Source organism: Algorimicrobium algoritergicola, from assembly GCF_008086165.1.
Taxonomy (GTDB): domain Bacteria; phylum Bacteroidota; class Bacteroidia; order Flavobacteriales; family Flavobacteriaceae; genus Algorimicrobium; species Algorimicrobium algoritergicola.
Genome location: NZ_VSKL01000004.1, coordinates 230,686 through 288,356 on the forward strand (window position 1 = coordinate 230,686; position 57,671 = coordinate 288,356).

The 57,671-nt window shown below is 33.2% G+C and carries 59 protein-coding genes (2 of these 59 only partly in view); 27 read left to right on the forward strand and 32 right to left on the reverse strand.

What is annotated here, in order from left to right; all coding sequences use genetic code 11:
- From ES675_RS11640 to ytxJ, 3 genes are all read right to left on the reverse strand, one after another.
- Positions 1-889, reverse strand: partial view of a hypothetical protein gene (locus ES675_RS11640; RefSeq protein WP_148367463.1) — the 5' portion only. Its footprint begins 305 nt before the window's first position; 889 of the gene's 1,194 nt are visible here — the first part of the coding sequence; it begins with the start codon at positions 887-889; its stop codon lies beyond the left edge, outside the window.
- Between the two features lie 194 nt (positions 890-1,083).
- Positions 1,084-2,802, reverse strand: coding sequence for an amidohydrolase (locus tag ES675_RS11645; RefSeq protein ID WP_197503484.1), 1,719 nt, complete (start codon positions 2,800-2,802; stop codon positions 1,084-1,086).
- Between the two features lie 85 nt (positions 2,803-2,887).
- The gene (gene ytxJ, locus ES675_RS11650) at positions 2,888-3,274 is read right to left on the reverse strand and encodes a bacillithiol system redox-active protein YtxJ (protein ID WP_066251510.1); all 387 of its coding nucleotides are present in this window, start codon (positions 3,272-3,274) and stop codon (positions 2,888-2,890) included.
- Positions 3,275-3,485: 211 nt separating this feature from the next.
- Here ytxJ and clpB point away from each other — a divergent pair, with 211 nt between their 5' ends.
- Complete coding sequence (gene clpB / locus ES675_RS11655; protein WP_066251508.1) at positions 3,486-6,095, forward strand: ATP-dependent chaperone ClpB; 2,610 nt, start codon at positions 3,486-3,488, stop codon at positions 6,093-6,095.
- Between the two features lie 246 nt (positions 6,096-6,341).
- Positions 6,342-6,728, forward strand: coding sequence for a hypothetical protein (locus ES675_RS11660; protein WP_066251501.1), 387 nt, complete (start codon positions 6,342-6,344; stop codon positions 6,726-6,728).
- Positions 6,729-6,783: 55 nt separating this feature from the next.
- On the opposite strand, the gene ES675_RS11665 is transcribed toward ES675_RS11660, so the two are convergent.
- The gene (locus ES675_RS11665; RefSeq protein WP_082985906.1) at positions 6,784-7,413 is read right to left on the reverse strand and encodes an OmpW/AlkL family protein; all 630 of its coding nucleotides are present in this window, start codon (positions 7,411-7,413) and stop codon (positions 6,784-6,786) included.
- Between the two features lie 244 nt (positions 7,414-7,657).
- Between ES675_RS11665 and deoC the strand changes: the two genes are divergently transcribed.
- From deoC to ES675_RS11680, 3 genes are read left to right on the forward strand one after another with little or no spacing between them, the layout of a single operon-like run.
- Positions 7,658-8,311, forward strand: a complete 654-nt coding sequence (deoC, locus tag ES675_RS11670) for a deoxyribose-phosphate aldolase (RefSeq protein ID WP_066251495.1) — start codon at positions 7,658-7,660, stop codon at positions 8,309-8,311.
- 18 nt (positions 8,312-8,329) lie between these two features.
- Complete coding sequence (gene deoD / locus ES675_RS11675) at positions 8,330-9,028, forward strand: purine-nucleoside phosphorylase (protein ID WP_066251493.1); 699 nt, start codon at positions 8,330-8,332, stop codon at positions 9,026-9,028.
- Positions 9,029-9,045: 17 nt separating this feature from the next.
- Positions 9,046-9,561 carry a phosphoglycerate mutase family protein gene (locus ES675_RS11680; protein WP_066251620.1) on the forward strand — a complete coding sequence of 172 codons (516 nt, stop codon included), beginning with the start codon at positions 9,046-9,048 and terminating at the stop codon, positions 9,559-9,561.
- Here the strand turns inward: ES675_RS11680 and ES675_RS11685 are convergent.
- On the reverse strand, positions 9,527-10,288 hold the full coding sequence (locus ES675_RS11685) for a DUF6503 family protein (protein WP_066251490.1): 762 nt from the start codon (positions 10,286-10,288) through the stop codon (positions 9,527-9,529). The two genes, ES675_RS11680 and ES675_RS11685, sit on opposite strands and share 35 nt — an antisense overlap.
- Positions 10,289-10,380: 92 nt before the next feature.
- On the opposite strand from ES675_RS11685, the gene smpB reads away from it, so the two are divergent.
- From smpB to ES675_RS11700, 3 genes are all read left to right on the forward strand, one after another.
- Positions 10,381-10,836 carry an SsrA-binding protein SmpB gene (gene smpB / locus ES675_RS11690; protein WP_066251485.1) on the forward strand — a complete coding sequence of 152 codons (456 nt, stop codon included), beginning with the start codon at positions 10,381-10,383 and terminating at the stop codon, positions 10,834-10,836.
- A 9-nt stretch (positions 10,837-10,845) separates the two neighbouring features.
- Positions 10,846-11,370: a hypothetical protein gene (locus ES675_RS11695; RefSeq protein ID WP_066251478.1), complete on the forward strand. Its 525-nt coding sequence runs from the start codon at positions 10,846-10,848 to the stop codon at positions 11,368-11,370.
- 120 nt (positions 11,371-11,490) lie between these two features.
- On the forward strand, positions 11,491-11,913 hold the full coding sequence (locus tag ES675_RS11700) for a DUF1648 domain-containing protein (protein WP_410491973.1): 423 nt from the start codon (positions 11,491-11,493) through the stop codon (positions 11,911-11,913).
- Here the strand turns inward: ES675_RS11700 and ES675_RS11705 are convergent.
- Positions 11,910-12,551: a protein-L-isoaspartate(D-aspartate) O-methyltransferase gene (locus ES675_RS11705; protein ID WP_066251472.1), complete on the reverse strand. Its 642-nt coding sequence runs from the start codon at positions 12,549-12,551 to the stop codon at positions 11,910-11,912. The two genes, ES675_RS11700 and ES675_RS11705, sit on opposite strands and share 4 nt — an antisense overlap.
- 154 nt (positions 12,552-12,705) lie before the next feature.
- On the opposite strand from ES675_RS11705, the gene ES675_RS11710 reads away from it, so the two are divergent.
- From ES675_RS11710 to miaA, 8 genes are all read left to right on the forward strand, one after another.
- Positions 12,706-13,665, forward strand: coding sequence for a Gfo/Idh/MocA family protein (locus ES675_RS11710; protein WP_066251469.1), 960 nt, complete (start codon positions 12,706-12,708; stop codon positions 13,663-13,665).
- A gap of 154 nt (positions 13,666-13,819) precedes the next feature.
- Positions 13,820-14,710 (forward strand): 3-hydroxyacyl-CoA dehydrogenase family protein, encoded by an 891-nt coding sequence (locus ES675_RS11715; RefSeq protein WP_148367465.1) that lies wholly within the window; start codon positions 13,820-13,822, stop codon positions 14,708-14,710.
- Positions 14,711-14,791: 81 nt separating this feature from the next.
- Positions 14,792-16,030, forward strand: a complete 1,239-nt coding sequence (locus tag ES675_RS11720; RefSeq protein WP_066251466.1) for a DUF1015 domain-containing protein — start codon at positions 14,792-14,794, stop codon at positions 16,028-16,030.
- Entirely contained in the window at positions 16,030-16,929 is a 900-nt protein-coding gene (locus ES675_RS11725; RefSeq protein ID WP_066251464.1) for a hypothetical protein, read from the forward strand. The genes ES675_RS11720 and ES675_RS11725 overlap by 1 nt, the downstream gene beginning before the upstream one ends.
- 8 nt (positions 16,930-16,937) lie before the next feature.
- Positions 16,938-17,594, forward strand: a complete 657-nt coding sequence (locus tag ES675_RS11730; protein ID WP_066251617.1) for a YggS family pyridoxal phosphate-dependent enzyme — start codon at positions 16,938-16,940, stop codon at positions 17,592-17,594.
- A gap of 50 nt (positions 17,595-17,644) precedes the next feature.
- Positions 17,645-19,012 carry an exonuclease domain-containing protein gene (locus ES675_RS11735; protein ID WP_066251460.1) on the forward strand — a complete coding sequence of 456 codons (1,368 nt, stop codon included), beginning with the start codon at positions 17,645-17,647 and terminating at the stop codon, positions 19,010-19,012.
- A gap of 34 nt (positions 19,013-19,046) precedes the next feature.
- Positions 19,047-19,937 (forward strand): ion transporter, encoded by an 891-nt coding sequence (locus tag ES675_RS11740; RefSeq protein ID WP_066251455.1) that lies wholly within the window; start codon positions 19,047-19,049, stop codon positions 19,935-19,937.
- Positions 19,938-19,953: 16 nt separating this feature from the next.
- A complete protein-coding gene (miaA, locus tag ES675_RS11745) occupies positions 19,954-20,865 on the forward strand; it encodes a tRNA (adenosine(37)-N6)-dimethylallyltransferase MiaA (protein ID WP_066251450.1) in 912 nt (303 codons plus the stop codon).
- Positions 20,866-20,910: 45 nt separating this feature from the next.
- Here miaA and ES675_RS11750 read toward each other — a convergent pair whose 3' ends face one another.
- From ES675_RS11750 to ES675_RS11820, 15 genes are all read right to left on the reverse strand, one after another.
- A complete protein-coding gene (locus ES675_RS11750; protein WP_066251445.1) occupies positions 20,911-21,627 on the reverse strand; it encodes a response regulator transcription factor in 717 nt (238 codons plus the stop codon).
- 5 nt (positions 21,628-21,632) lie between these two features.
- Complete coding sequence (locus ES675_RS11755; protein ID WP_066251440.1) at positions 21,633-23,204, reverse strand: sensor histidine kinase; 1,572 nt, start codon at positions 23,202-23,204, stop codon at positions 21,633-21,635.
- Positions 23,205-23,274: 70 nt separating this feature from the next.
- Entirely contained in the window at positions 23,275-23,868 is a 594-nt protein-coding gene (coaE, locus tag ES675_RS11760) for a dephospho-CoA kinase (RefSeq protein WP_066251438.1), read from the reverse strand.
- Positions 23,865-24,830, reverse strand: coding sequence for a CdaR family protein (locus ES675_RS11765; RefSeq protein ID WP_066251435.1), 966 nt, complete (start codon positions 24,828-24,830; stop codon positions 23,865-23,867). Before ES675_RS11765 ends, coaE begins: the two co-directional genes overlap by 4 nt.
- Positions 24,827-25,834, reverse strand: a complete 1,008-nt coding sequence (locus tag ES675_RS11770) for a glycosyltransferase (RefSeq protein ID WP_066251431.1) — start codon at positions 25,832-25,834, stop codon at positions 24,827-24,829. Before ES675_RS11770 ends, ES675_RS11765 begins: the two co-directional genes overlap by 4 nt.
- A 75-nt stretch (positions 25,835-25,909) precedes the next feature.
- The gene (locus tag ES675_RS11775; protein ID WP_066251428.1) at positions 25,910-28,402 is read right to left on the reverse strand and encodes a T9SS type A sorting domain-containing protein; all 2,493 of its coding nucleotides are present in this window, start codon (positions 28,400-28,402) and stop codon (positions 25,910-25,912) included.
- Positions 28,403-28,541: 139 nt separating this feature from the next.
- Positions 28,542-30,263, reverse strand: coding sequence for an FG-GAP-like repeat-containing protein (locus ES675_RS11780; protein ID WP_066251422.1), 1,722 nt, complete (start codon positions 30,261-30,263; stop codon positions 28,542-28,544).
- Between the two features lie 132 nt (positions 30,264-30,395).
- Complete coding sequence (locus ES675_RS11785; protein WP_066251417.1) at positions 30,396-31,211, reverse strand: enoyl-ACP reductase FabI; 816 nt, start codon at positions 31,209-31,211, stop codon at positions 30,396-30,398.
- Between the two features lie 44 nt (positions 31,212-31,255).
- Positions 31,256-32,908, reverse strand: coding sequence for a DNA repair protein RecN (recN, locus tag ES675_RS11790; protein WP_148367467.1), 1,653 nt, complete (start codon positions 32,906-32,908; stop codon positions 31,256-31,258).
- Between the two features lie 59 nt (positions 32,909-32,967).
- Positions 32,968-33,855, reverse strand: coding sequence for a type IX secretion system protein PorD (gene porD, locus ES675_RS11795; protein ID WP_066251414.1), 888 nt, complete (start codon positions 33,853-33,855; stop codon positions 32,968-32,970).
- A complete protein-coding gene (gene coaBC, locus ES675_RS11800; RefSeq protein ID WP_066251408.1) occupies positions 33,848-35,059 on the reverse strand; it encodes a bifunctional phosphopantothenoylcysteine decarboxylase/phosphopantothenate--cysteine ligase CoaBC in 1,212 nt (403 codons plus the stop codon). Before coaBC ends, porD begins: the two co-directional genes overlap by 8 nt.
- Positions 35,060-35,066: 7 nt before the next feature.
- Positions 35,067-35,396, reverse strand: a complete 330-nt coding sequence (locus tag ES675_RS11805; protein WP_066251404.1) for a DNA-directed RNA polymerase subunit omega — start codon at positions 35,394-35,396, stop codon at positions 35,067-35,069.
- Positions 35,397-35,407: 11 nt separating this feature from the next.
- Entirely contained in the window at positions 35,408-36,220 is an 813-nt protein-coding gene (locus tag ES675_RS11810; RefSeq protein WP_066251400.1) for an outer membrane protein assembly factor BamD, read from the reverse strand.
- A gap of 113 nt (positions 36,221-36,333) precedes the next feature.
- Positions 36,334-37,215 carry a 4-hydroxy-tetrahydrodipicolinate synthase gene (gene dapA, locus ES675_RS11815; RefSeq protein ID WP_066251395.1) on the reverse strand — a complete coding sequence of 294 codons (882 nt, stop codon included), beginning with the start codon at positions 37,213-37,215 and terminating at the stop codon, positions 36,334-36,336.
- Complete coding sequence (locus ES675_RS11820) at positions 37,205-37,735, reverse strand: DUF6913 domain-containing protein (RefSeq protein ID WP_066251393.1); 531 nt, start codon at positions 37,733-37,735, stop codon at positions 37,205-37,207. Before ES675_RS11820 ends, dapA begins: the two co-directional genes overlap by 11 nt.
- A gap of 71 nt (positions 37,736-37,806) precedes the next feature.
- Here ES675_RS11820 and ES675_RS11825 point away from each other — a divergent pair, with 71 nt between their 5' ends.
- The gene (locus ES675_RS11825) at positions 37,807-38,568 is read left to right on the forward strand and encodes a 5'-nucleotidase C-terminal domain-containing protein (RefSeq protein ID WP_066251390.1); all 762 of its coding nucleotides are present in this window, start codon (positions 37,807-37,809) and stop codon (positions 38,566-38,568) included.
- A 4-nt stretch (positions 38,569-38,572) separates the two neighbouring features.
- Positions 38,573-39,490 carry a bifunctional metallophosphatase/5'-nucleotidase gene (locus ES675_RS11830; protein WP_066251386.1) on the forward strand — a complete coding sequence of 306 codons (918 nt, stop codon included), beginning with the start codon at positions 38,573-38,575 and terminating at the stop codon, positions 39,488-39,490.
- Here the strand turns inward: ES675_RS11830 and ES675_RS11835 are convergent.
- From ES675_RS11835 to ES675_RS11855, 5 genes are all read right to left on the reverse strand, one after another.
- On the reverse strand, positions 39,487-40,056 hold the full coding sequence (locus ES675_RS11835; RefSeq protein ID WP_148367469.1) for a hypothetical protein: 570 nt from the start codon (positions 40,054-40,056) through the stop codon (positions 39,487-39,489). The two genes, ES675_RS11830 and ES675_RS11835, sit on opposite strands and share 4 nt — an antisense overlap.
- A gap of 354 nt (positions 40,057-40,410) precedes the next feature.
- Positions 40,411-41,139, reverse strand: coding sequence for a hypothetical protein (locus tag ES675_RS11840; RefSeq protein ID WP_148367471.1), 729 nt, complete (start codon positions 41,137-41,139; stop codon positions 40,411-40,413).
- A gap of 100 nt (positions 41,140-41,239) precedes the next feature.
- Positions 41,240-43,234 (reverse strand): NAD-dependent DNA ligase LigA, encoded by a 1,995-nt coding sequence (gene ligA, locus ES675_RS11845; RefSeq protein WP_066251380.1) that lies wholly within the window; start codon positions 43,232-43,234, stop codon positions 41,240-41,242.
- Positions 43,235-43,238: 4 nt separating this feature from the next.
- Complete coding sequence (prmC, locus tag ES675_RS11850) at positions 43,239-44,105, reverse strand: peptide chain release factor N(5)-glutamine methyltransferase (protein WP_066251379.1); 867 nt, start codon at positions 44,103-44,105, stop codon at positions 43,239-43,241.
- A 19-nt stretch (positions 44,106-44,124) separates the two neighbouring features.
- Positions 44,125-44,616 carry a GNAT family N-acetyltransferase gene (locus ES675_RS11855; RefSeq protein ID WP_066251376.1) on the reverse strand — a complete coding sequence of 164 codons (492 nt, stop codon included), beginning with the start codon at positions 44,614-44,616 and terminating at the stop codon, positions 44,125-44,127.
- Positions 44,617-44,651: 35 nt separating this feature from the next.
- Here ES675_RS11855 and ribD point away from each other — a divergent pair, with 35 nt between their 5' ends.
- Genes ribD through ES675_RS11875 form a run of 4 tightly spaced genes read left to right on the forward strand, consistent with a single transcriptional unit; the run spans position 44,652 to position 47,745 of the window.
- Entirely contained in the window at positions 44,652-45,659 is a 1,008-nt protein-coding gene (gene ribD, locus ES675_RS11860) for a bifunctional diaminohydroxyphosphoribosylaminopyrimidine deaminase/5-amino-6-(5-phosphoribosylamino)uracil reductase RibD (protein WP_066251371.1), read from the forward strand.
- Positions 45,656-46,267, forward strand: coding sequence for an HAD family hydrolase (locus tag ES675_RS11865; RefSeq protein ID WP_066251368.1), 612 nt, complete (start codon positions 45,656-45,658; stop codon positions 46,265-46,267). Before ribD ends, ES675_RS11865 begins: the two co-directional genes overlap by 4 nt.
- Positions 46,264-47,127 carry an EamA family transporter gene (locus ES675_RS11870; RefSeq protein WP_066251365.1) on the forward strand — a complete coding sequence of 288 codons (864 nt, stop codon included), beginning with the start codon at positions 46,264-46,266 and terminating at the stop codon, positions 47,125-47,127. The genes ES675_RS11865 and ES675_RS11870 overlap by 4 nt, the downstream gene beginning before the upstream one ends.
- On the forward strand, positions 47,128-47,745 hold the full coding sequence (locus ES675_RS11875; RefSeq protein ID WP_066251362.1) for an IMPACT family protein: 618 nt from the start codon (positions 47,128-47,130) through the stop codon (positions 47,743-47,745).
- Here ES675_RS11875 and ES675_RS11880 read toward each other — a convergent pair.
- A complete protein-coding gene (locus ES675_RS11880; RefSeq protein WP_066251359.1) occupies positions 47,742-48,146 on the reverse strand; it encodes an acyl-CoA thioesterase in 405 nt (134 codons plus the stop codon). The genes ES675_RS11875 and ES675_RS11880 overlap by 4 nt on opposite strands.
- A 181-nt stretch (positions 48,147-48,327) precedes the next feature.
- Between ES675_RS11880 and dnaA the strand changes: the two genes are divergently transcribed.
- The 4 genes from dnaA to ES675_RS11900 all read left to right on the forward strand — a co-directional run bounded on the left by dnaA (position 48,328) and on the right by ES675_RS11900 (position 52,456).
- Complete coding sequence (dnaA, locus tag ES675_RS11885) at positions 48,328-49,755, forward strand: chromosomal replication initiator protein DnaA (protein ID WP_066251354.1); 1,428 nt, start codon at positions 48,328-48,330, stop codon at positions 49,753-49,755.
- A 53-nt stretch (positions 49,756-49,808) separates the two neighbouring features.
- Positions 49,809-50,249, forward strand: a complete 441-nt coding sequence (locus ES675_RS11890; RefSeq protein WP_082985910.1) for a low molecular weight protein-tyrosine-phosphatase — start codon at positions 49,809-49,811, stop codon at positions 50,247-50,249.
- Positions 50,250-50,333: 84 nt separating this feature from the next.
- Entirely contained in the window at positions 50,334-51,740 is a 1,407-nt protein-coding gene (locus ES675_RS11895; protein ID WP_066251347.1) for a PQQ-dependent sugar dehydrogenase, read from the forward strand.
- Positions 51,740-52,456 carry an SAM-dependent methyltransferase gene (locus ES675_RS11900; protein WP_066251344.1) on the forward strand — a complete coding sequence of 239 codons (717 nt, stop codon included), beginning with the start codon at positions 51,740-51,742 and terminating at the stop codon, positions 52,454-52,456. Before ES675_RS11895 ends, ES675_RS11900 begins: the two co-directional genes overlap by 1 nt.
- A 6-nt stretch (positions 52,457-52,462) precedes the next feature.
- Here the strand turns inward: ES675_RS11900 and ES675_RS11905 are convergent, their stop codons facing one another.
- The 5 genes from ES675_RS11905 to dapF form a co-directional block, all read right to left on the reverse strand.
- A complete protein-coding gene (locus ES675_RS11905; RefSeq protein ID WP_066251341.1) occupies positions 52,463-53,128 on the reverse strand; it encodes a peptidoglycan-binding protein LysM in 666 nt (221 codons plus the stop codon).
- A gap of 109 nt (positions 53,129-53,237) precedes the next feature.
- A complete protein-coding gene (locus ES675_RS11910) occupies positions 53,238-54,146 on the reverse strand; it encodes a DUF2279 domain-containing protein (protein WP_394349085.1) in 909 nt (302 codons plus the stop codon).
- A gap of 3 nt (positions 54,147-54,149) precedes the next feature.
- Positions 54,150-55,193, reverse strand: a complete 1,044-nt coding sequence (gene mltG, locus ES675_RS11915; protein WP_066251331.1) for an endolytic transglycosylase MltG — start codon at positions 55,191-55,193, stop codon at positions 54,150-54,152.
- The gene (locus ES675_RS11920; RefSeq protein WP_066251328.1) at positions 55,194-55,718 is read right to left on the reverse strand and encodes a GNAT family N-acetyltransferase; all 525 of its coding nucleotides are present in this window, start codon (positions 55,716-55,718) and stop codon (positions 55,194-55,196) included.
- Complete coding sequence (gene dapF, locus ES675_RS11925) at positions 55,712-56,491, reverse strand: diaminopimelate epimerase (protein ID WP_066251325.1); 780 nt, start codon at positions 56,489-56,491, stop codon at positions 55,712-55,714. The genes ES675_RS11920 and dapF overlap by 7 nt, the downstream gene beginning before the upstream one ends.
- Before the next feature lie 148 nt (positions 56,492-56,639).
- On the opposite strand from dapF, the gene ES675_RS11930 reads away from it, so the two are divergent.
- On the forward strand, positions 56,640-57,671 hold the 5' portion of the coding sequence (locus ES675_RS11930; RefSeq protein WP_066251322.1) for a trypsin-like peptidase domain-containing protein. Its footprint extends 384 nt past the window's final position; the window shows 1,032 of its 1,416 coding nt (coding positions 1-1,032); its start codon is at positions 56,640-56,642; its stop codon lies off the right edge, out of view.

Here is a 57,671-nt window from a genome sequence, read left to right on the forward strand (position 1 = left end):
TCAAATTCGTTAAAACATAAATATGTGCTTTCTCTAACTCGTCATAGGTGTTTTTACGATTTTTAACCACTTCCAAATACATCGATTTTCTTTGATTGATATAACCATAACGCTCATTCAAAAGTTGGTTGATTTTTCGCATAACCTTTTCCAAATATTTCTTCTCTTCCCTATTCTTATTAATATTATTTGTTGGGTAATTAGAAATCATTTCGAATTCCGTAAATAAATCCGTTTTGAAATTTTCCTCACCATTTAACGTCACCACAATTTTTGTAGGTTGATTAGCAAAAGATTGTCCAGCATTATCTTGAAAATTCACTTTATCAATTTCTACTTGAACATTTAGAATATTCTGACCACGTTCCAAACCATTAATTACAATTTTACTAGCCAAAATGATGTTATCAACAATGACGTAATCATTTAAATCTGGATCTCTATAAATCGGTTCTGCTGGCTTATAATAGGTTGGTCTATTAGGTAAAACTAATGTCGGTTTTTTTCCTTGATCTGTTAAAGCTAATCGTTCTAATAGTGTTAACTCGCTAAATTCTTTCGATTCTAATTCGAATTTTTCCTTCGCCAGCGTAATATCCGTTTCGTGCTGTTCTAATTTTGTTTTGTATTCTGCTTCACTATCAATTACTTTTTGATCGTAAGCTTCTAATTCATTTTGAAAATCAGTTTTAGATTGCGCAATAACATCTTCAGTTGTAACATTGTATGGTGAATTAACGGTTACAGCATAAAATTGCTGATCGGCTGGAATGGAAACTTCTGGCAATTGCGACACATTAAACTCCACTTTTTCACCTGTAATTCCCTGAGCCAAAATCATTTGAATACTCACAAAAAATAGGCATACTATTAAATAATACTTTTTCATTCTTTTTCTTTTTAAATAGTGTGCAAAAATACGAGTTTTTTAGTGATATAAATGGAATGATGTGGACTATTCAAAATTAGTGTAACAACCAAGATGAAAACGCCTTGTAAATCTGTCTCTAACTAAAGTTCAAAAAAAAACTCTCAATATTTAAATTGAGAGTTTCTTCATAATAATTTACTCAAGACAAAAATCTATTCTTTTTTGTAAATAGTAGTCCCTTCTTTAATAGTTTCCATAACAGAAATATCTTTGATTTCCATTGGCGATACTTTAAGTGGATTTTTATCTAGAATTACTAAATCGGCTAACAAACCTGTTTTGAGCATACCTTTTCTATCTTCCTCAAAATACTGGTAAGCTGCATTACTTGTTATGGCTTGTAAAGCATGAAATGGTGAAATACGTTCATCAGCTCCAATGACTTCGCCTTTTCTGGACAGACGATTTACCGCAGACCAAACAACAAACAACTGATCAATTGGCACTACATTAAAATCTGTATGATTTGTTGGTTTCAACCCTTTAGAAATAGCTGTTTTCATAGGACTAATAAAGGAAGTTTGTTCCAAACCGCGATTTTCAATATGTGCATCAGCAAAAAAGAAGGTATGTTCTGTATATAATGAAGGTATCATTTTATATTCAACATATTTATCAAGTTGATCTGCTCTTACAAATTGTGAATGAACAATAGTTGTTCGTCTTTCTTTTGCTGGGTTTCCGTTACTTGCAAATTCGTGTGCTTTTATACACATATCAATGGCTCCATCTCCATTTGCATGAAAAGTAGATTGCAAGTTATTATCATATACTTTTTTCAACATAGCATTCACCTCATCTTGCGAAAAAGTAGACTCACCTAACCAATCCGTCTCGCCACTTGGTCCACCTGTTAAATACGGTGTTGTAAATAAAGCTGTACGTCCTTGGGGTGATCCATCAATGGTGATTTTAATTCCTCCTAATTTAAATTTATTGTCATAATTTCCAAAAGCATCTACGCCATATGTACTTAAAACACTATCTAATTCTGTAATAAACGGATATGAAACAACATCAATAAACAAGGCGTTATCATCAGCTGCTTTTTTCAGAATAATCACATCAGACAAGTGAGACAATCCCTCTTGAGCGGTTGTAATTCCTGCTTCGGCATAAATCATTTGCCCATCCTTTATTTGTTGCACCAATTCGGCTTCAGATGGTTTTGGTAAATCTTCAAAAATAGGAAGAAATGCCGTTTCCATAATTAATCCGTAAGGTTCATTTGTTCCTGGCTTTCTAACAATGATTCCACCTGGAGGCGTTTCCGTTTTATCCGAAATGTTGAATTTTTCCATGGCTTTAGAGTTAATTACTGCGCCATGTAATGATACGTGCATAACCAAAACTGGATTATTTGGAAAAGCCGCATCCAAATCATCTCTGTTTAGGAGCTTTCCATCTGGCATAATTGTATCATCATAGCCATATCCAATAATTAGTTCGCCTTCAGGAATACTTTTTTCTGTTTGAATATTTTTTAAAGCCTCTACAATACCAGCAACATCATTGGCATTACCAACAGGAGATGGTGAGCAATTAGCTTGGTTACTCATAGATAAGGCATTAATAAAATGACTGTGTGGATCTATAAATCCTGGCAATAAGGTTTTACCTTCAAGATCTATTACTTTATATGAACCAGTAGTTTTCAGCGCTTCGTCAAAACTTCCAGCGAAACTAATTTTTCCGTCCGTTACAACTAGAGATTCAACATACTCAGCAGTTTCGCCAGACATGGTAATAATATCACCATTGTAATAAACGGTTGAAATAGATTTATTTTCGGTGACATTCTTTGAAGTTTCTGAATCTTTGCAGGCAAAAACTAGAAAAGTTATAAAAATGAGAGTAAGTAGTTTTTTCATTGAAATTTGGGTTAATGTTAGTTATAATTCTCTAACAAACATAATTAAAATCAACGTGAATCCTCCATAAAACTAGTTGATTATACTAAAGATATCTATTTAGCTCTAATGCATTAATTCCACCATGACTGGCATGGGCAACGGCTGTGCCATTTCTAATAATTAATAATTGTGGCGACTCATGAAGCACTTGAAACTTATAACCTGTTTCATGACTAACATCACGATAATTCAATAAATCTAAATAATATAAATCCGCATTTAAATCTACATCAAATGCATCAACAAACTGATTCATCACCATTTTACTAATACCACAGCGTGTAGAATGTTTAAATATCATTTGCGTTTTGGTGTTAGATTTTTTAGCAATTTCATCTAATTGTCCAACCGTGGTTAAAGCTTTCCAAGGCAATAACTTTTCCTCTTTAGGCTCACTGGAACCGCCAAATAACTTATTTATAAAACCCATTTTTCTAATTCTAAAATTTGTATCTTAAAGGTAAGTCGAAACAAGTTTACAAATCTTACAAACTGACTAAACGTCACGCTACAACTAGCTTTACGCGACATTTTGTCGCTAAACATGAAGTGGTAAGATTATTGACTTATAGCTATCAAACACAACAACTAGTAATAACAAAACATATAAACACATCCCTTAAAACGGATTATATACTATTATGAATTTAAATAATTATACCATAAAATCACAAGAAGCCATTCAGCAAGCCCAACAGCTTGCCCAAGGGTTTGGACATCAACAAATAGAAAATGAACATATTTTTAAAGCGCTTTTTAATATTGATGAAAACGTTTTACCGTTTCTATTAAAAAAGTTGAATGTAAACATTCCAATTTTAGAACAGGCTCTAGATAAGCAACTAGAAAGCTTTGCTAAAGTATCTGGTGGCGAAATTATGCTTTCACGAGAAGCAGGAAAAACCTTAAATGAAGCAGCAATAGTGGCAAAAAAAATGACCGATGAATATGTTTCAATCGAACATTTAATATTGGCTATTTTTAAATCGACCAGTAAAATTGCCCAAATGCTAAAAGATCAAGGTGTTTCTGAAAAGCACTTAAAAGCTGCTATTGAAGAATTACGTCAAGGTGATCGTGTAACATCTCAAAGTCAAGAAGAAACGTATAATTCATTGAATAAATACGCCAAAAACCTGAACCAGTTAGCCAAAGAAGGTAAATTAGATCCAGTTATTGGTCGTGATGAAGAAATACGACGCATACTTCAAATTTTATCTCGAAGAACCAAAAACAACCCCATTTTAGTAGGTGAACCAGGAACTGGTAAAACCGCTATTGCGGAAGGTTTAGCACATAGAATTGTAGATGGTGATATTCCTGAAAATTTAATCGACAAACAAATTTTCGCTTTAGATATGGGAGCTCTTATTGCAGGCGCCAAATATAAAGGTGAATTTGAAGAACGTTTAAAAGCTGTTATCAAAGAAGTAACAACTAGCGAAGGCGACATTGTTCTTTTTATTGATGAGATCCATACCCTTGTAGGTGCAGGTGGTGGTCAAGGCGCTATGGATGCTGCCAATATTTTAAAGCCAGCATTAGCGCGTGGTGAACTACGTGCTATTGGAGCTACAACTTTGGACGAGTATCAAAAATACTTTGAAAAAGATAAAGCATTGGAACGTCGTTTTCAGAAAGTAATGGTGGATGAGCCAGATACGGAAAGCGCCATTTCTATCCTTCGTGGAATTAAAGAGAAGTATGAAACACACCATAAAGTTCGTATAAAAGATGAAGCTATCATTGGTGCTGTGGAATTATCAGAACGATACATTACCAACCGTTTTTTACCAGATAAAGCTATTGACTTAATGGACGAAGCAGCTGCTAAATTACGAATGGAAATCAATTCCAAACCAGAAGAATTAGATGTGCTGGATAGAAAAGTGATGCAGTTGGAAATTGAAATTGAAGCCATTAAGCGTGAAAAAGATGAAACGAAATTAAAAACGTTACGTGCTGATTTAGCAAACTTAAAAGAAGAACGCAACGAGCTGAATGCCAAATGGAAAAGCGAAAAAGAAGTCGTAGATAATATCCAAACGGCAAAATCCGATATTGAAGAATTTAAACTAGAAGCCGAACGCGCTGAACGAGATGGTGACTATGGCAAAGTAGCTGAAATTCGCTATGGAAAAATAAAAGAAGCACAAGAACGTTTGGAAACCCTTCAAAAGGAATTGCAAGCCAATCAAAGTGAAAGTTCCTTAATAAAAGAAGAAGTCACTTATGATGATATTGCCGAAGTGGTAGCTAAATGGACGGGTATTCCAGTAACTAAAATGTTACAGAGTGAACGTGAAAAGCTTTTAAAATTAGAAGACGAACTTCACAAACGTGTTGTTGGTCAAGAAGAAGCTATTGTTGCGGTTAGTGATGCCGTAAGACGCTCTAGAGCTGGTTTACAAAATCCACAAAAACCGATTGGTACCTTCCTGTTTTTAGGAACAACAGGTGTGGGTAAAACGGAATTAGCAAAAGCATTGGCTGAATATTTATTCGATGATGAAGCGGCTATGACCAGAATTGACATGAGTGAATACCAAGAGCGTCATGCGGTGAGCAGATTGGTTGGTGCACCTCCAGGATACGTTGGTTATGATGAAGGTGGTCAGTTAACAGAGGCTGTAAGACGTAAGCCATATTCAGTTGTTTTATTAGATGAAATTGAAAAGGCGCACCCGGATACTTTCAATATTTTATTGCAAGTATTGGACGAAGGTCATTTAACGGATAATAAAGGGCGACTTGCAGATTTTAAAAACACGATTATCATTATGACCTCCAATATGGGAAGTCAGATAATTCAAGAGAAATTTGAAGCGACAAAAGATGTTGATGCCGCTATGGAACTAGCAAAAATAGAAGTGCTTGGTTTGCTAAAACAAAGCGTGAGACCTGAATTTTTAAACCGTATTGATGATACCATTATGTTTACACCTTTAACCCAGGAAAACATAACAGAAATTGTAGGACTACAATTAAAAGGCATTACCAAAATGATAGGAAAACAAGGCATCACGTTTGATGCAACACCAGAAGCCATTGCCTATTTAGCTAAAAAAGGCTACAATCCAGAATATGGTGCGCGACCGGTTAAACGTGTGATTCAGAAAGAAGTTTTAAATGAATTAAGTAAAGAAATTTTATCTGGAACTGTTTCAACAGACAGTATTATTCTACTAGATGCTTTTGATGATAAATTAGTTTTTAGAAATCAAGGTGATTTAGTAAACGAAGACTATTAAAGTTTCCTTAAAACGAAAATAAATAATCCGAAAGAACGTTTTCATTAATAAGTTGGTTAGTTAGTTTGAAAAAGCAATGTAAATCCCTAAAGGGATGCACGTTGCTTTTTTTTATATGAGTTTTTGAGATTTTGCATTTCAAAAATTTTTGCTTATTTTCTTAGTATATACAGTTATAACATTAAAATCAACATTTAAGAATAAAATAGCGTAAGTTTATTTTAGCTTAAAATTAAAACAAAAGATATGGGCATGTTTCATTATTACGATTTACCAGGTGCTGAAATTTTTGTTTTTGACGATTTTCTTATTTGCCAAATAGGTGAAGGCATGGAAATCCATCCAGAACATAATACAAACTTAAAAGAAGTGATTGAAAAGCATTTTTTAGGTAAACATATTGGCTATATATCCAATCGCGTAAACTCCTATTCAGTAGACCCGCTGACTTATGTTGAAACGGAAAAAATCCCCAATTTATTAGCTATGGCTATAATTCCTGAAACCGAAATTATGCGAAAGAATGCCGAATATGAACGTAATTTTTATGATAAACCTTATGAAATATTCGATTGTTTAGGTGATGCTATTAATTGGATTCATTGTCTTATTAGAGAAAAAACAAATTCATAAATAGAAAAAGCCGCATACAAGCGGCTTTTTCTATTTTGATAATTTAGCAAGTCAATTAGAATTTTCTACCAATACCCAAACCAACTACTAATGGGTTAATATCTACCTCTACTGGTAAAATACCTGCTCCAGTATTTACTTCAACATCTGTTGAAATTAATAATTGTTTCACATCTAGGTTTAAAAACCACTTGTCATTTAGATTGTAATCAACTCCTACTTGAAATGAAAATCCAACCGTGTTCTCATAGTCCATATCAACAACATCACCTTCATCTATACCGTAAAAAATGGTGTAATTAATACCAGCACCTAAATAAGGTTTAAAATCACCAAAATAAAAGTGGTATTGTAAATTTAATGTTGGAGGCAATAACCACGCATGACCTAAATCGGTTGTTCCTAAATTGTTACCAACTTCCACATCGTGTTTAGTAGTTGCTAAAATTAATTCAGCAGCTATGTTTTTAGTAAAGAAGTATGTAAAATCTAATTCTGGAACAAAAGTCGTGGAAATATCCACATCCGCACCTGGTAAATTATCTCCTGGTTGAGGGATAACAGCAATCACTCTAAAACGTGCTTGCCACTTACTGTAATCATCATTGGAAGATTGAACCTCTTGAGCCTGCGCATTAAACACAAATGCAAACACTAATAATGCACTAAAAATTATTTTTTTCATGATATAAAGTTTAAAATTATACCTCAAAAGTAATTTCAATAAAACCTTTAAATACTGACAAAAATCATAGATGAAAATTCCACCCACTAATATGCTATGAGTCAATGAACTAAATTTGCTAAATAAATTAAACATTCTAAACCCGTATAAAATTTGCTAAATTTTTAATAAAGTTTATCGATTAAGTTAAAAAGATAAGCAGTTAATCGTATTTTTACAGCACCTTAACCTAATTATCTCAATCATGAACATTAATAATTATATTGATCACACACTCCTTAAACCTACTGCTACACAAAAAGAAATAAAAACCCTTTGTGACGAAGCCAAAGAACATCGTTTCTTTAGTGTTTGTGTTAATGGTTTTTATGTACCTTTAGCTAAAGAACTTTTAACAAAATCCAATGTTAAAGTATGTGCTGTTGTTGGCTTTCCATTAGGAGCCATGACAACCGAAACAAAAGTTTTTGAAGCAAAGAAAGCTATTGAAGATGGTGCTGATGAAATTGATATGGTTATTAATATTGGTATGCTTAAAAGCAAAAGTTACGTTAATGTTTATACAGATATTCGCGATGTAAAAGTGGCTATTGGCGCTAAAACGTTAAAAGTAATATTAGAAATTAGTGAATTATCAAAAAACGAAATCATTAAAGCTTGTCAGATTTGTCTGGATGCTAAAGCCGATTTTATAAAAACATCAACTGGATTTTCAAAAGGTGGTGCTACATTAACGGCTGTTAAAATGATTCGTAAAACGATAAAAGATGGTGCAAAAATAAAAGCATCAGGCGGTATTCGTAATCTAGGAACTGCTAAAAAATATATTGAAGCTGGTGTAGACAGAATAGGTGCATCATCAGGTGTTTCTATAATGGAGGAATTAGCCAAGCAATAACAAAAAATCAATCAGATTATGAGTGTACATATTGAAGCCAAAAAAGGAGAAATTGCTGAAACCATTCTTTTACCTGGCGATCCACTTCGTGCAAAATGGATAGCCGAAACGTTTTTAGACAACCCAAAATGTTTCAATAAAGTCCGCAATATGTTTGGTTATACAGGAACTTTTAATGGGAAACCAATATCTGTTATGGGTACCGGAATGGGGGTTCCAAGCATTTCTATTTATGCACATGAACTTATTAATGAATTTGGTGTAAAAAACTTAATTCGTGTTGGTAGCGCTGGTTCATACCAAGAACATGTAAAAGTTAGAGATATTGTTTTAGCCATGGCTGCATCATCAAATTCTGGTGTTAATGAATTACGTTTTGGTGGTGCCGATTACGCACCAACCGCCGATTATAATTTATTCCAAAAGGCAGTTGATATAGCCAAAACCAAAAACATTCCTATTAAAGCAGGAAACGTTTTTACTTCGGATGAGTTTTATGCCGACAATTTTGAGTCTTATAAAAAGTGGTCTAAATTTGGTGTCCTTTGTGTAGAAATGGAAACCGCTGGATTATACACCATTGCTGCCAAACACAATGTTAATGCATTGACTATTTTAACCATTTCAGATTCTTTAGTAACTGGTGAACGTACCACAAGTCAAGAACGCGAAACCACATTTAAAGACATGATTTCTATTGCTTTAGATTTAGCTTAATCATAAATATGATGCATATGAAATTTTTAATACCTCTTATTCTTATTGGTTTCTTTACTGTATCAAGTTGTGCAATAAAATCGGATGATACCACATTAACAACTCTCTACTTTATACGTCACGCAGAAAAAGACCGAAGCAATCTAGAAAACAAAAACCCACATTTAACAGCTAAAGGAAACGAGAGAGCCAAATACTGGGCGGAAGTTCTTAAAAATGTGAAATTTGATGCTATTTATTCAACTGATTATACACGAACTATTGAAACAGCTTCACCAACGGCCAAAAACAATAATCTAAAAATTCAGATTTACGATGCTAACACATTAAATGCTGATAAATTGTTAAGAGAAAATAGAGGTAACAACGTGCTTATTGTTGGCCATAGTGATACGACACCCAAATTTGTAAATAAATTTTTAGGAACTGAAAGTTATCAAGATATTGATGATAGTAACAATGGAAATTTGTACATCCTAACGATTACAAATACCATGATCACGGATTTACTTCTGAATGTGGACCCTCAATGATATTCTCCAATTTTATTTTAGAGAGCAATTTTAATTGTTGTTTTTCAAACAAATCATCCAAATCTTCTACTGAAACACCTTCGGCTTCTGATTTATAATTATTGTAATCCACAAAGCGCAAACCTGCTACATAGCGTTCGTTAAAGGCTTCACGGAAACGAAATCCAACGCCATCTTCTTCTTGATACGAATAGGCTAAATAATCTACTTTAAAGGTTTTGGTTTGAATCCAATATATAAATTCGTCTTCAAAATCTTCTCCGCCACCCTCTTCATTAAAAGTGACTTTAATTTTGTAGTATGGCACGTCTTTTATTGTAACCTTCCCTATTAATTGCTTATTTACAGCAGCATCATTTAAACCATGAGGTAGTATGGCGAAATAATGAACTGAATTCACAGACGCACTTAATTTTGCTGCAGTAGTATCAGCTAACATAACCTGTTTTTCGTCAATATATCGTTCAAATCCATTATTATCAATATAGTCTTGAACAAACCCAACAGAATCTTTATGAAACTCCCTAATCAAAGAATAATAACCATTATAACGAGCGGCATGATATTGTATATCTCTAAATTGAAAGGAATAAGACGACCTGTCCAACTTATTACCACCAGCAACTTTTATGGCTTTTTTTACAATTTCGTTAGCTGTCAGTTCTTTTTTAGAAGACTCACAACTAGCCATAAATAAAACGATTAATATAAGGGCTATATGTTTCATGTTTAATATATTTCTAATTTCTGTCGTAAATCTAATGAATACTTACAGCATAAATTCGAAAAGCAATCATAATTTATTTACCTTTGAATTCTATGCAGAATACCATAAACATAAAGAATAAAAAGGCTAAATTTCAATATGAAATTTTAGATAAATACACTGCTGGTATAGTATTGACTGGTACTGAAATAAAATCTATTAGAGATAGTAAAGCGTCCATAGCAGAAAGTTTTTGCGAGTTTAATGAACAAGGCGAATTATTCGTTATCAATATGACGGTTGAAGAATATATGTATGGCACATATTATAACCACAGACCAAAAGCAGAACGTAAATTATTACTGAACAAACGTGAACTTAAAAAATTGGAAAAAGAGGTTAGAAATACGGGTTTAACCATTATTCCATTACGTTTATTCATTAATGATAAGGGCTACGCAAAACTCGTTATTGCTTTGGCTAGAGGTAAAAAATTATTCGACAAACGTGAAACCATTAAAGATCGGGATAATAAAGTCCGTTTAGATCGTATTAAGAAAAGCTTTTAAAGTATACTCATGAAGAAAACCCTCGTAATTATGGTCTTTTTAATGACTGTTTCGCAAATTCATGCTCAAATTCTATTAGATCCAAATTCTCGAAAAGTTGGTAGTGTTGATGCTATTATTAATGAACTTTACAACGTTAATTCTGGTAAAAAAGGATACGACCGTAATTGGTCCGATTTTAAATATTTATTTTATCCAGGCGCAAAAATTATCCCTACAGGCACCAGTTTAGACGGGAATCATTTAGCAAAATTCATGACACCTGATGAGTATAAAAAAAACTCTGAAGAATGGTTAAAAGAAAATGGGTATTATGAGAAAGAAATAAATCGAAAAATGGAAGTTTTCGGTAATATTGCTCATGTTTTCAGCACGTTTGAAGCCTACCATAGCCCTACAGATCCTTATCCTGCACTTCGCGGCATTAAAAGTATTCAGCTATTGAATGATGGTTTACGTTGGTGGATTGTTAACGTTTATTGGATGCAGGAAACCCGTACTAAACCAATTCCACGCGATTATTTACCAGATTAATTATCTCACATTATTTATCAGGATATGTTTTATGAGAATAGGCCGAAAATTACTTTAGAGAAATCGACATTAGATATTTTTCTCGATGTTTTTTCGTTTGGAATTCTTCTTCTAGCCCTATTGTATACCATTTTAAATTATAGCCAATTACCAGAACAAGTTCCGATGCATTTTAACCATTCTGGGAAAATAACCCGTTATGGCGATAAAAGTAGTATTTGGTTTCTTAATTTAATAGGTTTTGCAACCGTTTATGGACTTTTTTATTTGAATAAATTTCCGCATATTTTTAATTATGCACAGAAAATTACCACCGAAAATGCCAAGAAATTATATGTAGAAGCTACGCGATTAATACGTTTTTTAAACGTCAGTATTGCTTTATTATTTGCAATCATTTCTTTTGAAATCGTTCAAGTCAGCTTAGATAAAACCGAATCTATAAGTCGTTTTTCCAATTACCTATTAATGGGAATTGTTATCTTAATGACCATAGGTCCATTAAGATATGTCGTATTGAGTTTAATAAAGAAAAAGATCTAGTTTTTATCTTCTAATAGAGGTACAAATCTAAATTCGCCGTACTCATGTTTTTCGAATTCTTTGATACCTTTTCTAATAAATAAGGTCATGGTTTGAACATCATCTCCAACAGGAATAACCAATCGTCCACCAATTGCCAATTGACTCAATAACGGATTAGGAACAAACGGCGCGCCAGCCGTAACAATAATTCCTTTAAATGGTGCTTCTTCTTTTAGGCCAATGTAGCCATCACCAAAAATTAATTTTTTAGCACGATATCCTAATTTCGGTAAAAATTTACTTGTTTTTTTAAACAGTTCATGCTGCCTTTCAATGCTGTAAACTTGTGCACCAAGCTCACATAAAACAGCTGTCTGATAGCCACTTCCGGTACCAATTTCTAAAATTTTATCACCTTTTTCTATTTGTAGTAATTCCGATTGAAATGCCACTGTGTACGGTTGCGAAATAGTTTGGTCTGCAGCAATAGGGAACGCTTTATCTTGATAGGCATGATCTAAAAAACCAGAATCCATAAACAAATGACGCGGAATTTTACCAATAGCATTTAGTACTTCAGTATTTGTAATTCCTTTATCTTTAACAACCTGAACTAGCTGTTGGCGCATGCCTTTATGCTTAAATGTATCCTTCAAAATATCTTTTTTTTAAAGTCTAAAATTACACAAACATTTCATGGGTTAAAATTAAAATCAGTCTAAATTATCCACATTTTAGAATCTTATATTTTATGTCAATTTTCACAGAAATAAATAGCGAAAACCTTATTTTTGTTCAAAACGATAAAAAATGATAAAAGCTGGTGTTTTAGGCGCAGGCCATTTGGGTAAAATTCATTTACGATTATTAAACCAATCTGATAAATACGAATTAGTTGGTTTTTACGATGCCGATGAAGAAAATGCAAAGAAAGTAGAAGCTGAATTTGGATATAAATACTTCAACTCTATTGAAGCGCTTATTGCAGCTGTTGATATGGTAGATATTGTAACTCCTACCCTTTCGCATTACGATTGTGCCAAAAAAGCGATTGCACAAGGCAAGCATATTTTTATTGAAAAACCCATTACTAATACGGTTGAAGAAGCAGAAGAAATTCGCGAACTTCTTGCCCAACACAATATTCGTGGGCAAGTTGGACATGTGGAACGTTTTAATCCGGCTTTTATAGCGGTTAAAGATAAAATTGAAAACCCAATGTTTATTGAAGCGCATCGTTTGGCCGAATTTAATCCGCGTGGCACAGATGTTCCTGTCGTATTAGATTTAATGATTCATGATATTGATATTATTTTGAGTGTCGTGAAATCTAAAGTTAAAAGTGTCTCAGCTAGTGGTGTTTCGGTTATTAGTGACACACCAGATATTGCCAATGCCCGAATTGAGTTTGAAAATGGCTGCGTTGCCAATTTAACAGCAAGTCGTATTTCTTTAAAAAATATGCGTAAAACACGTTTCTTTCAACGTGATGCTTATATTTCTGTTGATTTTCTAGAAAAGAAATGTGAAGTTGTCAAAATGAAGGATGCACCAGAAATTCCTGGTGATTTTGATATGGTATTACAAAATGCTGAAGGTATCAAAAAGCAAATCTATTTTGACAATCCAGAAGTAACAAATAATAACGCCATTTTAGACGAATTGGAAACTTTTGCTGATGCTATCAACAACAACACCACACCCGTAGTTACACTTCATGATGGTACAGAAGCTTTACGTGTAGCAACAATGATAATTGACCAATTTTAATCCCATTCTTAATACTTTCCTATCGGGAAGAAGTGGAAAAAGATACATTTCTATAGGTTTAAAAAACAAACATATCAGTTCCAGATTAGTCCAGAACTAAAAAATATAACATTAACAGCATTCCTTTTTTGAAAGGAATAAAAAGATTTTTTTTATGAAAAACATTGCAGTAATAGGAGCCGGAACCATGGGAAATGGTATTGCACATACCTTTGCCCAAAGCGGTTTTAAAGTTCAATTAATTGATATTAGTGAAGCCTCATTAAAAAGAGGCATGGATACCATTTCTAAAAATTTAGATCGTATGGTTTCAAAAGAAAAAATTACAGAAGCTCAAAAGCAAGAAACGTTAAATAATATTACCACCTATACAGATGTGGCTGAAGGCGTTGAATATGCGAGTTTAGTAGTGGAAGCAGCAACAGAAAATATTGATTTGAAGCTTAAAATTTTCAAGCAACTGGATGAGGCTTGTTCAGAAGATACGATTTTGGCAACCAACACATCGTCTATTTCTATTACACAAATAGCAGCGGTTACAAACAGACCAAGTCAAGTAATTGGCATGCATTTTATGAATCCCGTTCCGATTATGAAGTTAGTTGAAATTATTCGTGGTTATAACACGAGTGATGATGTAACAAATACCATTATGGATCTATCTAGAAAATTAGGAAAAACCCCAACGGAAGTTAATGATTATCCTGGTTTTGTGGCCAACCGAATTTTAATGCCTATGCTAAATGAATCTATTGAAACGTTATACAATGGTGTTGCTGGTGTTGAAGAAATTGATACGGTTATGAAATTAGGTATGGCACACCCAATGGGTCCATTACAGTTAGCTGATTTTATTGGATTAGATATCTGTTTATCTATTCTAAATGTGATGTATGACGGCTTTAAAAACCCAAAATATGCACCTTGCCCATTGTTAGTAAATATGGTAAGAGCTGGTAAACTAGGTGTTAAATCTGGTGAAGGTTTTTATGATTATTCTGAAAGTCGTAAGGCCGAACATGTGGCGAAGCAGTTCCTAAAATAAGAGTTGAGGTTTGAGGTGACTTGACACTACGACAAATTAATAACTAGTAAAATGAGATTTCCGCTTTCGCGGAAAGTAAACATGGCTAAAATAATTCCTTTTAAAGCAGTTCGTCCAACGCGAGACAAAGTCAGTCTTGTTGCTGCGCGATCCTATCAAAGCTATACGCTAGAACAACGAGAATCTCGTTTACGCGATAATCCGTTTTCATTTTTACATATAGTAAATCCTGGCTATCGTTTTGACAAAGAAATATCTGGCATTGAGCGCTATTCGTTAGTTAAGAACAGATATTTGGAATTTAAGGAAGATTCTATTTTTGTCCAAGATGAGCAGCCTGCTTATTACGTATATAAAATTGTAGATCGGGAAAATCAGGAATTTAATGGTATTGTAGCTGCTGTGAGTGCCGTAGATTATGAAAATAATGTAATTAGAAAACACGAGGATACCATTGAAAATCGTGAAGTAATTTTTAAAGATTACCTTAAAACAGTTGGTTTTAATGCCGAACCTGTACTCCTAACCTATCCTGATAATTCCGTTATAAAAGGCATAATTTCTAAAAAACAAAAGGAACGCGCGGAATACGAATTTACAACTACCTACAGAGATACGCATTACTTATGGAAGGTTGATAAACCAGAACTACTTGATAGCATTGAAGCAGAATTTAAAAAAATGCCTCATATTTATATTGCAGATGGTCATCATAGATCATCATCGTCCTATTTGTTATATAAGGATTTGAAAGCTGCAAATCCAGACCATCAAGGCAATGAACCGTATAGTTTTTTCATGAGCTATTTGATTCCAGAATCGGATTTACGGATTCATGAATTCAACCGGTTGATTAAAGATTTGAATGGTTTATCTAAAGAAGCGTTTTTAATTGAATTAGATACCATGTATCGAATTGAAAATCGCGGTACAATTCCTTATAAACCGTCTAAAAAACATCATTTTAGCATGTATTTAGATGGTGAATTTTATTCACTTTATTTACGGAAATCGGCCTACAATACCGGAACCTCATTAGATGGTTTGGATGCTCAAATTCTTTTTAAAACCATTTTAGAGCCTATTTTAGGAATTGAAGATTTACGAAACGATAACCGCATTATGTATATAAATGGCAAAAAAGACATTGTAAACATAAAGAATAATGTGGATAGCGGCAATTTTTCTGTTGGGTTTGGTATGGTTCCTGTTACTATAGAGGAAATGAAACAAATTGCTGACGACGGTTTAAAAATGCCACCAAAATCGACATTTATTGAGCCTAAATTACGCAGTGGTGTCACCATTTACGAATTTTAATGAAATACTTTTATTTTCTCATATTTAGTATAATTACAGGCGCTGTATGTTCTCAAAATGTACGCGACACAACGATTCATGAAATCATTTATCCGTCATTATATGCTAACTATGAATTGGCTAAAAGTGAAATATTAAAGCTAGAAGAAACGTATGGTTATGAAACTAATTTAAAGTATTTTCTTTTAGACCGAAGTTTTGAAAATGGTGATATAGAATTTTTTAAAACCGAATTAACGATTCTCGTTAGAGATTATGGCTTTAATTTAGCCTACGAACCCGAAGACAAAACCTATTATGAATCTATTACAACTGGTGATTTAGCAAATTGGTTTAAACCCATGTACCTGAAAAATCATTTTATCTGGTTGGATAACAACTTTTTAAAGCAAGCCGATTTACAACAGTTAAATAGTTTAAAAGACAAAACAGGCATGTATTCCAAGGTACGTTATGCCCTGGATCAAAAAGTCACATTAGATTCTGTGCAAAAACAAGAACAGGAAAAAGTATTTGAAGATATAGCATTCGAGAATTTATCTGAGTTATATGCACTAACCAGAAAAATTGATAAATATCCAACTGGGAAAAATTTCGCATTAATTCAAAATAGTTTCGCACTATTAGAATATCAAAATTTTGGGATTGAGCGTAATTTTGAAAGAACGTGGATACTTTTTGAACCCTTTTATAAAAAGGCTTATTTAGAACACGCTATAGATTATATCATTTATAAAAATTATGATAATTATAGTTTCATTCATTATAAAAATCAGCGCTACGGTTTAATATCCATTTTTGATATTCCGGAAGACTATCAAGACGATTTGTTTTCAATTCCCATTCGCGATTTAGAATTTGCCAATAAAATAAAATCAGATTTTAATTGGAAAAAATAACATATACCATGTCCATTAAACAGAATTTACTAGATATAAAAACACAAACCCCAGAACATGTAACACTTGTGGCTGTCTCGAAAACAAAACCCAATAGTGATATTATGGAAGCCTATGATGCTGGTCAGCGTGTTTTTGGCGAAAATAAAATTCAGGAAATGGCTGATAAATTTGAAGCCTTACCGAAAGATATTTCTTGGCACATGATTGGACATGTACAGCGCAATAAAGTGAAGTATATGGCGTCATTTGTGAACTTAATTCATGGCATGGATAGTTTTAAACTCCTTAAAGAGATTAACAAACAAGCCAAAAAAGAGACACGCGTTATAGACTGCCTCTTACAGATAAAAATTGCAGAAGAAGATGCTAAATTTGGTATGGCAAAAGTAGATGCTATAAACATGTTGCAATCTGATGCCTTCAAGGAGCTTCAAAATGTTCGGATCACTGGTGTTATGGGAATGGCAACCTTTACGGATGACCAGAAACAAGTTACGGCAGAATTCAACAGACTAAAAACCATTTTTGACGAACTCAAAACCCTTCACTCTAATTTAGAAATTATTTCTATGGGCATGAGTGGTGATTATGAGTTAGCAATAAACTGCGGAAGTAATATGATTCGTGTAGGAAGTAGTATCTTTGGCGAACGAAATTATTAAAGCTTAAAAAAACAAATTACATCTAATACAAATTAAATAATAGCAAACTTATTTACGCAATTCTCGACATAGAAACCACTGGTGGAAAATACAATGAAGAAGGTATTACTGAAATAGCCATTTACAAATTTGATGGTCATAAGGTGGTGGACCAATTTATTAGTTTAGTAAACCCCGAACGTGAAATTCAGCCCTTTGTGGTTAACCTAACAGGTATTAACAGTAAAATGTTACGTACAGCTCCCAAGTTTTATGAGGTAGCTAAACGTATTGTTGAAATGACTGAAGATTGCATTATTGTTGCGCACAATTCACAATTTGATTATCGGATTTTAAAAACTGAATTCACACGATTAGGGTTTCCGTTTAAACGCAAAACGCTATGTACGGTCGAGTTATCAAAAATATTAATTCCAGGACAAGACTCTTACAGTTTAGGAAAGTTAGCACGTTCATTGGGAATTCCAGTAAGCGACAGACATCGCGCCAATGGTGATGCCATGGCAACGGTGAAATTATTTAAAATGTTGCTTTCAAGGGATTTAGAGAAGTTAATTGTAAAAGATGCTATTCAAGTTGAAGCGAAAAAAGAAATTGCTGCTAACCTAAAAAACATTATTAAAGAGCTTCCTCATATTACTGGGGTTTATTACATTTATAATGCAGATGGTACTATTATTTATATTGGAAAAAGCAATAATATTAAAAACAGAATCAGTCAGCATTTTACCAGCAGTAGTACGAAATCAAAAAAACTTCAACGGGATGCCGCTGCGGTAACATACGAACATACGGGTAGCGAATTGGTTGCATTATTAAAAGAAAGCGAGGAAATAAAACGAAATAAACCCATATTTAATAGGGCTCTACGCCGAAATATTTTTACTCATGCGCTGTATTCTTTCAAGGATGCTAATGGATATATTAATTTAATGATAGATAAGGCCGATGGTCGTAAAAAACCAATCACAACCTTTACAAATAGACAAAGTGCGAAAAGTTTCTTATTTAATGCGGTAGAAGAATTTCAATTGTGTCAGAAATTAACAGGACTCTATCCAACAAAAAATAGTTGTTTTAATTATGATATTAAACAATGTTTAGGCGCTTGCATACAAGAGGAATCTCCGGAAGATTATAATAAACGTGTTTTACAGTTAATTGCTAAAAATAGCTATAGTGATCAAAATATCGTTATTATTGATCGCGCGCGTGAGGTGGATGAACGCAGTGCTATTCTTATTGAAAATGGCCTTTTTAAAGGTGTAGGGTATTTCAATTTAAATTATCAAATAACGAATATGGATGTATTACAATCTGTAATTACACCCATGGAAAACAATCGTGACGCCCAACATATTATCAAGAGTTATATAAGGAAAAATAAAAAACTGAAAATTATAAAACTGAATAACTAAATAGTTGTTATAAACTTTTAGTATTTTTAAAATTATGGGTACAAAACCTTATAAGAGATGGCAAGGTAGACTTCATGAAATAATTTATGAGGCAGATACACCTGCTGGAAAATTATTTGATGTTGTTTTACTGATTGTAATTATTGCCAGTATCCTGTTGGTAATGCTAGAAAGTGTTAAGAGCATTGATGCGCAATACCACATGTTTTTAAATATTTCGGAGTGGATAATTACAATACTCTTTACCATTGAATATATTCTACGAATCGTTACAGTAAAAAAGCCACTAAAATATATTACTAGTTTTTATGGTATTATTGATTTATTATCAACACTTCCAAAATATTTATCACTAATTTTTGCTGGTACTCATGCTCTAGTTGCCTTACGTGCGTTACGTTTATTACGTGTGTTTAGAATTTTAAAACTAGCACGCTTTATGGGTGCTTCCAATCATTTAGCAGCTGCTATTAAATCTAGTCGTGCTAAAATATCCGTATTTCTATTTGCTGTGGTTATTGTAGCTACCATTTTTGGTACAATTATGTATCTCGTAGAAGGAGAAGCTAGTGGTTTTAATAATATCCCTAGAAGTATATATTGGAGTATTGTAACATTAACAACTGTAGGATATGGTGATATTGCACCTGTTACACCATTAGGTCAATTTATTGCCTCTTTTATTATGGTATTGGGTTATGGGATTATTGCCGTCCCAACTGGAATTGTTTCTGCAGAATACACCAGAAAAATGAATAAAGATGATGCTAAAAGTGCAACTGTTCCAAATGCCCTGCCACCTCATCCTAGTGAAGTAGATTTAAACTCATTATCTTGTTCCAACTGTTTAGCTCAAGACCACAAGGATAACGCGAAATTTTGTCATAAATGTGGGCATTCTTTAGAATTACAACCTACAAAATAGCACTGAAAAATTAAGTATGCCTGAAAAATATCTTATTGCCATTGTTGGTCCTACAGCTATCGGTAAAACGGCTTTGAGCATTAAACTTGCACAGCATTTTAACACCGAAATTATCTCGGCAGATTCCAGGCAATTTTTCAAAGAAATGCAAATTGGAACGGCTGCTCCTACCGCTTTAGAACTCCTAGCTGCCAAACATCATTTTATTCATCATAAATCCATTGAAGACGCTTATAGTGTCGGTGCTTTTGAAAAAGAAGCTATAAACACCTTATCTGATTTGTTTAAAAAACAGGAGGTTGTTATCATGGTTGGTGGATCTGGATTATATGTAGATGCCGTTATAAACGGTCTTGATGAATTTCCCAAAGTGGATAAAAATATTAGAACGGAATTAAACGCGCAATTAGAAGCCGAAGGTTTACAAGTACTACAATCTCAATTAAAAGAATTGGATGCAGACACGTATGCAAAAATAGCTTTAGATAACCCGCAACGTGTAATTCGCGCTTTAGAAATTTGCATTGGTACGGGAAAACCGTATTCGTCGTTTTTGAAAAAAGCATCAATTAAACGAAACTTTAAAACTATAACTATTGGCTTAACTGCAGAACGAGAAACGATTTACGAGCGTATTAATAAGCGTGTCGATATCATGATGCAACACGGTTTGCTTGATGAAGTAAAAAGCCTAGAAACGAAATCTCATTTAAATGCATTAAACACAGTTGGGTACAAAGAGCTTTTCAATTATTTGAATAATGAATGGACGTTCGATTTTGCTATTTCAGAAATCAAAAAAAATAGTCGCCGATTTGCAAAAAGACAACTTACATGGTTTAAACGAAATAAAGATACGCTTTGGTTTGATTACGAAACCGATATTAAAACGATTATTACCGATATAGAATCTGAAATTAACGCATAAAAAAACCAGCTGAATTAGCTGGTTTTCTTTTTATAATAAGAAATATTAATCTTCTGATTCCGTATTTATTACTAATCTAAAACCTTCACCGTGAATATTAAGTATTTCTACTTTATCATCTAGTTTTAAATACTTACGTAATTTAGCAATGTAAACATCCATACTACGTGAGGTGAAGTAATTATCATCACGCCAGATTTTTGTTAAAGCTAACTCACGTGGCATTAAATCATTTTCATGTAAAGCCAACAAGCGTAAAAGCTCATTTTCTTTAGGTGATAATTTAATTTGTTCGCCACCATTATAGGTTAAAAAACGCAGTTTCGAATTTAATTCAAATCCACCAATAGTAAATTGAAATTGCTTACTATCTGCAACCGTTTCAGTCGCTTTACGCTGCATGATTGCTTTAATCTTCATCAGCAGCACTTCACTATCAAATGGTTTATTTAAGTAATCGTCAGCACCTACTTTATACCCTTTTAAAACATCTTCTTTCATAGCTTTAGCTGTTAAGAAAACAATAGGCACTTCCGTATTTTTCTCACGAATTTCTTTTGCTAACGTAAAACCATCTTTATATGGCATCATCACGTCTAAAATACACAAATCGAAATCATCTTTTTTGAACTTTTCGAAGCCTTCCATACCGTTCTTAGCATGTGTAACGTCATAATCATTCATCATTAAATAATCCTTTAAAATGGTTCCGAAATTTGGATCATCTTCTACTAATAAGATTTTTTTGTTTTGTTCTGTCATAGCTTTTACGATATTAATGGAAGTTTTATAATAAAGGTACTTCCTTTTTCTTTTTCACTTTCTACGGAAATGTGCCCTTGGTGATCTTCAACCATACGTTTTACGTAGGCTAATCCCAGACCATGTCCTTTTACATTATGTATATTTCCTGTGTGTTCTCTATAAAATTTTTCAAACACTTGTTTTAAGGCAGCTTTACTCATTCCACTACCTTGATCTTTAATTTTTAATAAGATGTTTGTTCCTACATTTTCGGTATAAACATCAATTCTTGGTGGTTCTGGAGAATACTTAACGGCATTATCCAGAATATTTACAATTACATTTGTAAAGTGTGTTTCGTTTGCTAAAACTGACGATTTTTCTGCATTCAAATGTGTATGAATGTAGCCTTTTCTGTCTTCCACTATTAACTCAATATGCGTAATAGCATCTTCAATTAATTCGTGAAGTTCCACACGATCTTTACTAATATTTAATTCGTTTTTTTCAAGTTTAGATATTCTTAATACGTTTTCTACTTGCGCATGCATACGTTTATTCTCGTCACGTATCATTTGTAAATAACGAGCAACACGCTCTTTATCATCAATAACCTTTGGGTTTTTAATGGCATCTAAAGCAAGGTTAATTGTTGCAATAGGTGTTTTAAACTCATGTGTCATGTTATTAATAAAATCTGATTTTATTTCAGATATTTTACGTTGTCTGAATAATTGTAATAACGCACTTGAGTAGGCAATGATAATAATAGAGGTGAAAATTATGGACAATAATGTCATCCTGATTATTGACGACTGTATAAATTTATTCCGTGTTGGGAAATTAACTAACAGCTTATAATTATTGTTATTATTTTCATTTGAAAAAATAGAAACACTAAACGTTCCTGGCTGTAATTCAAAATTATCTGTTTGTATTTTTGTTGCTAAATCATTACTGTAAATAGCAAACTCATAATCCAAATCAATATTGTCTTCTTTAAGCTTTTTTGATAATAATCTTCGAATTTCATCATCGTATACACGTTTATGTATAGGTATTCTACTGCTTAAATCTTTAAAAGCTTCATCAAAACTAATCCGTTCTGCTGGCGTAATTCGTCCCGATTTCATTAAACTCAAAATAGGGTTTGCTGGCAAATCGTTATCCAGAGTTGTTTGGTTACTAAAAATTTTAGTTTCTGAAGTTCCAATAATACGCTTTATATTAAGGCTATCTAAACCGATGTCAAAGAGCGACGAAGATAATTTATGGTTTTCTTCTAAAATGCCACTTCTATAAATAAAAGTTTCATTTGTATCATTAATTTGTGAAACGATGAATAATTTTGAAATAGCAACGGTATCCGCTTGTTTCTTTTCATCAATTAGTGTTTGATACTTGTTATAGTAACTAAGCACTTCCTTTTCTTCAATTTCACGAGACGTATAACTTAATGCCTTTTTGACATTAAAATTAAACTGATCTTCCTCGTTTTTTATGGAATCATTAATATAGTAAGCTTGGACAAATATTATACCTACAAGCGATAAACTCATTAATAACAACAATATGACGAATAACTTTTTGCTCATCGTTCAAAATTAACATTTTAACATTTAGCTATCTTAGCATTTAACCTTACATTAACAAAAATGTTAAAATTCAAGATGTTTGTATAGCTTTTATAAGGTTCTGGTGCACTTTAATTACCTGGTGTTTAGTCGAATTTAAATCTGTGTTTTCAATAACAAAGGTGGCCTTTTTTATTTTCACATCTTCAGGAAGTTGATTATTTATTATAGCCTTCACTTGCGCTTCAGTTCTTTGGTCACGTTCAACAACGCGTTGTATCCTAATGTTTTCTGGAGCCGTAACTAATATGGTAAAATCACAATCTTTTTCACCACCATGTTCAAATAAAATAGCATTTTCTTTTAAAACATAATCCGTTTGTTGTTTTTCTGCCCACTTTTTAAAGTGGCTTGCTACTTTTGGGTGCACAATAGCATTCATAGCTTTTAGCAAATTTTTATCATTAAAGATGGCGTGTGCTAAAAACGGTCTGTTTAAGTTTTGATCTATATACGCTTCTTCACCAAATAATGCTATGAGTTTGCGTTTAATAACTTTTGAACGATTCATAAGTGCTTTGGCTTCGTCATCAGCAATGTAGGTTGGGACACCTAATTGCCCAAACAATTTTGCTACTGTAGTTTTACCACTACCAATTCCGCCTGTTAAACCTACTATTTTCATTCTGTAATAATATATTCTATTTGATCATGATTTATTTTTACATGCCGTAAAACCTCTGGCTGCTTTGTTAACCTCGGAATTAAAAAAGTTTGATTTTTAGACACTTCTGAAAAATCGCAAACAATTTCAAAGTCTGATGCCGTAATGGACTTGTAGTTTGACAAACTTGTATAATAAGAAACGGTTATTTTTTTCGGATAATATTTCAAATTAATATTTTCTGGTACATTTATAATTGTAACGGGTATTTTCAATTTGCCTTCCGTAAATTTTGTAACGGTTGCAACTACGTGTGTCTGTTTGCTTGAAAACTCTAATTCAGTTTGATTTTCTGGTAATTTTAATAAAACAGTGGTTATAATATTTTCTTTAACATCTTGAAGTTTTAGCGTATCTGTTTCAATAAAATCAATGGCAGAAACCAACACTTTAGGACCTATAATTTTAATGGAATCTGGACTTAATTCAAATGACTCTAAAATATCATAGCCTATGGCATAATTAATTTTAGCATTTATTTTAATCGGTACTTTTTTAATGGCATTAATATCATATTTAAAATATAATGTATCTGGATTAATATTCACAACCTCAACTGATTTATTAAACTGTGAAATCACATCTAGGAACGCGGTATTTTTATTCCAAATATAAAAGCTATCCGTTTTGGTGATATTATGACTGAAATCGATATTAATTTTGGGTTTTTTAAAATAGTACTTCAACATATTAAAACCTTGAGCTTTTAATCCCACTCGTAACGTTTTTTGATGATCATCAAAAACCACATGAGCTTCTGGTACATTCACTTTATTAATTTGAAATGTGATGGTATTAACATACGTATTTGAAAGCTTCAGTAAAATAAGGACACTAAAAGACATGAGTAAAAATAAAAAGAACACATTGATTCTTTTATTCTTGATAGCCTTTAGCAATTTAGATTTTATAGTACTAATCATTTGTTTTTAAAGAATAATTCAGGGAAAATTTCCTCTGGCTTTTTACCACTCACCTTTAATATAGTAATTGATTTTAGAAAATTATAGCCATAACCGATAAATTGTATGCACGTAGCAAATATTGCCTGTATGGCTATAACTAAACTTCGCGTGCTAATTAAAGCAATTAAAAATACGACTAAAAAATAAACACCGTAAAGTACCAAGAGTTGCATGTAATTTAAAGCTGCTAAAACTATAGCGAAAACAAAACCTAAAATAAAAATAGTAGGAAACCAATATGTGATTTTTTTTGATTCAGGATGCCATACATTTAGAATAGGACGAACTAATCCAAACTTTGAGACCTGTTTGTAAAATTTGGGCCACGAAATACGTCGTTTATGATAAACGAAAGCTTCTGGAATTAATGCTGTTTGATATCCTAATTTCCAAAGCCTTATGGATAAATCAGGATCTTCACCTGGATGAATATTTCCAAAACCATTCGTTTTAAGGAAGGCTTCTTTAGATAATCCCATATTAAAACTTCGCGGTTGAAATTTATTAATTTGTGTTTTATTCCCTCTAATTCCACCTGTTGTAATAAAAGCTGTCATAGAAAAATTAATAGCTTTCTGCACGTTGCTAAATGAACTGTGAGCTGCGTCTGGACCGCCAAAGCATTCTATATAATTATCCGTTAAAAATGACTTAACAATATTTAAGTAATTAGGAGGTAAAATACAATCAGAATCTAAAATGATAAAATAATTACCCTTGGCATGCTGCATACCATAATTTCGGGAATCACCTGGCCCTGAATTCTCTTTAACCAAATAGGTAATATGTAATTTTTCTTGAAAGTTGGCTATAACATTTTTTGATGGTATGGTAGATCCATCTTCAATAATAACTATTTCAAATTTTTCATCACCGTCTAGGTTGCTAAAGCTTTGCAATAGCTCATCAATTTCGTTAGGACGATTAAAAACAGGTATAATAAAAGAAAACGCTAATTCCATTTAACAAATGTAATTAAACAATAAAAAAAACCACCCAGTTGGGTGGTTTTTAAACATAATATTTAAAACTATTTTTTAATTTTTAATAATTCGTATTGTATCAGTTGTGTTATTAATCATAATTTTTACAAAGTATGCACCCGCTTGTAATGATGTCATATTAACATCGCTAGAAACTGTATTAGGTGCTGTGCGCAGTACTTCTTGACCTAACATATTGTAAACAACAACATCTTGAATAGTTTGTTGTGCTTTTAATGTTAAAGCGTTTGTTACTGGGTTTGGATAATATGTAAATAATTCCTGTTGTTGGAAATCTTCAACACTTAAGGTAGCACTATAAGCAGATACTTGGAAGTTAATGGTGGCATTATTACCATATTCCCAAACTCGGAAGTAAATAGTTTCACCAGCTAATGAAGGGTCTGAAACAGAAACTAAAGGATAAAACCCATCATCACTACCATCATCATTACATTCAATTAATACCAATGAACCACAAGTACCAGAATATGCTGCTCCTCCTGCATCTCCACCCCCACCAGTTGGATTAGCGTTCATTTCCAAAACAATATTACCATCTGCAGGTACTACAACAGCGTACCACATATCGCCTCCGTTATAACTCGCACAACCTGGCGCAAGTTCTCCAGAGGATGTAGTAACAAATTCATTACTACCAATTACAGGGTTATCCATAAAAACAACTCCTGGTGTTAACATTATTGCGCCACTGCAAATATCATTTACAGGAGGACAACCATTAACAACAAAATTTCCTAAATCAATATTACAAGCAGCATCTGAATGAACTAATGTCAAATCAACGGCTGTACCAAAAGGATATGGACCTACTGGTGTTATTCCTGTTCCTGTTATTGGGTACGTTGTGGTGCCATCGCTAATTTCAGTTCCATCATTAACAGCATCTATATTTACATCTACAAAATATTGGTTATTGGTACAATCAATATTTGTTGACGATCCTGCAACAGAAGCGCCCGTGCAATTTAATTGTGTAATATCTAACGTATATGGTGTTGATTGTGGTGCTGGCCATGAAGAAATTACCACATAGTATGTCGTTCCTGCCGAAAGCGTAATAGCTGGTAAACTTCTAGTCGTTCCAGACGTTGCCGTATGGTACGCAACTACAGACGCAAAAGGACAGCCTTCAAATAACCAAAAACCAATCCAATCATCTAAAGTGTCACTTAAGTCAAAGTTATAAGTTCCATCCGCGGCTGGTGTATATTCATATACCACATCGTCTCCAGTAATATAAAAAGCACTACCTGTTCCATTTGTATACTGGGCACCTGCTAAAGGTGGTACGTCCGCATTTTCATAATCGTTACCATAAGCACCCGTATCATCTGTGGTGTTATAAGGTATTGACGTAACTACAATAGCATCTTCACAAATGGCACCAACGGGAGCAGATCCTGTTGTAAAGCTCCATACTGGACAACCTGTTGCTTCTGTTGTTTCATTAACTGGTTTTATAATCCAATATAACAAAGCATCATAACCTGTTAGAACTAAAGCTGCATTTGTATCTGTATAATTTCCTATTAAACCAAAATCATCTCCTGCGGGTGTTTCTCCCGCATATAAATTGTATGAAGTTGGTGTTGGTCCTGTTGTTGGTGCTTCCCAAGAAAATGTAACATTTCCTGTAGCTACATCCACGGCACCATCAGCTGGCGTTGGATTAATGGCACAATTTGGTTCAGGAGCTAAAGTTCTAAAAGATAATACGGCAGACCAATTACTTAAGCCATTCGTATCACAATTTGCTTGCACATAAAAATCGTAATCTGTTGCTTCCGTTAATCCCGAAGCACTATCTGTTAAATCCCCTGTTGCAGTGGTACCAGATGCTATTGCAGTAGCAACGTCTGGAGCTGATCCAGAAGCCATAATAACCCATTCATAACCTAATGTAGCTTCTACAACGGTATCCCAACTAACATCTGCAGTTGTTTGCGTTGGCACTACTAAACTATTTGTGGGCGTAGGACAGGTTGGTGTTTCTTCAACTAATACATCATCTAAGTTTAAAGATGCACCATCAACACCATTATAGTTGAAAATAATTTGAACATTACTTTGCCCGACGTAAGCTGCCAAATTCAATTCAACTTCATACCATACAAAACTATCAAACACTCCAAAATCAGCTTCTTGCCATAAAACAGTTTCTGTTGTACCATCAGTTGCACTTACAATAAAGTCATAATTTTCATTTGGATCAATTGCCCAAAAGTAGCTCATGTTAAACCAAAATTTTAATCTGGGATTTACACTAGCCGATAAATCTAAAACTGGTGTGGTTAATGATTCATCTTGTGGTGTAAGAGCGGGATCATAAACAACTTGAGCAGATGCTGCACCTGAATTAGGAACTATAGCTGTAGACATAGTCCAAGTTTCATTTGCATTTACCTGTGTTAAAGTCCAACCTGCCGGAGGGACAGCCGTTTCAAAACCTTCAGTTAAATATTGACCATAGCTTACTACAGTAAATAAACTGAAAACAAAAAACATAAATGTAATTTTTTTCATGATAAATTTAGTTTTAATTAATTAGTTATTAAATTAGTAAAGAACTAACTCTTTTCCAAATAATTAAAACAGAAAGAGTTAACACGGTTCTTTTTATTTGAATTAAAAAAAACGAGCATATATAAATTATCTAAAAAAATTAATCTTTTAGTATTTGAAACGTTTCTGTTGTATCATTAAATTCTATTTCGGCAAAGTAAATTCCCGAATCAAAATTGGACATATTTATTTCCGCATGTAGATTATTAAATGCACTTCTGTAAACCACTTGACCCAGAACCGTATACAATGAAATAGATTTAATCGTTTTTTCAGCTTTTAAGATAAGCGTGTTCTGAACTGGATTAGGAAAGTATGAAAAACCGTTCTTAAACGCGCTATTTACATCCAAGCTATAACTTCCTTCTGTAATTTCTAATAATTGATTGGCATTTACATTTTCTAAATAATCAACGGTACCACTTAACCACGTTACTTTTACATAATCAATAACGCTATGTGTTCCTAAACCAAAAATTTCCGAATTTGAATTTTGAGCTAAATACCCTTCACCACATAGCGTGTAACGATATTGTTTAGTTCCATTAATTGATATTTCAATACGAGAACCTATACCGTCTCTATTACTTTGTACGCCTGTTAATTTAACTTTTAACCAGTTATTAGCATTCATCGTCCTATTTTCCCATAAATACATATTTTCATAATCAATGTTACTAACAGCAATATCTGGCAACCCGTCATTATTAAAATCGCCGACAGCATTTGAATAGCTTTTTGCAGCATCACCAATAAAACCAGAATTTAAAGAATTTTCGAACGTATTATTTCCGCGGTTTTTGTAAAAAGCAGACGACCTAAATGGCGGATTTGAACCATCATATTCGCAGCTTACATAAATATCCTCATCCATATCATTATCTGCATCCAAGAATACGGCTCCCCAAGCATAGCTATGCAATCGTGTTCCTGAAAATATAGCAAGGTCGGTAAAGGTTCCATCTCCATTATTTCTAAATAACACATTACCATCTGCTGGCGTATCTGTAATATAAATATCAAACCAACCGTCATTATTAAAATCGCCAATAGCTACTCCCATAGAATCTATGGTTATTCCCGTGTTTGATTCAGCTGTAACATCTGTAAAGGTTCCATCGCCATTGTTACGATACAATAAATTTTGATTAAATAATTTATCATTAGACATATAAATATCTTGCCAGCCATCATTATTATAATCGAAAAAAATGGCGCCGAATGTCAAATGGCTATCGGTATCAAACCCGGCTTGTATGGTAACATCTGTAAACGTATTATCGCCATTATTTTCAAAGAAAAAATTAGATTGCTCACCCATTTCCCCTCTATTACTAATAAAAACATCTAAAAAACCATCATTATTGTAATCACCCCAAAAAGCACCATAAGACTCAAAATTTTCTACAGGTAAACCTGCATCTATAGTAATATCTGTAAAATTAGAACCGCCGTCGTTTAGGTATAATTTATTACCATTATTATTAGAGGTTACATATAAATCTTTATCACCATCATTATCAATATCCACCCAAACAACTTGTTTTTGTTGACTCGTATTCATTGGAATATTTAAATTATCGGATTCAAACGAGCCATTGACATTTTTAAAAAAATGAATTTTAGAACCTTCCATTGTAGCCATTGTAATATCATCCCATCCATCATTATTGTAATCACAAAACGAAATGCCATTTCCTTGATAGGTTTGTCCAGCAGTAGCTATAATTCCTAAATTAATAGCTCGGTCTACGAAATTAACTTGTGCTTGCAAAAAGCCTGTAATAAGCAGAAAAAAATATAAAAAGTAATTGTTCTTCATAAGGTTTTAATCTAAATATTGACTTACTAATATAGCAATAATATTATACTATTCCATTTTTGTTATTTTTACAAAAAAAAAGCGCCATTCTTTATAAAAAGAATGGCGCTTTATATGATATTACTTTAAATATTATTCTCTTGTAAAGGTTTCCATAACGGCATCGCTAACGCCCATATTACTAAATCCACCATCGTGAAATAAGTTTTGAAGTGTTACTTTACGTGTTAAATCACTAAACATAGTAATAGTATAGTTAGCACAATCTAAAGCGGTTGCATTGCCTAATGGCGACATTTTTTCGGCATATGAAATAAAACCATCAAATCCTTTTACACCACTTCCAGCTGTTGTTGGTGTTGGTGATTGCGAAATGGTATTAACGCGTACTTTTTTATCGCGACCAAAGAAATAACCAAAGCTACGTGCAATACTTTCTAATAAGGCTTTATTGTCTGCCATATCATTATAATCAGGAAACACGCGTTGCGCTGCCATATATGTTAACGCAACAATACTTCCCCATTCATTCATAGCATCTTTTTGATACAATGTTTGCATAACTTTATGAAAAGAATTTGCTGAAACATCCGTTCCTTTTTGCGTCCAATCGTAATTTTGATTCGTGTAATGATTTCCTTTTCTAACGTTGATAGACATTCCAATAGAGTGTAAAACAAAATCAATTTTACCGCCTAAAATCTCCATAGATTTTTCAACTAGGTTTTCTAAATCTTCAACAGATGTAGCGTCAGCAGGAATAATTTGAGAACCTGTTTTTTCAGCCAATTGGTTTATTTGTCCCATTCGCATAGCAACTGGCGCGTTAGTTAATACAAATGTACCACCTTCTTCATGCACGCGTTCTGCTGTTTTCCAAGCTATTGAATTTTCATCTAAAGCTCCAAATATGATTCCTTTTTTTCCTTTTAATAAATTATATGACATAGTTTCTCGTGTTGATTCGTGTTAAATGATTTTCAAAGATAGTATTAATTCAACAATTGTTTAGCATGTGCCATTGCCGAAGTGGAAATTTCTATACCTCCAAGCATTTGCGCTATTTCAACAATGCGTTCATCGTGGTTTAGAAGCCTTAAATTGGTTTGGGTAACCTCACCAACATCTTCCTTATAAACTTTAAAGTGCGTATTACCTTTAGCTGCAATTTGTGGAATATGTGTAATGGTAAAAACCTGCATGCTATGGCTCATGTTTCGCATAATTTCACCCATTTTATTTGAAATTTCTCCCGATACGCCTGAATCAATTTCATCAAACATAATGGATGGTAACTGCACATAATTAGATAAAATAGACTTAATAGCTAACATAATTCGTGATAACTCACCTCCTGATGCTGCTTTTTTAAGCTCGTTAAAAGCACCGCCTTTATTGGCTGAAAACAGAAACGATAAATTATCTTTCCCATTTGATTGGTAGGTTTCCGTAGTATTCAACGTGATATTAAACTTGGCATTTGGCATTCCTAATTGCTGCAAAATAGCTTCTAGTTCTTTGGTTAAACCTGGAATGGCTGCCAAGCGTTTTTTATGAATGGTACTAGCTAACTCATCTATAGCTTTTTTGGCAATTGCAACATCGTTTTGTTTATCTGCAATGGTATCGTCTAGTTTTTCGGTAACACTTACTTTTTCTGCTAAATCATTTTTAATGATAATAAGTTCAGAAACGTCACTTACAAAATGTTTTTTAAGAAGTGTGTTCAGTAATTCTAATTTGTTGCTAACTAATAACAACTGTTCTGGATCTAAATCTAGGTTGTCTTGTAGCGTTTCTATTTCCGTGAAAATATCATTAATTTCAATGGAACTACTGTTAATTCTATTAAAAACATCTTCATATTTAGTTGAAAATTTCGAAACTTTTTGCAGACTGTTTTTTGCCGCAAGTAAAGCAGACATGACGCCTATTTGCTCTTCACTCAACAGTTGATTAACGTTTGCTAATTGCTCTTTTATATCCTCAACATTATTGAGTGTTTCATAAGCTTCTTCTAACTCTTGAAGTTCGCCTACTATTAAATTAGCCTCTACTAATTCTTTTAATAAATAGGAATTATAATCGTGTTCTTTAATAGCTTCAGCCTGAAACTTTAAAAGTTCATCATATTCTTTCTGAAGTATTTTAAACGCTTTTAAAGCGACTTTATAATCCTGTAATTCCTGATTATTTTTAGCCAAAGCATCAATAACTTGAAACTGATACGCATCATCCATTAATTGCATGGTTTCATGTTGCGAATGAATATCAATTAATTCCGCTCCTAACGTTTGCAATCCACTTAAGTTTACTGGCGAATCGTTTACAAAAGCACGCGATTTACCAGATGGCAAAATTTCCCGTCTAATGATGGTTTGTGATTCATAATCGAAATCTAATTTCTTAAATAACGCTTGAAGTTTATAATTGGAAACATCAAAAATGGCTTCAATAACACATTTTTTTTCGCTATCTTTTAATGCACTTAAATCGGCTCGTTTTCCTAAAATTAAAGATAATCCACCTAATAGAATAGATTTTCCAGCACCTGTTTCACCTGTAATGATTGTCAACCCTTGGTTGAAATTCACCTGAAGATGATCTATTAAAGCGTAATTTTTTATGGATAAAGCTGTTAGCAAAGTGTTTTAGATTAATTGGTTACTAAAATAATAACAACTACTTTTTTTAAGATGATTTCTTAAAATTTAATATTCCGCCATTTACTTGAGTACATTGGCGCTACGCGGTTTAATGTAGAAAGCAATTCCGTTATTTCAACATTTGGACCACTTGAAAATATCTGTTCGATTTCATCGCCTTTGGCATCAAAAAATGTCCGCAATAAAAAGGAATTAGGACGACGTCTGTTCATGGCTTCAAACTCCTCAATAGCACTTGCTATAATAGTTTTAGCCTTTTTCTGGTCTTCACTCATGGTATCTAATCCCAAACGATGATAGTCGTACATGACTTTTCTATATTCTTTGAATGTAGGCGATAATAAATTATCAATTAAAGCAAAACGTGTTTGTAAACCATCTTCAAGTTTCCAGCCTTTTGCATTTTCTTGCTGCGAGTAATTTACAATGGTTTGCGCCTGTTTAAGATAAGTATCTCCTCCTTCAAATTGAAACGAATCCGCATCTAATCCTAAAATCATGTGAACGTGAAACGCAATGACAGAAACAAGATTAGATTCAAACTGATTTTCGTTATAAAGTAAGTTTTCAAACTCTACATAACGAAATGTAAAGTCCTTATCATTAATATTATAAATAGGTGTTCCGTAAGAAGACCCGTAAACAGGACGTGATGATTGTACTTGAATAGTTGCTTTAAAAACATCACCAGAATATTCGGTAATATTAATAAACATACCACACTCTACGCGTTCTTGAGTACCGTATTCCTTATTAGTCCATTTCGTGTTGTTTACAAACTCTTTTAGTTGTTTTTCAAGCGTTTTAAAGACCTGTAAATTTTCATTACCTGTAAATTGGGCATTAACCACAATATTACAATTTAACTCCTGGCTATAGGCTGAAAAGGATAAAATGACTAAAAAAAATACAAAAAATCTATGCATGCAATTGGTTTATTATAGCATTTAAAATATCTACGGCTACGGCTTCTTTAGACTTTAAATCAAACGTTGTAATGGTTTCATTACGATCAATAAGTGTTACCTTATTTGTATCAGATTTAAATCCAGCACCTTTGTCCTTAAGCGAATTTAACACAATTAAATTTAAATTCTTTGCCTTTAGTTTACCTTTCGCGTTTTCAATTTCATTATTTGTTTCTAAAGCAAACCCGACTAAAAACTGTTTTTCTTTAATGTGTCCCAAAGACGCTAAAATATCTTTGGTTTTCTCTAACTCTAAAGATAACGTTTTTTCTTTCTTTTTTATTTTTTCAGTTGCTGCAATTTTTGGTTTATAATCGGCAACAGCTGCTGCAAAAACAGCAATATCAACAGTTTTAAAATAGGTATGTGCTGCGTTATACATTTCTTCCGCAGATGTAACAGGAATAATTGTTACAAAACTATGTGATAATTTTTGATGTGTTGGGCCAGAAATTAAAATAACTTCAGCTCCTAAATTAGCAGCAGCTTTAGCTATTTCGAAACCCATTTTTCCACTGGAATGATTCCCTATAAAGCGAACAGGATCTATTGCTTCATGCGTTGGGCCAGCTGTAATTAATACTTTTTTACCGTGAAGTGGCGATTTACTTAAAATATCATTTTCTATAAATGAAACAATATCTTCAGGTTCTGCCATGCGCCCTTCGCCTACTAAACCACTAGCTAATTCGCCACTGGTAGCTGGAATCATAATATTTCCAAAACTTTGCAAGGCTCTAAAAGATTCTAGTGTAGAAGGGTGTTTATACATATCCAAATCCATTGCTGGCGCAAAATAAACAGGACATTTTGCTGAAAGGTATGTTGCTAATAACAGGTTATCGCAAATGCCATGAGCCATTTTAGATAAGGTATTGGCTGTGGCTGGTGCTATAATTAGTAAATCGGCCCAAAGGCCTAATTCTACGTGATTGTTCCAGGTTTCATTATCATCATCTGGATTTGTAAATGATGAATGTACTGGATTCTTGGAGAGTGTGGATAGCGTTAAAGGTGTAATAAAGTCTTTAGAAGCAGGTGTCATAACGACTTTTACGTCTGCACCTGCTTTTATAAATGCTCTAACCAATGTCGCTGTTTTATAAGCGGCTATACCAGCACTAATGCCAAGTAATATTTTTTTACCGCTTAATAGTGACATATAGTTATTATTCCTGAGTATCGTCCTCTGTGTTTCTGTAGTAAATTTTACCATCTAACCATTCTTGAACTGCTAATGCATGTGGCTTTGGTAATTTTTCATAAAATTTAGAAACTTCAATTTGCTCTTTATTTTCAAAAATCTCTTCTAGACTATCGTTATATGTAGCAAATTCTTCTAATTTTTCAATTAGCTCTTTCTTGATTTCAGAATTTATTTGTTCTGCGCGTCTTGATATTATTGAAATTGCTTCGTAAATATTTTCTGTAGGTGCATCAACTTTATTTCTATCATAAGTTGTTGTGTTTACTGGCGCATTAATCTTCTTTAAATCCATATGTAAGTTTATTAACTTTTCGTACTGTAATTTTCTAATTCTTTTTCAATATCTTCAATCATTTTATCTGCTTTTTCTAAATATTCTGAATTAGCATATGATTTCTTGAAGTTATAATAATATAATTTGGCGTCCTCTAAACGCTTTTCTTTTTTACTATACACACTATTAATAGCTAGTTGATAAGCCGAATCAAATCTAATAAAGTAAGCTTCCTCACGATAAACAGTTCCAGGAAAATCAAAAATAAAATTATCAATAGCTTTTATTGGTGCATTAAAATCTCGCGTATAACCGGCAATAGTATTGAATTGTTTGGCTATGCTAAACGCTTTTTTCTCTAATTTAAAATCCAATTCTTTAACTAACTTATTTGCTTCAGGCATAAACTCCGATTCTGGATATAAGTTGATAAAGTTTTGAAACTTATCAATAGCTTCCTTGGTTTCGTGTTGTTCTTTAGAAAAAACAGGCGATAACATATAAGCACTTTTGGCGCTTAAAAAAGCAGCTTCTTCAACCTTCTCACTATTTGGGTAGGCATCAACAAAACGCTCAAAATGATAACTAGCTAAATACCATTCCTCTTCTGCATAATAACTTTTAGAGTTCAGGTATGATAATTTTTCAGCTTGGGGCTTCCCTCTATAAACCGGTAATATTTGCTCAAACAACTTATTTGCTTTGGCATATTTTCCGGCATTATATAGTTTTTCACCTACCGTATATTTGGTTCCCGTATCAACTGACTTTAAGGCCTTTTGATATTCGCTACAAGAACTTAAAAGTGTGCAAGTTAGAATTATGTAAAGAAATTTCTTCATAGTTTTAAAACAGTTGGCAAAATTAAGGTAATAAAATGGATTTTAAAAATATTTATTTTGCTAAAATACAAGCTAAAATAAGGTAAGCATTAGGATTAAGTATTATTTAACGCTTATGCATAGTTATTAACGAATCCTGTTATAGTTTTCTTCAGTCCATCGGTTGCTTCAACCAATGGTAATCTAACAGTTGGTTGACATAATTTCATGGCGCTTAAAACGGCTTTAATTCCTGAAGGATTGTTCTCTAAAAAAATGAAGCTCGTAATATCCATTAACTTATTATGTAACTTGAAAGCCTCCTTGTTTTTGCCTTCTAATCCTAATTGAATCATCTGTGCAAAATCTTTAGGAAACGCCTGTCCAATAACAGAAATAACACCTGAACCACCGGCAAGAGTTACTGGCAAGGCTAAATCATCATCTCCGGAAATAACCATAAAATCGGCTGGCTTATCCTTTAGTAATCGAAGGTATTGTGCCATGTTTCCAGCAGCTTCTTTTACTGCCACAATATTCGTGCAGGAGTTTGCTAACGCAATAATAGTTTGTGGAAGCAAATTAGATCCGGTTCTTCCGGGCACGTTATATAATATAATTGGTTTTGGACTCGCTTTTGAAATGGCTTCAAAATGCGCACTAATTCCTGCTTGCGTTGGCTTACTATAGTAAGGTGATACAGATAAAATAGCGTCTATATCAGAAAAATCAGTCTCTTGGATTTCAGCAATTACCGCAGCTGTGTTATTGCCTCCAATTCCAAGAACCAATGGCACACGACTATTATTAGCTGTTACTATGGTATTGATAATTGCTTGTTTTTCTGCCGACGTAATGGTGACACTCTCCCCTGTTGTACCTGCAATAACAATATAATCCATCCCGTTTTCAATATTGAAATTAACAATACGCGTCAAGGCTTCGTGATCTATAGATAAATCGGTTTTAAATGGTGTAACAATAGCTATTCCTGCTCCAGTTAATTTATGCTTCATGTTTTAGTGTCTTAAAAACTTGTAAATATTTTAGTAATTCGGTTTCAAAAGCATCAAAATCGGTTAGAGGTGTTTGAATGATTAAATCATTTAATCGTTCATCTTCCTGAAAAATGCTCGCTTTAAAATGGGCTTTAGATTTAGCTGTAAGTAATTTTAAATGCAATGTGTCCGTTGTATAAAAACTAATGAGTAAATCATATTTAGTATTTAAAAACGTTTCCAACTCGGCATTTAGTATAGCACCCTTCCACCCTATATCTTTAGGGTTACAACAGGATTCCCAAGAAAGTAATTCCGTGTTTTTAGCTTCCGTATATGCAATAATTTTTAATTTGTTTGGTAAAATATGCAAGCTTGAAGTTAAGGCATTAAACATTTCTAAATTTGCAACCTCATCGGCATTTACAATAATACCAACACTCTCAATTACTTGTGCTTTTGAAGTGCCTTCTGAATTATTCAGAATCGACTGTAAGTGTTTTTTAATAGAATTTTCTTTAAAACCCTTTAAAATCATTATATCTTTATACTTTCCACAAAGATACTAAAAGTACATACATAAGCGTATTAATTTTTTTGTTTATACATATGAAATTACAGCATTTACTCCTAACAATTATAGCTCTTACATTATTTAATTGTAAGCATGATACTTGGCAATTAAATCAGATTAAAGGGGAACAAATTACCATTACAGACTCCTTAAAGTCTGATCCTGAAATTGAGGCCTTTATTAAACCCTATCGCGAACATGTAAATAATGATTTAGATAGTGTGTTAAGTTATGCAGTTGATACATATTCCAAAAGCGATGGTGAATTCAATACGGCTATTGGAAATTTGTTTGCTGATGTTATATATGAGCAATCCAACCCTGTTTTCTTCAAAAGAACGGGTAAAAACATTGATATGGTTTTGCTAAATCATGGTGGTATTCGTGCTATAATTTCCAAAGGACCCGTTTCGGCAAGAACAGCTTTTGAAATTATGCCATTTGAAAACAGTATTGTTGTGGTAGGTATTAAAGGCAGTCAAATTAACTTAATGACAGAATACTTATCTAAAGCTAAACGTGCGCACCCAATTGCTAAACTGAATTTGATACTAGATGCAGATTACAGCATAAAAGAAGCAACTATTTCCGGCAATCCTATTGATGTAAACAAAACATATTACGTGGCAACCAACGATTACCTTTATAATGGTGGTGACCATATGACCTTTTTTAAACCTGAAGAATCCATAGAAATTTTAGATTATAAAATCAGAAATGCGTTTATAGATTACTTTAAAAAGACAGACACTATTAGCCCTGTTATTGACAATCGCTTTATTAAATTAAAAAATTGAACCTATGAAACGTCGCGCATTTATTCAACAAACTTCCGCTTCTGCAGCTTTTGTAACAGTAGGCGGTTTGGGGTTATCGTCTTTTTCAATACCTGAAACAACAACTAAAATTACTATACTTCACACAAACGATGTGCATAGTCATATTGATCCATTTGGCCCTGAAGATGGCAGAAACCCGAATAAAGGAGGAGTTGCCAGACGTGCCACATTAATTGATGCCATCCGAACCGAAAATCCAAATACGTTATTACTGGATGCAGGTGATATTTTTCAAGGCACACCCTATTTTAATTATTATGGTGGTGAATTGGAATTTAAACTCATGAGTAAGTTAAAATATGATGCTGCTACCATTGGAAACCATGATTTTGATAATGGTTTAAACGGGTTACACGCACAATTACCTCATGCAGAGTTCGACTTTCTATCTGCCAATTACGATTTTTCAAATACTATTATGGATGGGTTTGTAAAGCCTTATAAAACGTTCACTAAAAATGGCATTAAAATAGGTGTATTTGGTTTAGGGATTGAGCTTGCTGGCTTGGTAGACAAAAACATGTATAAAGAAACCAAATATTTGGATCCTGTTGAAATAAGTCAAGATATGACGCGTATTTTAAAAGAAAATGAAAAATGTGATTTAGTAATCTGCTTATCTCATATGGGCTATTACTACAAAAACAATTCCGATAAGATTAGCGATTTAAGTTTAGCGGCAAAAACAAAAGATATAGATTTAATAATTGGTGGTCATACACATACATTTTTACCAAAACCAACGATTGTTAAAAACAGTTTAGGAAAAAACATGCTTGTCAACCAAGTTGGCTGCTTCGGAATTAACCTCGGGAAAATAGAGTTTTATTTTGATAAAGATAAAAACATGACAAGCAAAGGAACCTCTATTATCGTTTAAACGGCAATCGGTTCTTCTGAAGAAGAAGCCTTACTTAATACTAAACGTTTTTTTCGTTTTCTATTATACTCAATAATATAACCGAATAAAAAGAACAGTCCCAATACGTGCAACAGTCTATCTAAAACGACAAACATGTCGTGATACACATAGTAATTACTTATATAATAAAGTACATCTGAAAAAACAAAGCAAAGCGCTGTAGTCAAAAATAGAATAGATGCTTTCGTGTCTTTATTTAAATATGTTGCAAACGCCATAAAGACTAACGCCATGAGCGCAATGCTTTTCACTGCAAATAGTGCAACTTCTGTAGTATCCGAAATTTGTATTTGTAAAACCGCAAACAGTTGATACATTAAATACGCATTAATAGAAAACACGAGCAGTAAACAAATACCCACAACCTTATCTATATTAAAAATTCGAATTCTTGAAACAGCTGCATAGCCTAAAGTAAAGTAGCTAATACAATAAAATAAGCTGGATAAGCTTACCATAAAAGGGTCTGAAAAGAATACGGATGAGAAATCTCCCAAAAAGGAAAACACGAGAAAAGTAATCATAACAGCGTTTATGTATTTATTTTTAATCAAATAATACATAAACAAAAAAGGAATAAACATTGGTTTCGTAACTTGAATCAATAAATCATTTTCACTTAAAATTGCGAAGACATTTATAAATACAAGAAAAAACAGAACGAATACAAGATTCCTATTGTAACTAATTTGTAGCCAATTTTTCACAGTAGATATTCATAAGTAGGTTGAAGCAAATATAACAAAAAAAAGTTAGTTTATCGTTTCAAACGTGCGCTTCATCGAATAATATGTTAAATTTTGACATATTCATCAATTTTCCAAACGATGTTAACACATGCAAAAGGAACTTTTTATTCAAAAAGGGAATGTTGTAAACTATGCGAAGAAATGTACTTTCTTGTTTTTTACTTTAGATTGAAAGTAAAAGAAGCAAAAAGCTAAAACAAATAATATGGTTTGGGCAATATTTAGTAAATCTTGATCTGCTATATAGAAATAGGCAATCTGGATCACTTCTGAAAAAACAATACATACAGAACCAAAAAACAAGAGCAAAGTTTTTTTGTTGTCGTTATAAAAATAACTAATTAATGAAATGGTCAATAACATGAGCATAACAATATTATATACAAACTCGACACCTATTAAGTATCCTGAAGAATCTATTTGGAATTCTGGATTAACAATAGTTATTAAAACATAAACTATGTAAATATTTAACACAAGCAGAACAACTACATGTATGAAATAGCTTTTCAATACTTTTCTTAAATTTATAGTTTTGAAAACCTCTAGAATTAAAAAGAAATAGGCCAAAATATAAATAGAATTCCCTAACAAATAATACATATCTAATCTTTCTTGACTCCAGTCAAAACTAAAATACTCAAGAATGGCTGAAAGTTCTGCAATGGAGAATAAAATAAGAAATAATGAAAAGTATTTAGACCTTTCGGGTACGTTAATGAAATACAGCACTGTAAACAATGGTACAATTAAAGACTTGCTTCCGCTTGAAAGATATTCTTGTCCACTAAATTGGAAAATAGCAAACAACACGCACAGAGCAATTATAAAAAAAATTAGAATGTTGGTATTCTTCATTAATAACTATAGGTATTATAAAAGCAAATATATATAAAATTTGCAATTAATCGTCATTTTTAGCTTTTAATCGATAAAGCAGAGTCATTCTAAATAATTATTACAAAATCATATTTAAAAAATCTTGTTCAGATATGATAGAAACAGCTAAAGAGTCCGCTTTTTCTTTTTTACTAGGTCCCATATTATCACCTGCAATGACAAAATTTGTTTTTGATGATATAGATGATGATACTTTTCCACCATTATCCTCAATAAGTTTCTTCAATTCATTTCTAGAAACTAAATGAAAAACACCAGAAACAACAAACGCTTGACCTTCTAATTTATTAGTTTGATTAGCTAATTTTTCAGCTGAAATTTCCATCTGAACGCCAAATCGGATTAACCGTTCAACAATTTCAATATTTGTTTGTGTTTGGAAAAAATCGGTCACACTTTCAGCTATTCGTACACCAATTTCATCAACAGTTACTAAATCAATAATTGTTGCATTAGCTATCGCTCCAATCGTTTTATAGTGTTTAACTAATTTTTTAGCTACAGTTTCACCAACATATCTAATGCCCAATCCAAATAAAACGCGTTCAAAGGGAACATCTTTACTGGCTTGAATACCATTTAATAAATTTTCGGCACTTTTTTGCGCCATCCGTTCTAATGGCAAAACATCTTCAAGTGTTAATTCATATAAATCCGAATAATTAGAAATCAATGCAGCATTAACGAATAAGGCAACGGTTTCTCCACCCAATCCATCAATATCCATTGCTTTTCTGCTGATAAAATGTTGGATTCTACCAATAATTTGTGGTTTACAACCATTGTAATTTGGACAATAATGCTGTGCTTCGCCTTCTTGCCTAACTAACGCCGTGTTACATTCTGGACATTGGGTTATATATTGAGTGGGCTGCGAATCTGCTGGACGCTGGCTTAAATCGACAGCAATTATTTTAGGGATAATTTCACCTCCTTTTTCAACAAAAACCATATCACCTTCACAAATATCTAATTTTTCAATTTGATCTGCGTTATGAAGAGATGCTCGTTTTACGGTTGTTCCGGCTAATTCGACAGGTTCCAAATTAGCAACAGGTGTAATAGCACCAGTTCTACCTACTTGATACGTAATTTCATTGAGTCGCGTGGAAACTTGTTCGGCTTTAAATTTATAAGCCATTGCCCAACGTGGTGCCTTGGCCGTATAGCCTAATTCCTCTTGTTGTTGTAAATCGTTCACCTTTATAACAACACCATCGGTTTCATAGGGCAAATCATGACGATGAATATCCCAATGTGCAATAAACTCTAAAACAGCATCAATGGAATTTACTTCTTTTGCTATTTCAGGAACTTTAAACCCCCAAGAACGCGCTTTTTCCAAGCTTTCAGATTGGGTTTTTATATTTAGGTTATTTCCTGTAATATTATATAATAAACATTCTAACGGTCGTTTGGCTACTTCACTACTATCTTGCAACTTCAAACTACCAGACGCTGTATTTCGTGGATTTCTATAAGGTTCCTCTCCTATTTCTATCCGCTCTTCATTCATTTTGATAAAGCCTTCAAAAGGCAAAACTATTTCGCCACGAATATCAAATTTTTCAGGATAATCACCTTTCAATTGTAAGGGAACAGATTTTATGGTTTTAATATTTGCCGTTACGTTGTCGCCTTGAAAACCGTCACCTCTAGTAACCGCTTTTAGTAATTTACCATTTTCATAAGTGAGACTGATAGATGCTCCATCATATTTTAATTCACAGGTATAGCTAATAGCACCATCCACCATTTTTTTAATCCGCGTTTCCCAATCCAGCAAATCGTCTTTAGAATACGAATTCTCTAGGGAATACATACGATGCTCATGAGCAACCGTTTCAAAATTCTTGGTTATTTCACCACCAACTCGTAAGGTAGGCGAACTAGCATCATAAAATTCTGGGTGTTTTGCTTCAAGTTCTTGAAGTTGCTTGAGTTTTACATCAAATTCGAAATCAGAAATAGTGGAATTATCTTGTACATAATAATTGTAATTATGCTGATGCAATTCGTCTCGTAATGCTTCTATTTGTTCTTGTATACTCATAAACTTATTTCATTCCTTTTAGCATGCGCTGATTTCCGAACATATCGTTTTTTAATTCAATGTCTTTATATAGTGCCGTTTTCAGTAACGTTTTCATTTCGGCGCCAAGATATTGATTTATTTCAAAAAACAGCAAACCACTCTCCTTCAATGCTGTCATAGCATAGTCGGAAATTGCTTTATAAAATTGCAATGGATTATCATCTTTTACAAACAAAGCCAAATGAGGCTCGTGCTGTAAGACATTATTTTTTATTTCTACTTTTTCAAGATCACGAACATAAGGTGGATTAGACACTATCACATCGAAAAAACCTATTGCAGATTTCAACATGTCATTTTGGATGTCTAGAATACTATCCTCAATACATGTAATAGAAACGTTATTCAATTTCGCATTTTCTCGAGTCACTTTTAACGCTTCTGGACTCACATCAACAGCAAAAACGTGTGCATTTGGTAAATGCTTTGCCAAACTAATAGCTATACAACCCGTTCCTGTGCCAATATCTAATAGTTTCAAAGGTTGATCCTTTTTACCGGAAAGCGACTTTAAAATCAAATCCACCAACTCCTCGGTTTCTGGTCTGGGAATTAAGGTATGTTTATTCACCTTAAAAGGCAATCCATAAAATTCGGTTTCACCAATAATATGCTGAATGGGTTCCTCTAATTTTAAGCGACTTAAAGCCTCAAATAGTGGTTGTTCCTCTTCTTTCGTTATCGTGTAATTTGGCTCCAGAACTAAAGCGATTCTATTTAAACCTAAATAAAAATCGATGAGAATATTAAAAAAACTGCCTACTTCATCGGTACCATATATGGAATCGAGTTCTTTATGAAATATGATTTGGATCTCTTTTAAAATCAAAATGTAATTTTTTATTGGTTTATAATTGTTTCAGCATCCAAACGTTACAGGAATAATGACCTGTACTTCCCATGGATGTCTGTAAAGGTTTGAACCCAACTTTTTTATAGAGTTTTTGTGCGCCAACCATAAATGGTAAGGTTTCCAAATAACAGGATTCAAAACCAAATTCTTGTGCTTTTTTCAGACAAATATCAATCATTTTAGAACCCAAACCCAAACCGCGTGCTTCCGGCAAGAAATACATTTTTTGCAATTCGCAAACAGTTCCAGTTTCTCCTTCTAAAGGCGCAATGCCACAACCTCCAATAATTTTTTCGCCATTTGCAACAACAAAATAGGCCATTTTAGGTTTGTTATAGGTTTCCGTCATCACATCTAATGCCACATCTTCATAAGCTGTTCCTACTTTAGGTGCATCTAACTCTTCAAAAACGGAGCGAATAACAGCTGCAATTTGCGCATTATCTGCTCGCGTAATTTCTCTAATAACAATATTATTTTGACTCACTTTAATGTCTTATTTTTACATCTTGAAATTCTGGGATGAAGATACATGAAAAATACATAAATCGCTGCATTGAAATTGCCAAAAATGGATTAGGAACCACAGCTCCAAACCCAATGGTAGGCTCGGTAATTGTATATAAAAATCAAATAATCGGCGAAGGCTATACAAGTCCATTTGGTGGTCCACATGCCGAAGTAAATGCCATTCAATCGGTTACAGACAAGACGCTTTTAAAAGAGGCCACGATCTATGTTACATTAGAACCTTGCAGTCATTTCGGGAAAACACCACCTTGTAGCGATTTAATTATAAAACATCAGATTCCAAATGTTGTTATTGGAACGACCGACACCCATAGTAAAGTTGCTGGAAATGGCATTAAAAAGTTGATAGAAGCTGGATGTCATGTTACTGTAGGAGTTTTAGAAATTGCTTGCCTAGAACATCACAAACGTTTTTTTACATTTCACAATAAGAAACGTCCTTATATTATATTAAAATGGGCTGAAACAGCTGATGGTTTTATAGCGCCAAAAACACGTAACGAACAAAAACCGGTTTGGATTACTAATGAATTTTCGCGTCAATTAGTGCATAAATGGCGAACTGAAGAACAAGCTATTTTAATAGGAACGAATACAGCTATGGCAGATAATCCAAGCTTAACAGTTAGGGATTGGACTGGAAAAAATCCTATTCGGTTTGTAATTGATAAACAGCAGAAACTTTCCAATGATTTAGCCGTTTTTAATAACGAAGCTGAAACCATTCGAATTACGGAAAGCGATATCAATTTTAATAAACCACTTGCCATTCAAATTGGTGAATTTTTACATAAAAAGAACATTCAATCCATAATTATTGAAGGTGGTGCACAAACACTTCAAACCTTTATTGATGAAAACTTATGGGATGAAGCCCGTGTATTTACGGGGAAAACGACATTTACAGAAGGCACAAAAGCGCCTAGTTTTTCTGGTGAATTACTAGAAGAAACGTCTATCCAAGATGATACGTTACGGATTTACAAAAACACGTTATGATTAAAACACTTATTTTCGACTTTGGCGATGTATTCATCAATTTAGATAAAGTTGGCGCTTTGCAAAACGCTCTAAATCTATTTCAATTAAAAGAATTTTCGCCTAAAATGATTGCTTGCAACGAAGCTTATGAACAAGGCCATATATCTTCCGAAGCATTTATAGCTTTTTACAAAAATGAGTTTCCTAATTTAAGTGAACCGGAGATTTTAGATGCATGGAATTATATTTTAAGAGATTTTCCAATCCATAGATTAGTGTTTTTAAAACAACTAGCATCCGATAAAAAATACCAACTCATTTTATTGAGCAATACGAATGCGTTTCATATTAAATGGATTCAAGAGCGCGTTCTTTTTTATGACAACTTTAAATCTCAATTTGACCAATTTTATTTATCGCATGAAATCCAATTAAGAAAACCCAATCATTCTATTTATCAATTTGTATTAAACCAGAATAATTTAAATCCTGAAACGTGTTTGTTTATTGATGATACGGAAGAAAACATACTTGCAGCCTCGGAATTGGGTATTCACACCTGGCATATTAATCCCGAAACAGATGATATTGTTAATTTATTCAACGTTAAAAAAGACCTCTTTTGATTTATTTACTTTTAAGCATATTAGCGTCCACCATTATTTTTGTGCTCTTTAAACTATTTGATAAGCACCAAGTAAATACGCTACAAGCTATTGTTTTCAATTACATTACAGCATTTTGTATTGGTATTATTGCTTATGAAGAACCTATAAACATCAAATCCATTATTTCAACAGAATGGTTTTATGGTGCCCTTATTTTAGGTTTTTTATTCATTGCCATTTTTAATGTTATGGCTATTACATCACAACGTGTCGGTTTATCGGTTGCCAGTGTCGCCACAAAAATGAGCGTGATTATTCCCGTAGTTTTTGGTATTTATGTGTATAATGAAAGTGCAGGTTTATTTAAAATTGTTGGTATTGTTGCCGCTCTGATAGCTGTATACTTATCATCTATGAAATCGGGAACGCGTATTAAAAACAAAGCCTATTATATCTATCCTATTATTATATTTTTGGGTTCAGGAATTATAGATACATCCATTAAATATATTGAAACAACCTATTTGCCAGATAATGGTATTCCTATTTTTTCGGCAACCATTTTTGGTTTTGCAGCTATAATTGGAATAAGTACGTTACTCATTAAAAAACTACAAGGTAAATTTATATTTAACCCTAAAAGTTTAATAGGCGGATTTGCTTTAGGAATAGTCAACTATGCTTCTATTTATTACATTTTAAAAGCATTGGATCATGAAACGCTAGAAAGTTCTACCATTTTCACGGTTAATAATGTAGCAATTATTTTGCTCACCTCGCTTTTAGGTTTATTCTTATTTAAAGAAAAGCTTTCTACAAAAAATTGGATAGGTATTAGTTTAGCCGTAATTTCGATTTTGTTAGTAACAGCCTTGTAAATGACACAAAAAGACACGTATAAAACCATTTCAAAACCTTCCGAAGAAGTCTTATTTAAAGATAAAAACAGCAAGTTTTTTGGTTATGCTTTTCCAATAAAACATGAAGAGGAAGTTAAAGAACATATAGAGGTTTTAAAGAAGAAACATCATACCGCTGGACATTGGTGCTATGCCTACCAAACTGGTTTGAATGAAGCCCAAATATATTTTAGAGCCAATGATGATGGCGAACCTAATAATAGTGCAGGCATGCCTATTTACGGACAAATTCAATCGTATGATGTTACTAATGTGTTGATAGTTGTTGTTCGTTATTTTGGAGGTGTAAAATTAGGTGTTGGTGGTTTAATAAATGCTTACAAAACAACGGCCCAAATGGCTTTGGAAGCATCAAAAATTGTTAAGCGAACTATAAACAAGCAATTTCTTATTCGGTTTGATTATAAAAATATGAATAAAGTGATGCGTGTTATAAAAGAGAACAATTTGAAGATTGTTGACCAAACATTAGAACTCGATTGTCAGATTATTATTTCCGTCCGCCTAAAAGACAGCGCAAAGGTTTTAGAAAAATTTGAAGCTATTTATGAAGTGTCAATTAAGGAACGTGATTAAAACGATTCAATTTTCCTCAAAATATAGTCCGGACACTTCATGGCACGTTTACTATTCATATCAATAAACGCTAAAACGGTGTTTGCTGTTGCTAAAACATCACCAGCCGCATTTGTAATTTCATAGTCAAATTCTATCTTCACAGAAGGCAGTTTATTTAGCTGTGTTTTCACTTTAATCACCTCATCATAAAGGGCTGACTTCTTATAATTTAAGCTCATAGAAATTACAGGAAGCATCACACCACTTTTTTCCATTTCATTATAAGAGAGACCCATTTTACGAAGCCATTCCGTTCGACCCATTTCCAGATATAACGCATAATTCCCATGATGAACCACGCCCATTTGGTCGGTTTCACCATATCTCACTCTTATAGGTATTTCATCGAAAAAGAACATATTGTTTAAATATTTTTTTGTAGTTTAGGCAATGCAATAAGTATGCGAAAAAATATCTTAATATTCAATAGAGATTCATTTTTTTTTTAAGATTTTTGTTCACATATTTGCCAAGCTAAAGATCAATAAGGAAATTTCATTTTCCTGATAAACTACTAACGATTAAATTTTTAATTTTATAATGAGTGTAACTGCGCAATCGGTATGGGGAAATTGTCTGGAATTTATTAAGGATAATATACAACCGCAAGCATATAAAACATGGTTTGAGCCTATAGTCGCAGTAAAATTCACTGATAACGCACTAAGTATTCAGGTGCCAAGTAAATTCTTTTACGAATGGTTGGAAGAACATTACGTTAAAATTTTAAAAGTTGCTTTAACAAAACAGCTTGGAGAAAATGCCAAATTGGTTTACATTATTAAAATGGAAAACACGTATGGTAACAAACAACCTTTTACGGAACGTATTCCAAGTTCAAATCGTTCATCTGTAAAAGCTCAAGACGTTGATATTCCTTTAAATAATAAAAATCCAGAATTGCGAAACCCTTTTATAATTCCTGGTATTAGGAATGTAAAAATTGAATCGCAATTAAACCCTAATTATAGTTTTGAAAATTTTTTAGAAGGTGATTCTAACCGATTAGCACGAAGTGCAGGTTTAGCTGTAGCGGCAAAACCAGGTGGAACATCTTTTAACCCATTATTAATTTTTGGTGGTGTTGGTTTAGGAAAAACCCATTTAGCGCATGCTATTGGTGTGGACATTAAAGATAAATATCCTGAAAAAACGGTTTTATATATTTCAGCTGAAAAATTCACGCAACAATATATAGATGCTGTTAAGAAAAATAACCGAATTGATTTTATTCACTTTTATCAAATAATTGATATTTTAATTATTGATGATGTTCAGTTTTTATCTGGTAAATCAGGAACTCAAGATGTATTTTTTCATATTTTCAATCATTTACATCAAAACGGAAAACAAGTTATTTTAACGAGTGATAAAGCACCTGTTGATATGCAGGATATTGAACAACGCTTATTGTCTCGTTTTAAATGGGGACTTTCTGCTGAATTGCAAAGTCCAGATTTTGAAACGCGTGTTTCTATTTTAAAGAACAAATTGTATCGTGATGGTGTTGAAATGCCAGAAGAAATTATTGAATACGTTGCCAAACATATTAAAACAAACATTCGTGAATTAGAAGGTGCTATTATTTCATTAATTGCACAGTCTTCTTTCAATAAAAAAGAAATTACGGCGGATTTAGCGAAACAAGTGGTTGAAAAGTTTGTAAAAAACACCAAACGCGAAGTTTCTATAGATTATATCCAGAAAATTGTATCTGATTATTTCCAGATGGATGTAGATACCTTACAGTCTAAAACTAGAAAACGCCATATTGTTCAAGCACGTCAGTTAGCAATGTTTTTTGCGAAAAAATACACCAAAGCCTCATTGGCTAGTATTGGTTCACAAATTGGAAAACGTGATCATGCTACAGTATTACACGCTTGTAAAACGGTTGACAATTTATCATCTACCGACAAGCAGTTTAAAAAATATGTAGACGATTTAACTAAAAAATTGTCTGTTTAATCCTCTAAATTATACTTCCGATGTCTCGGGATCCAAACATTACTAAAATACTCATGGTTTGTTTAGGCAATATTTGCCGGTCACCTCTTGCTGAAGGCATTTTAAAATCAAAACTTCCAGACACTGAGTTTTTAGTAGATTCTGCCGGAACAGGAAATTACCATGTTGGTGATACGCCAGATCCGCGCTCTATTAAGATAGCTGAAAAATACGGATTGGATATTACAACACAACGTGGAAGACAGTTTAGTGTTGCCGATTTTGATAACTTCGATTACATTTATGTTATGGATAGTTCCAATTTTGAAAATGTGGTTAAGCTTGCCAGAAATGCAAATGACATTGCAAAAGTTAATTACATATTAAACGAAATTTATCCAAATCAAAATCACAGCGTTCCGGACCCTTATACTGGTGGCATTCAAGGCTTTGACAACACCTTCAAAATGCTGGATGAAGCGTGTTTAAATCTTTCCCAAAAACTACTTAAATAATTGTCTGTCACTATTTAATTTTTTAAAATATTAAGTCGGTTGGTTATTTTTTGTAATTTGTACTAATACAGAAATCTAAAACAAATGAAAAAGCTCCTAAACCTAGTCGTATTTTTAATAATTACAATTACAACCTATGCACAGCAAGTAGGTATCGATTTATATGCCGCTGGATTTAACAATCCTATTGGCATAAAACACGCCAATGACGATCGCTTATTCATTGTTGAAAAAGCAGGTGTTATTAAAATTATTGACGCCCAACAAAACGTCAACGCTACACCGTTTTTAGATATTAACAGTTTAGTAAGTAATAGTGGTGGTGAAAGTGGATTATTAGGATTAGCTTTTCATCCCAATTATACAACCAACGGATATTTCTTTGTTAACTACATTAATAATTCAGGTGACACCGTTATTTCCCGATTTACCACTAGCCCTGCAAATAGTAATACTGCAGACGCTAATTCTGAATTTCCTATATTATCAATAAATCAACCTTATAGCAACCACAATGGTGGTGATTTAGCTTTTGGCGAAGATGGTTTTTTATACATAGCCTCTGGTGATGGTGGTTCTGGTGGTGATCCTGAAAATCGATCGCAAGATTTAACGACACTTTTAGGAAAACTCTTACGTATTGATGTTGATAATACAAGTAACGAATTAAATTACGCTATTCCGGCGGACAACCCCTTCATTTCTGATTCCAATGCATTAAATGAAATTTGGGCTTACGGACTACGTAACCCTTGGCGTTTTTCGTTTGATAAAACCAATAACGATTTGTGGATTGCAGATGTTGGCCAAAATGAAATTGAAGAAATTAATAAAGTAAGCACCACAGAGAGCGGTATTAATTACGGATGGCGTTGTTATGAAGGAAATGATCCATACAACACAAGTGGCTGTGCTGATGCTTCCACCATGGTTTTTCCAGTTTCGCAATACACACATTCAAACAGTGGTGAATTTAAATGCTCCATTACAGGCGGATACAGCTATCAAGGTAGCCAATTCCCAGCTTTTGTAGACACTTACTTTTTTGCTGATTATTGTAGTGATGAAATCGGTACGCTCGTATTTCAAAATAATACGTGGACCATGGCTTTTACAGAACCATTTAACAATAAAGGTTGGACAACATTTGGCGAAGATATGGCAGGCGAATTGTACATTGCCGCTACCAGCACTGGTGAAATTTTTAAAATAATAGATACCAATTTAAGTGTTGACGAAAATAATTTAAAAACCATTAAAGTTTATCCTAATCCAGCAACAGACTCTGTATCCATTGATGCTTTTTCAGCTTCTAATACCCTTTCGGAGGTTGTAATTTATGATGTACATGGCAAACGCATAAAAACCATTTCAAATATTAACAAACAACACGTTAATATCTCTGTTTCATCTATTAGTAGTGGTTTATATTTTATTGAAATAAGCGACTCCAATCAAAACATATCCACGAAAAAACTGATTATAGACTAATGACCACCAAACTCGGAAAATTATTTCTAATACCTACAACCCTTGGCGATACAAACCCATTAGATGTTTTACCAATTACCGTTAAAAACACTATTGAAGCCATTGATATTTTTATTGTTGAAAATGAAAAAACAGCGAGACGCTTTATAAAAAGTATAGCTCCAGAAAAAAATCAGCCGTCTTTACAATTGTTTTCACTTAATAAGTTTACAGAATTTACGGAGCTTCCAGAGTTTTTAAATCCGTGTTTGGAAGGCAAAAACGTTGGGTTATTGTCTGAAGCAGGCTGTCCTGCTGTTGCAGATCCTGGTGCAGACGTTGTAAAAATTGCGCATCAAAGGAACATTCAGGTTGTACCTTTAGTTGGTCCATCTTCTATTATAATGGCAGTTATGGGTTCTGGAATGAATGGCCAGAGTTTTGCTTTTAATGGCTATTTACCTATTGACAAACAAGAGCGAAAAGCAGAATTACAACGATTGGAACGTTTATCTTTTCAACAAAATCAATCGCAGTTATTTATTGAAACGCCTTATAGAAATAATGCCATGTTAGAAGATATTTGCAAGGTACTCCATCCAGATACTGATGTTTGCATTGCCTGCGATATTACCTTACCAACCGAATTTATTAAAACACAATCTGCACAAGCATGGAAAAAAAATAGTGCAGACCTACATAAAAGACCTGCACTATTTATAATTCATAAAAGTTAAGGCGTATTAAGCTGTTAACTTCACTTTTGCTTTTCTATTTGGTTTTACTTTAGAGGTATCATATCCAGAAAACTTTTTAATATAATATTGGATAGACGTTCCGTAAGCATCGGTAAAACCTTGTTCACCATAGCTTCTTAAGTACTTTTTCACATTTCCAGGACCCGCTAAATGTGCAGCCGCTAAAATTCCTGATTCGGTAATAAGAACACCATTAATGGTTTGTCCATTAAAACGCTTGATATCCTTTCGTAAAATCCACTTGTTACGTTCTGCATTGGCCAAAAATGCCTTTTCTTGCATTTCTGGGTTTTTCAAGAAGTGAACTGGATTATGGATTCCAATCATTTTTAATGTTTCCTTACCAAATTGGTACTTACCTAGATAACCAAACGTATTTACTATAAAATAATCACCTCTAGATTCTTTAAAGCCTAAAGCCTCTTTGAATCCTACGAATGATTTTCCTAAAGTTGGTGAAAACGGTTTGTACGTTTTTTCTAACGGTAAGATATGATCAAATGATATTTCAGAAGTTTCAACAGTATTAAATGCTAAATCATTAACTGAATAATCATTTTCTGTTATGGTCTTGTTCGATGTAAACGAACCTACAATTAAGACACATATTATAAGTACTAGTACTAGATAATTTAAGATACTTTTTCTCATAATTTTTGAATTTTTTTAACTCATTTCTTTAAGGGAATGGGTTGTAAAATTTCAGCGTGCAAATATACAACTTTTTTTTAATATCTGACAATTAATCGATTAAGTGTTTCTAAAAGTAGATTCCGTGAAAGCGAATACCATTTTCTTCGTTGAACTCCATAGCTGGAAATGGTATTTTTATAGTGTTGAAAATATCAAAAACGGTCTTTAATACGTGAGAATTTGTTTTAATTCTAGTCAAGTCAACATCCAAACTTAAATAAAATTGCCGAACCCGATTTTGGTTTTGGAACATGCCATTTACAGTTTCATTGCTTCCGGTTAACATGCCATCAGCACCATAACCAAATGCTACATTTATCCAAGTTGGAATTTTACTTTGCTGGAAGAAGGAATGAATATTGAAACTTAACCAATAGGTCTGACCATTATAATCTTTTAAAAACTCTTCAGCCAAACCATCTCCTAGTTTGTCGGGTCGTTGAGATGCGTATTGCGTTCTATGGAAGGAGTATTTCATGGTAATGCGTTGTTCATCCCACAGCAATTCTTGGCCTATAAACAATCCGGTTCCTGCTGCATTGGCTGCCATATCTCCCCAAGAAAATCCCCATTCGTCTGAAAAACCATCTAAAACTTCAACAGCTGTTAAGAAAGTAAAACCTAACGTACCACCATAAATGAGCTGATCTTTTTTACTAACACCACTCCAATTTAAAATATGAGCTCCTACTCTACCTAATTGATAAGCCGAATACACATGACCCAACTTATCCATTTGTAACCATTCGCTATTATCGTCAAGTGTATGAAAATTAGAACGCGGATAATCCGCATACCACAACTGGTTTAAAGCTAATAAAGAAATAGTTCCAAGCGCAGCTTCTGATATAATAACCGCATTTCGTCTCGGCTTGTTTAAAGTATCACTTGGTTTTAAAAAAGCATTGATAGCGGATTGAGAAACACATGTCAAAGACATAAGTCCAAAAGCGATATGTAATAATATGTGTTTCAAGCTTTATTGATAAATACCTTGTTTAGAAAGATAACTATGATATTCACGGGCATTTGCATTATGCTGACTTAAGGTTTTAGCAAATTTATGATATCCTAATCGCTTGGCATCTGCAGCAAAATATAAATAACTATGTTTTTCGTAATTCAAAACAGCATCAATAGCAGAAATATCTGGCATGGTAACCAATCCTGGAGGTAATCCTGCATACATATACGTATTGTACGGTGAATTGATTTCTTTATGTTTATTCAATACACGCTTAATAATGGTGTTTTGATATTCTGGCAATTGGTATGCCGCATATTTCAAGGTTGGATCAGCTTGTAATGGCATTTTAATTCGCAACCTATTAATATAAACACCTGCAACACGTGGTTGTTCTTCAGCTTGTTTGGATTCTTCATATACAATGGATGCCAAAGTCATTACATCATTTTGAGTTAAATTTAATGCTTTGGCTTTTGCTAATCTACTATCTGTCCAATATCGATTGTATTCCGTTAACATGCGATCGCGAAATTGTTCCGCTGACGTATTCCAAAAGAATTGATAACTGTTAGGTAAATACATCCCTAGCGCCGTTGCATTGGAAAATTTATTAGCTTTTAAAAACTCGGGGTCGCGCATGGCAGTAACTAAAGACACGCTATCTGCTTCAATTTGCATACTGATGCGTCCTGCCAAATCTTCCAATGATTGCTGATTATTAAACGCCAAATTAAAGGGCAAGTTTTTACTGCGAATGGAATTTATAATATCATTATTGTTCATGCCTTTTTTAATAGCATAACGACCTGCCTTAAGATTCGTTGTGTATTTTTTCTGCTTGGCAAGTGCATCAAAAGAACTAATATCCTTTAAAAGCGGCTGTAATTGTTCACGTACTTCTGAATATGGTGCGTTAGTAGAAACATAAATATAAGCTTCATCATTATTAAAAGCCGTATTTGGTGAAAACATGGTGCTATACACAAAATAAGCAAAGTAAGCAGCTACTAATAATCCGATAAGAGCAACAGCCCAAAGTATTTTTTTGATATACATTTAATTTAAAATTCGTTGTAATAAATATTCGTTTTTATAGGAATCATTTACATAATTCCAATCTTTTTTTAATCCTATTTTTATAAATCCATTGCTTTCAAACAGATTTAAACTCATAATATTGTCTTCTGAAATATTACAAAATAACTGATGTAAGTCTAAATGCGTTTTAGCATACGACATCAATAATTTTAAAGCTTCATTTCCATAACCTTGTTGCCTATCGGATGTGCTATAAATAAGAATACCAATACCAGCACGTTTATTTTTGAAATCGCAATCAAATAAATCTATCAACCCAATGGATTCATGATTTTCATTCGCGATTACTAAACGTAGCTGTTTCACTTCATAAATATCCTTATGAGCATTTTCAAGATATTGTTTTATTAAATATCGTGAATAAGGTGTTTGTGTACTGCTTAACTCCCAAATGGATTCGTCATTCTCAATGGTATAAATGAAATCCAAATCTTCTGGTTCCAATGCGCGCAAATACATATGTTTCCCTTGTAATGTTAACATTCTATTTCACCTTTAAAAACTTGCGTTGCTGGACCAATAAGCCAAATATTCTGATACTTAAAATCGTTTTTCTCAAAAGAAACCTGTAGTTCACCACCTTCCGTTTCTAATGAAATAAGGTTCTTTTTCGTTTCACCAATAGCATGCATGGCCAATGCAACAGCGGTTACACCAGTACCACAGGATAAGGTTTCATCTTCAACACCACGTTCGTATGTTCGAACAGAAAAATTAGTCTCTGAATTTTTTACAACAAAATTTACATTCGTTCCTAATTCATTGTAAGGCTCCCCATATCTAATTTTTGAACCTGTCTTTTTTATATCGATATTTTTTAAATCAGTAGTCAGCTGCACATGGTGTGGCGACCCTGTATTTAAAAACACATGGGTATCAAATATATTTATTTGAGGAACATCTTGCATTTGAAGTTTTACCAAATCAGCTTCCATTACGCCATCATGTTTACCATCAATCGCCATAAATTGTGTGACCTTTTTAATAATACCCAATAAATTAGCAAAGGCTACAATACAACGTCCACCATTTCCACACATAGAGCTTTCGTTTCCATCGGAATTGTAATACACCATTTTAAAATCCAGTGTATCGTGATTCTCCAACAAAATTAAACCATCAGCTCCTATGCCAAAACGTCTGTCGCATAGCTTTTTAATGGCTTTGGTATTGTTTTTGTCAAACATAAGGTGACGATTGTCAATCATGACGAAATCGTTACCTGTTCCTTGATATTTATAAAATGTATAAATCATAAGCAGGGCAAATATATGAATTAAAGGTGGTTTTTTTCTATGTTAATTAGGCGTTAAAGTGTACGTTAAAAAAAGTTAAACTTGATAAAGCCATTCAATAATAAATTAATTTTAATCGTTATTCATTTAATTAAAACAATCATAGATTATGAAAAAGATTTTAACGCTCGTATTTGTTTCCGTATTAGGTGGTGCCATAACTTTATCTGCTTATAAATTATTTTTAGAGCCAGAAGTTTTAACAACTACAACGGAATCACAACAAGAATTAACAAACTACCTACCAACAAGTTACAATAAGACTAATTTACGCAATGCAGAAGATGTTCCCAATTTTGTGAATGCGGCAGAAGAAACCGTGCATGCGGTTGTTCACGTAAAAAACACAGCCATTGTTTCGGCACCTACAACCATGCAAGATTACTTTTATGGTAGACGTTCACAAAAAGCACAAGTAGGAACTGGAAGTGGAGTAATTATTAATAAAAACGGTTACATCATTACCAATAACCACGTTATTGCTGGCGCAAAAGAACTATCCATAACCACCAACGACAATAAGATTTATCAAGCTACTTTAATAGGAACTGATCCAAAAACGGATATCGCTTTATTAAAAATTGAAGCTGATGAAGATTTACCATTCATCACGTTTGGCGATTCAGATATGGCTAAAATTGGCGAATGGGTTTTAGCTGTTGGTAATCCATTTAATTTAACATCAACGGTTACGGCTGGAATTATTTCGGCAAAATCACGTGATTTATCTGGACAAAATTACCAATCGTTTATTCAAACTGATGCGGCTGTAAACCCTGGGAACTCTGGAGGCGCTTTGGTTAATGGTAATGGGGAGTTAATTGGTATAAATACGGCCATCAGCTCACAAACGGGTTCCTATATTGGCTATTCCTTTGCCGTTCCTAGTAATATTGCGCGTAAAGTGGTAGAAGATATAATGGAATTCGGGATTGTTCAGAATGGTATTTTAGGCGTTAGTGGAATTAGTTTAAATGGAAAAGCATCGGAAGAATTGGAAGTTAATTTAACCGAAGGATTTTATGTAGGAGCTGTTGAATCGCAGTCAGGAGCCGAACAAGCCGGAATTAAAAAAGGCGATATCATTACTAAAATTGATAATGTTAGGATTTCAAAATTTGCCGATTTAACAGGTTATTTA

Bases quoted from the DNA above. Each gene is read 5' to 3' on its own strand.
- ES675_RS11645 (WP_197503484.1), bottom strand. From the start codon at position 2,802: ATGAAAAAACTACTTACTCTCATTTTTATAACTTTTCTAGTTTTTGCC.
- ytxJ (WP_066251510.1), bottom strand. From the start codon at position 3,274: ATGGGTTTTATAAATAAGTTATTTGGCGGTTCCAGTGAGCCTAAAGAG.
- clpB (WP_066251508.1), top strand. From the start codon at position 3,486: ATGAATTTAAATAATTATACCATAAAATCACAAGAAGCCATTCAGCAA.
- ES675_RS11660 (WP_066251501.1), top strand. From the start codon at position 6,342: ATGGGCATGTTTCATTATTACGATTTACCAGGTGCTGAAATTTTTGTT.
- ES675_RS11665 (WP_082985906.1), bottom strand. From the start codon at position 7,413: ATGAAAAAAATAATTTTTAGTGCATTATTAGTGTTTGCATTTGTGTTT.
- deoC (WP_066251495.1), top strand. From the start codon at position 7,658: ATGAACATTAATAATTATATTGATCACACACTCCTTAAACCTACTGCT.
- deoD (WP_066251493.1), top strand. From the start codon at position 8,330: ATGAGTGTACATATTGAAGCCAAAAAAGGAGAAATTGCTGAAACCATT.
- ES675_RS11680 (WP_066251620.1), top strand. From the start codon at position 9,046: ATGAAATTTTTAATACCTCTTATTCTTATTGGTTTCTTTACTGTATCA.
- ES675_RS11685 (WP_066251490.1), bottom strand. From the start codon at position 10,288: ATGAAACATATAGCCCTTATATTAATCGTTTTATTTATGGCTAGTTGT.
- smpB (WP_066251485.1), top strand. From the start codon at position 10,381: ATGCAGAATACCATAAACATAAAGAATAAAAAGGCTAAATTTCAATAT.
- ES675_RS11695 (WP_066251478.1), top strand. From the start codon at position 10,846: ATGAAGAAAACCCTCGTAATTATGGTCTTTTTAATGACTGTTTCGCAA.
- ES675_RS11710 (WP_066251469.1), top strand. From the start codon at position 12,706: ATGATAAAAGCTGGTGTTTTAGGCGCAGGCCATTTGGGTAAAATTCAT.
- ES675_RS11715 (WP_148367465.1), top strand. From the start codon at position 13,820: ATGAAAAACATTGCAGTAATAGGAGCCGGAACCATGGGAAATGGTATT.
- ES675_RS11720 (WP_066251466.1), top strand. From the start codon at position 14,792: ATGGCTAAAATAATTCCTTTTAAAGCAGTTCGTCCAACGCGAGACAAA.
- ES675_RS11725 (WP_066251464.1), top strand. From the start codon at position 16,030: ATGAAATACTTTTATTTTCTCATATTTAGTATAATTACAGGCGCTGTA.
- ES675_RS11730 (WP_066251617.1), top strand. From the start codon at position 16,938: ATGTCCATTAAACAGAATTTACTAGATATAAAAACACAAACCCCAGAA.
- ES675_RS11740 (WP_066251455.1), top strand. From the start codon at position 19,047: ATGGGTACAAAACCTTATAAGAGATGGCAAGGTAGACTTCATGAAATA.
- miaA (WP_066251450.1), top strand. From the start codon at position 19,954: ATGCCTGAAAAATATCTTATTGCCATTGTTGGTCCTACAGCTATCGGT.
- ES675_RS11750 (WP_066251445.1), bottom strand. From the start codon at position 21,627: ATGACAGAACAAAACAAAAAAATCTTATTAGTAGAAGATGATCCAAAT.
- ES675_RS11755 (WP_066251440.1), bottom strand. From the start codon at position 23,204: ATGAGCAAAAAGTTATTCGTCATATTGTTGTTATTAATGAGTTTATCG.
- coaE (WP_066251438.1), bottom strand. From the start codon at position 23,868: ATGAAAATAGTAGGTTTAACAGGCGGAATTGGTAGTGGTAAAACTACA.
- ES675_RS11765 (WP_066251435.1), bottom strand. From the start codon at position 24,830: ATGATTAGTACTATAAAATCTAAATTGCTAAAGGCTATCAAGAATAAA.
- ES675_RS11770 (WP_066251431.1), bottom strand. From the start codon at position 25,834: ATGGAATTAGCGTTTTCTTTTATTATACCTGTTTTTAATCGTCCTAAC.
- ES675_RS11775 (WP_066251428.1), bottom strand. From the start codon at position 28,402: ATGAAAAAAATTACATTTATGTTTTTTGTTTTCAGTTTATTTACTGTA.
- ES675_RS11780 (WP_066251422.1), bottom strand. From the start codon at position 30,263: ATGAAGAACAATTACTTTTTATATTTTTTTCTGCTTATTACAGGCTTT.
- ES675_RS11785 (WP_066251417.1), bottom strand. From the start codon at position 31,211: ATGTCATATAATTTATTAAAAGGAAAAAAAGGAATCATATTTGGAGCT.
- porD (WP_066251414.1), bottom strand. From the start codon at position 33,855: ATGCATAGATTTTTTGTATTTTTTTTAGTCATTTTATCCTTTTCAGCC.
- coaBC (WP_066251408.1), bottom strand. From the start codon at position 35,059: ATGTCACTATTAAGCGGTAAAAAAATATTACTTGGCATTAGTGCTGGT.
- ES675_RS11805 (WP_066251404.1), bottom strand. From the start codon at position 35,396: ATGGATTTAAAGAAGATTAATGCGCCAGTAAACACAACAACTTATGAT.
- ES675_RS11810 (WP_066251400.1), bottom strand. From the start codon at position 36,220: ATGAAGAAATTTCTTTACATAATTCTAACTTGCACACTTTTAAGTTCT.
- dapA (WP_066251395.1), bottom strand. From the start codon at position 37,215: ATGAAGCATAAATTAACTGGAGCAGGAATAGCTATTGTTACACCATTT.
- ES675_RS11820 (WP_066251393.1), bottom strand. From the start codon at position 37,735: ATGATTTTAAAGGGTTTTAAAGAAAATTCTATTAAAAAACACTTACAG.
- ES675_RS11825 (WP_066251390.1), top strand. From the start codon at position 37,807: ATGAAATTACAGCATTTACTCCTAACAATTATAGCTCTTACATTATTT.
- ES675_RS11830 (WP_066251386.1), top strand. From the start codon at position 38,573: ATGAAACGTCGCGCATTTATTCAACAAACTTCCGCTTCTGCAGCTTTT.
- ES675_RS11835 (WP_148367469.1), bottom strand. From the start codon at position 40,056: ATGATTACTTTTCTCGTGTTTTCCTTTTTGGGAGATTTCTCATCCGTA.
- ES675_RS11840 (WP_148367471.1), bottom strand. From the start codon at position 41,139: ATGAAGAATACCAACATTCTAATTTTTTTTATAATTGCTCTGTGCGTG.
- ligA (WP_066251380.1), bottom strand. From the start codon at position 43,234: ATGAGTATACAAGAACAAATAGAAGCATTACGAGACGAATTGCATCAG.
- ribD (WP_066251371.1), top strand. From the start codon at position 44,652: ATGAAGATACATGAAAAATACATAAATCGCTGCATTGAAATTGCCAAA.
- ES675_RS11865 (WP_066251368.1), top strand. From the start codon at position 45,656: ATGATTAAAACACTTATTTTCGACTTTGGCGATGTATTCATCAATTTA.
- ES675_RS11875 (WP_066251362.1), top strand. From the start codon at position 47,128: ATGACACAAAAAGACACGTATAAAACCATTTCAAAACCTTCCGAAGAA.
- ES675_RS11880 (WP_066251359.1), bottom strand. From the start codon at position 48,146: ATGTTCTTTTTCGATGAAATACCTATAAGAGTGAGATATGGTGAAACC.
- dnaA (WP_066251354.1), top strand. From the start codon at position 48,328: ATGAGTGTAACTGCGCAATCGGTATGGGGAAATTGTCTGGAATTTATT.
- ES675_RS11890 (WP_082985910.1), top strand. From the start codon at position 49,809: ATGGTTTGTTTAGGCAATATTTGCCGGTCACCTCTTGCTGAAGGCATT.
- ES675_RS11895 (WP_066251347.1), top strand. From the start codon at position 50,334: ATGAAAAAGCTCCTAAACCTAGTCGTATTTTTAATAATTACAATTACA.
- ES675_RS11900 (WP_066251344.1), top strand. From the start codon at position 51,740: ATGACCACCAAACTCGGAAAATTATTTCTAATACCTACAACCCTTGGC.
- ES675_RS11905 (WP_066251341.1), bottom strand. From the start codon at position 53,128: ATGAGAAAAAGTATCTTAAATTATCTAGTACTAGTACTTATAATATGT.
- mltG (WP_066251331.1), bottom strand. From the start codon at position 55,193: ATGTATATCAAAAAAATACTTTGGGCTGTTGCTCTTATCGGATTATTA.
- ES675_RS11920 (WP_066251328.1), bottom strand. From the start codon at position 55,718: ATGTTAACATTACAAGGGAAACATATGTATTTGCGCGCATTGGAACCA.
- dapF (WP_066251325.1), bottom strand. From the start codon at position 56,491: ATGATTTATACATTTTATAAATATCAAGGAACAGGTAACGATTTCGTC.